Raw genomic sequence first — 57,435 nt, 5'->3', positions numbered from 1 at the left:
GGGCGCCGCGGCCAGAACGTGCGCCTCGCCTCCCAGCTGACCCGCTTCGACATCGACATCCAGACGGAGACCGAGGAGAGCGAGCGCCGGCAGGAGGAGTTCCGCAAGCGCACCAGCCTCTTCGTGGACGGCCTGGATGTGGACGACGTGATCGCCGGCCTGCTGGTCACCGAGGGCTTCACCACGATCGAGGAGGTCGTGGACGCCCCGGACGAGGAACTGGCCGAGATCGAGGGCTTCGACGAGACCGTGGCCCAGGAGCTGAAGCGCCGCGGTCATGCCTGGCTGGAGAGCCGCGACCAGGAGCTGGACGAGAAGCGCCGCGCGCTGGGCGTCGAGGACGTCGTGGCCGAGGTCGGCGGCTTCAGCCCGGCGACCCTGGTGACGCTCGGCGAGAAGGGCATCAAGACGCTCGACGACCTGGGCGACCTGGCCTCCGACGAGTTGGTCGAGATCCTGGGCGAGGACAGCATCGACGAGGAGACGGCGAACGCCATCATCATGGCGGCGCGCCAGCACTGGTTCGAGGGCGAGGAAGGGGCGGCCGAGGCCGCCGGCCACGCCGATACCGGAAATTCCGGTGAGGAGACAGACAACGCCACCCGTACCGAACCATGACGACACACGCGATGTCATAACGGGCCGGCCCGACGCCGAGGGTGCCATGCAGGCGCCCTCCGGCGATCCGTCTGGCTCGCCGGCGGAGATGGGGCAACCCGATCCCGAGGAGAAGGGCCCGCTGCGCCGCTGTGTCGTGACGCGCGAGAGCTTCCCGAAGGAAAGCATGATCCGGTTTGTCATCGGTCCAGGTCGGGAACTCGTTCCTGACCTGGCCGAACGGCTGCCTGGGCGGGGAATGTGGTTGAGCGCGCGGGCCGATGTGCTAGAAGCCGCGCTCAAGCGTGCAGCCTTTGCCAGGGCGGCCCGTGGGCCGGTCAACCCTCCCCCCGACCTGAATGCACGGATCGAGGCTGGCCTGAGGCAGCGCCTGCGGGACCTCCTGGGCTTCGCGCGGCGCGCAGGGCAGGCGGTAAGCGGCTTCCAGCAGGCGCGCGAATGGCTGCAGGCTGGGCGGGCCGGCCTGGTGGCACAGGCTTCCGATGGCAGCGCGGCGGAGCGCTCGCGGCTGGTCGGGGCCAGGGATATCCCGGTGGTCGCCGTCCTGACGGCGGCGGAGCTGGGGGGAATTTTCGGACGCGACCACGCGGTGCACGTGGCGGTCGCAAAGGGCCGGCTGGCCCAGGAGATCGCGCGAGAGGCGGCCCGTCTGGGCGGCTTCATCAGCGCCGTGGAGAGTGTGCGTGGCTGAAAAGAATACGACGGGTACAGATAGCGGGCCGATGAGCGACGGGAACGAACAGGATGCGGCCAAGGGTCGGCTGAGCCTGAGGCCCGGCGGTCGGATGGAGCTCGGCAAGACGGAGGCGGCGGGCAGCGTGCGCCAGTCCTTCAGCCATGGCCGCTCCAAGACCGTGCAGGTCGAGGTGGTGAAGAAGCGGACCCCGGCCCCCGCGCCGGTTGCCGCGACGGGCCCGGCCCGATCCGGCGCCGCGCCGGGCGGCCGCCCCGGTGGCGCCTCGCGCTCCGGTTCGGGTTCGCGCGGCGGCGGCGGTGCGCCGCAGGCCGGCCGGCCGCTGACCCAGGGCGAGCAGGCCAACCGCCTGCGCGTGCTGGAGGAGCAGCGCCGCCTGGAGGCCCAGCGGCAGCGCGAGGAGCGTGAGCGCCAGGCCCTGGCGATCCGCTCGGCCGCCGAGGAGGCGCAGCGCCGCGCCGCCGAGGAAGAGGCGCAGCGCCATGCCGCCGAGGAAGCGAAGCGCGCCGCCGAGGAAGCCTCCCGGCGTGCCGCCGAGGAGGAATCCCGCCGCCGTGCCGCGGCCGCCGCTGCGCCGGCCCCGACCGAGCAGCCGGCGCCCGCCGCGCCTGCCCCTGCGGCTCCGGCCCCTGCCCCGGTCCAGGCCCGCACGCCGGTCCGCGAGGAACGGCCGCGCGAAGACCGGCCCGTCCGCGACGAGCGTCCGGTGCGCGACGATCGTCCGGCGCGTGATTTCGGCCGCGACCGCGATGGCGGCGCCGGTGCCGGCTATGGTGCCCGCTCGGGCGGTCCTGGCGGTGGCTACGGCGCCCGTTCCGGTGGCCCCGGCGGCGCCAGCGGCGGCGGCTATGGTGCCCGTTCCGGTGGTCCCGGCGGCGCCGGTGGCGGCGGCTATGGCGCCCGTTCCGGTGGTCCTGGCGGTGCCAGCGGCGGCGGCTACGGCGCCCGTTCCGGTGGTCCCGGCGGTGCTGGTGGCGGCTATGGCGCCCGTTCCGGTGGTCCCGGCGGTGCTGGTGGCGGCGGCTATGGCGCCCGTTCCGGTGGTCCTGGCGGTGCCAGCGGCGGCGGCTACGGCGCCCGTTCCGGTGGTCCCGGCGGTGCTGGTGGCGGCGGCTATGGCGCCCGTTCCGGTGGTCCTGGCGGTGCCAGCGGCGGCGGCTACGGCGCCCGTTCCGGTGGTCCCGGCGGTGCCAGCGGCGGCGGCTATGGTGCCCGTTCCGGTGGTCCCGGCGGCGCCGGTGGCGGCTATGGCGCGCGTGGCCCTGGTGGCGGCGCGGGTGCCGGTGCGCCCCGCCTGCCGATCGCCAGTGGCGCCCCCGCCATCGAGGAAACCGATCGCCGCACCCCGTCGCGCCGTGCCGGGCCTTCCACCGCTCCGGCGGCCCGCCGCCCGGCGGCGCCCCCGGCGCGCAAGCCCCCCGTGGGCGCCGACCGGCGCCGCGAGGGCCGGATCGACGTCCAGGCCGCGATCGAGGGCGAGGACGACCGTTCCCGCTCGCTCGCCTCCGTCCGCCGCGCCCGTGAGCGCGAGCGGCGCCAGGCCGAGCTGGCGCGCCTGCGCTCGGATGGGGTGAAGGTCGTCCGCGACGTCACCATCCCCGACGTCATCACCGTGCAGGAGCTGGCGAACCGCATGGCCGCCCGTGGCGGCGAGGTGGTGAAGGCGCTGTTCCGCATGGGCGTGATGGCGACCCTGACGCAGTCCATCGACGCCGATACGGCGGAGCTGGTGGTGACCGAGTTCGGCCACCGTCCGCGCCGCGTCTCGGAAAGCGACGTGGAGCTGGGCCTGGGCGGCGCGGTGGACCAGGACGACGAGCTGCTGCCGCGTCCGCCGGTCGTGACCATCATGGGCCATGTCGACCACGGCAAGACCAGCCTGCTGGACGCGCTGCGCAAGACCGACGTGGCGGCGCGCGAGGCCGGCGGCATCACGCAGCATATCGGTGCCTACCAGATCACGGTGCCGGACGGCTCCAAGGTCACCTTCATCGACACGCCGGGCCACGAGGCCTTCACGGCCATGCGTGCCCGCGGTGCCTCGGTGACGGACATGGTGGTGCTGGTGGTGGCGGCCGACGATGGCGTCATGCCGCAGACGGTCGAGGCGATCCGCCATGCCCGCGCGGCCAACGTGCCGATGATCGTGGCGGTTAACAAGATCGACAAGCCGGGCGTGAACCCCGACCGCGTGCGCAACGAGCTGCTGCAGCACGAGGTCGTGGTGGAAAGCCTGGGTGGCGAGACGCAGGAGATCGAGGTCTCCGCGCTCAAGGGCACCAACCTCGACAAGCTGCTGGAGGCGATCTCCCTGCAGGCCGAGGTGCTGGACCTGCGCGCCAACCCGGATCGCGCCGGCGAGGGCACGGTGATCGAGTCCAAGCTGGACAAGGGCCGTGGCCCGGTGGCCACCGTGCTGGTCCAGAAGGGCACGCTGCGACAGGGCGACATCGTGGTGGCCGGCACCGAATGGGGCCGTGTCCGCGCGCTGATCGACGACAAGGCGCGCAACGTGAAGGAGGCCCTGCCCTCCGTGCCGGTGGAGATCCTGGGCCTGTCCGGCGTCCCCTCGGCCGGCGAGAACTTCGTCGCCGTCGAGGACGAGGGCCGGGCGAAGGAGATCTCCGAGTTCCGCCAGCGTCAGGCCCGCGAGAAGGTGGCCGCCGCGCTGAGCGCGAGCCGCGGCACGCTGAACGACATGCTGGCCCGCATCCAGGCGGGCGAGCAGAAGGAGGTGGCGGTCGTCGTCAAGGCGGACGTGCAGGGCTCGGCCGAGGCGCTCGGCGTGACGCTCGGCAAGCTCAGCCGCGACGAGGTGAAGGTGCGCGTGCTGCACAGCGGCGTGGGCCAGATCACCGAGAGCGACATCCAGCTCGCCAAGGCCTCCGATGCCGTGGTGGTGGCCTTCAACGTCCGCGCCACGACCCAGGCGCGGGAGCTGGCGCAGCGCGAGGGCGTGGAGATCCGCTACTACTCGATCATCTACGAGGTGGCCGACGACATCGAGAAGCTGGTCAAGGGCAAGCTCGCCCCGATCCAGCGCGAGAAGTTCCTGGGCTACGCGCAGATCCTGCAGGTCTTCGAGGTCAAGCGCCTCGGCAACATCGCAGGCTGCCGCGTGACCGAGGGCGTGGTGAAGCGCGGGGCGGGCGTCCGACTGCTGCGCGACGGCGTGGTGATCCACCAGGGCACCCTGTCCACGCTGCGCCGCTTCAAGGACGATGTCCGCGAGGTCGCCAACGGCTACGAGTGCGGCATGTCCTTCGCGAACTACAACGACATCCGCGTCGACGACCAGATCGAGTGCTACGAGACGGAGACCGTGGCGGCCGATTGAGCCGCCCCGGCCCCTTCCGGGGCCGTCCGGACGAGACGGGGCCTCCGCGGGACACCGCGGGGGCCTCAGTTTTTTTGAGAGTGCGAGAACGAGAGATGAGCAAGCGAGCCGAGAGAAAGGGGGCGGAGGCCGCCCCCTCCCAGCGCCAGCTCCGCGTGGCCGAGGAAATCCGCCATGCCCTGGCGGCCGTGCTGGCGCGCGGCGACGTGCGCGACCCGGAACTGGCCGCCGCACGGGTGACGGTGACGGAGGTCCGTGCCTCCCCCGACCTGAAGCACATGACGGTCTTCGTTTCCCGGCTCGGGCAGACGGCGGACAAGGAGCTGCTGGAGGCGCTGAAGCGTTCCCAGCCCTATCTGCGGACCCAGGTGGCCAAGGCGGTGCGGCTGCGCGTGGCGCCGGAATTGCATTTCCAGGCCGATACGGCGTTGGATCACGCCATGCGCATCGACGCCCTGATGCGCCGCCCGGAAGTGGCGCGCGACCTGCGGCCGGCCGACGGGGAGGAAGCGGGCGAGGAGAAGGAACAGCCGTGAAGACCCCTCTGCCGCCCGAGGCCGCCCCACTCATCCGGACCATCGCCATGCCGGGGGACACGAACCCGGCGGGCGACATCTTCGGCGGCTGGCTGATGGCGCAGATGGATCTCGCGGCCGGCAATGCCGCGGCCCGCCGCGCCCGCGGCCGTTGCGCCACCGTGGCGGTGGAGGCGATCAGCTTCCACTCACCCGTGAAGGTGGGAGACGAGGTCAGCCTTTATGCACAGATCCTCTCGGTGGGCCGCACCTCGCTCCGCATCCGGGTGGAGGCCTGGCGGCGGGAGCGGCACAGCGAGGACCGCAACCGGGTGACCGAGGCCGTCTTCACCTTCGTGGCGCTGGACGACGAAGGCCGCCCCCGCCCCGTCCCTGCCGAGGGCAGCGACGCCGGCTGATACGGGCGGCGGCTTTCCCCGGATGGGCTGCGCCTCAGCTGACTGGCCCCCGGGGGAGAGGCCCTGCCTCTCCCGCCGGCCCCCCTCTCCGCCAGGACACTGCGTGCCCTGGACCCACTTCGTTGGCTCGGTAGTAGCCGTTGTCCTGCGCCCCAATCCCCCGGGAGCAGGTGGCAAGGCGGGGCTCCCGAAAAAGGAAAGACACCGTGTCAGCGCTGGCGGCACCGGCAGTCCGCCCGAGAGCCGGGCTTTCCGGCGCGATCCGGCATCAGCAAGCGTCAACTCCCCGGGTCCAGGGCCCGCAGGGTCCTGGCGGATAGGGGTTTGGGGGGAAAGGCAGAGCCTTTCACCCGGGACAGCGCAAGGCCAGGGGCAGGTGCCATGTCCTCTTGCTGCGCGGCCGGGTTGCGGCTTCCGGGTCGCACTCGCTCCCGTGAAGCATCCGGCCGGCCAAAAATTCCTGGCCGGGCTTGCGCATCGGCGGGCACTCCGCGAAACGGAAAGACATGCCGATGCAACAAAACAGGGAAAGAAACCGGGCGCCCTGACGCCGCTTTCCTGTCCGTGATCCATCCTGGGTCCGGGCCGAGGCGGGACGCGACCCGGCACGCCATGGGCGGACCGGGGCATTCGAGGTCGATCTCCGGACACCGAAATGGTTCCAGTTTCCATGCCCGCCAAGCCTGTGCGCCGCACCATCTGGGTCGATGTCGAAGACCTCTTCCAGTATGCCCTCGCCAATCCGCGCCCCAGCGGCATCCAGCGCCTGGTCTTCGAGATCCTGCGCGTGCTGCCGGACCGGGCGGCGCGGCAGCCGGGCGCACCACGGATCGCCTTTGTCCGCCACGATGACGGGCCGGATCTACTGCGCGAGGTTCCCTTCACCGAGGTCGCCGTGCTGTTCGAGCGCCTGTCGGAAGGCCAGGGAGGGAAGCCGGAGGCGGCCATACCGCCGCCCCGCCCCCCTGCGCCCCGCGTCCGCCAGGGCAGGCCGTTGCTGCAACGCCTGCGCTTCGGCCTGATCTACCGCCTGCAGAAGCTGCCGCCGCGGACCTCGGAAACCCTGCTGCAAGCCGCCGTGCTGCAGATGAACGTGCTGCGGACCGGCCGCCGCGGCCTTGCCCTGTGGCGGGACCGGCGGCAGGCCGGCGCCCCCCCTTCCGCAGCCCCGACCGTTGCCTCGCCCATCTCCCCGCCCGTTCCAACATCCTCTGGGGCGCAGGCCGGGGCGGCCGCCATGCCCGCCACGGCGCCTTCCCTGCCGGCGCTTCCGGGCGATGTCTTCCTGGTCCTCGGCGCCCCCTGGGTGCATGCGGACTATGCCGGGTTGCTGCGGCAGCTGCGGCAGCACCACGGGATGCGGCCTGCTCTGCTGCTTTATGATCTGATCCCGCTGCGCCGCCCTGAATGGTGCGCTCGCGATCTGGTGCAGAGCTTCCGTCAGTGGGTGGAGACGGTGCTGCCGGAATGCCCCCGGCTGATGGCCATCAGCCACGCCACTGCCCGTGATGTGGAAGCCTATGCCGCCGAGGCTGGACTCGCGCTGGAGGCACCGGTACGGCCGATCCCCATCGGCACCGGCTTCGGCCTCGTGGGGCAAGCGGACCGGCTGGCCTCGTCGCGGCCGCGTGGCCTGCCCCGCCCGGGCAGCTATGTGCTCTTCGTCTCGACGCTGGAGGCGCGCAAGAACCACGCGCTGCTGTTCCGCGTCTGGCGGCGGCTGCTGGACGAGATGCCGCGCGAGCAGGTGCCCACCCTGGTCTTCGCCGGCCGCGTCGGCTGGCTGGTCGCCGACCTGATGCAGCAGCTGGAGAATGCCGAATGGCTGGGCGGCAAGATCCGCCTGGTTCGCGACCCTTCCGACGAGGAGCTCCTCGCCCTCTACCGCGGCTGCCGCTTCACGCTCTATCCCTCCCTCTATGAAGGCTGGGGGCTGCCGGTGAGCGAGAGCCTGGCGCTGGGGCGGCCCTGCATCGCCTCGAACCGGACTTCGCTGCCCGAGGCGGGCGGCGCGCTGGCACGCTACTTCGACCCGGACGACCTGGACGATGCCTGCGCCACGATCCGCGCGGTGATCGAGGACCCGGAGGGGCTGGAGGCCTGGCGCGAGCGTGTCGCCCGCGAGTTCCGCCACGTCCCCTGGTCCGACAGCGCCGGCATCATCCGCAGCGCCATGGACCGGCTGGACGCCGAGGAGGCAGGCCCTTGAGCGCCGCCACCCCGATGACCGCCTCGCCGTCCTCCGCCGCGTCCCGCCTCGCCCGGCTGAATCTCGCCCTGCCGGTGCTGGGCGCCCTGTTGCTCGCCGCCCTGTATCTCTGGCGCTATGCCGCCGACCCTGCCGTGCCGGGGGGCTCGGCGCAGTTCCCCGAGGGTTGGTGGGGCTGGTGGGACCAGGGCCACTACCTGCGCAGCGCCACCGCCCTCGCGCAGGGGAATTTCGACCCGGCGCAGCACTGGTATCCGTTGGGCTACGCCATGGTGGCGGCGCCCTTCGTGTGGCTGAGCCGGGACCACGCCTTCCTCGCCGTGGATCTGCTCTCGCTGCTCGGCTGCTACGCGGGCTTCCTGGCCTTCGCCCGGCGGCTGGGCATCCCCGCCGCCTGGGGCAGCCTGGTCTTCGTCGGCAGCGTGGCCAGCAGCCGGCTGGTCTTCGCCCAATGGGTGCTGCCCTGGAACACCAGCCCGGTGGCCGCGCTGCTCTGGCTCCTGCTGGCCACCATCGCCGCCCATTTCGGCTGCGGCGGCCCGGCACGGCGGCGCCCGCTCCTGATCGGCTTCCTGGCCGCCGCCATCCCCCTGTTCCGCCCGACCGAGGCGCTGCTTTCCGCTCTCTGCCTGCTGGCGGTGGTGCTGCACGACCTCCTTGCCGCCCCGCACCCCTGGATGGAGCGCGGACGCGACCTGCTGCGGCTGGTGCTGGGCGGACTGCTGGCGGTGGTGCCCTATGCGCTGCTGCATCTCCGCATCTACGGCCTCGCGCCCAGCGACTACATGCTGCACTCGCAGGGTCTGGGCTTCACCCTCCAGGGACTGGGCTGGAAGGCCTATACCCTGCTGGTCGATCCGCGCCCCTGGTTCGGCGAGGGCGAGGGGCTGATGCGACAGGCCCCCTACATGGCCCTGGCCCTGGGCGGCCTCGCCGTCGCCTGGGTGCATGGCGCCGTCGCCCGCCTGCTCGGCCTGTTGCTGGTGGCGCATTCGCTGCTCTATCTGTCCTATGTGGACCTGCTGCCCGTCGGGCTCTGGCGCTTCAACAACGTCCACTACTGGAAATGGGCCATGCCGGGCTTCGGCCTGATGGCCTTCCTGCTGTTGCGCGACCTGCTGCGCGGGCGGCGTGCCCCGGCCTTCCCGCTGGCGCCACTGGCCCTGCTGGCCTCGGTGCCGCTGCTCTGCCTGCAACTCGTGCCCGTCGAGACCGCCTCGGCCACGGCGCCCGCCCGGATGCTGTCCTACGAAGGCCCCGCCCCCGACTTCGACGAGAGCTTCTTCGGCCAGGCCACGATGCTGGACGATGACCGGATGCTGCGGAACGTGCGCGACATCCGTCTGATCCCCTATCCGGGCGGCTTCCGCGTCTTCTCGCTGCGGCAGCCCTTTGTCGGCACGCCGGCCTGGGAGGTGCCGCCCCCCGGCATCACGGCGGCGCCACCCCGCCGCTACGCCGCCGCTTGGCGCCTCGGCCAGCCCTGCTGGATGCCACGCGTCTTCTGCAGCCGCGAGAACAACCACCTGCTGCCGCCCGTACCCCGGCGCTGACGCCGGGCGTCGCTTCGTCCCGGGGGAAAGGCGCTGCCTTTCCCCCGGACCCCCTATCCGCCAGGACCCTGAGGGTCCTGGACCTCCCGTTCGCTGGCGCTCGCTGATACCGGATCGCGCCGGAGAGCCACGCTCTCCGGCAGGCTGCTGATGTCGCCAGCGCGGACACGGTGTTTTTCTTCTCTTCGGAAGCCCCGCGTTGCCACCTGCTCCCAGGGATCGGGCCGCAGGACAACGGCATCCACCAGAACCCACGGAAGCCCGGGGTCCGGGGACCGGCTTCGGTCCCCGGCGGAGAGGGGGTCCGGCGGGAGAGGCGGCGCCTCTCCCCCGGAGCGCAACGCCCAACGCGGCCGTCCGGACCTGCGCCGCAGGAGCCGTGTGGCGGGGGCCCGGCTTCCGGCACATGCCACCTTCCCGGTCACGGACCCTCTTCCCCGGGGCCCGAAGCGTGCTAGACGCCGCGCTTCGCCCGGCCGGACCCCATGGTTTCCGGCGGGCACCGGAACTCCACTCATCGCCGTGTGAGCCGCCGTGATTTCCGTTCCGCCGGAAACGGGAACCGCTGTAGCCATGCGTCGAGGCACCAAGAGGACAGCAGGGCATGGCAGGCGAGCATCAGGAGCCGCAACGCGAGACTCATGGCGAGCGGCCCCATGATCGCCACGCGGGGGATCGCCAGGCAGGGGATCGCCAGGCGGACCGCCGGGGGCAGAAGGGTGGCCGTCCCGGGGGGCGGCACGGCCACCGCAAGCCCAAGGGCCGGCCGCTGGATGGCTGGCTGATCATCGACAAGCCTTCGGGCATCGGCAGCACCGAGGTGGTGAACCGCGTCAAGCGTGCCTTCAACGCGCAGAAGGCCGGGCATGGCGGGACGCTGGACCCGCTGGCGACCGGGCTGCTGCCGGTGGCCTTCGGCTCGGCCACCAAGACCGTCCCCTATGTGATGGACGGCACCAAGGCCTATCACTTCACGCTGCGCTTCGGCGAGGCGCGCGACACGGACGATGCCGATGGTCAGGTGACCGCGACCAGCGACCTCCGTCCGACGGACGAGGAGATCCGGGCCGCCCTGCCGCAGTTCCGCGGCGAGATCATGCAGGTGCCGCCGGCCTATTCCGCCATCAAGGTGGACGGGCAGCGCGCCTATGACCTGGCGCGCGAGGGCGCGGCCCCGGTGCTGATGCCGCGCCCGGCCCGGGTGGACAAGTTCGAGCTGATCGACCGCCCCGATGCCGACACGGCGATCTTCGCGGTGGAAAGCGGCAAGGGCGTCTACATGCGCTCGCTCGCCCGCGACCTCGCCCGCGCGGTGGGCACGGTCGGGCATATCGCGACGCTGCGCCGCCTGCGCGTGGGTCCCTTCCGTGAGTCGCATGCGGTTTCGCTTGACAGCGTGACCGTTACGGGCGATGCCCCGCCCCCTTCCCCGGATCTTCTTCTTCCCGTCATGACCGCGCTGGCCGACATCCCGGCTCTGGCCGTGACCGAAGCGGAGGCCGCCCGCCTTTCCTTCGGCCAGGACATCTCCCTGGTCGAGTTCATGGGTCGGGTTCCCGACGGCGCCAACCTCGAAGGGGGTCTGGTGCGCGTGGTGACGGGGGGGCGCCTGGTGGGGCTGGCAATGCTCAAGGACGGTCTCGTCCGTCCCGAGCGCTGGCTGATCCGGAGCGAACCCGTCCACGACCAGACAGAAGGTTGAACCGATGTCGATCACTGCCGAGCGCCGCACCGCGCTGATTTCCGAATACGCCACGAAGCCCGGTGACACGGGTTCCCCCGAGGTCCAGGTCGCGATCCTGTCGGAGCGCATCTCCAACCTCACGGAGCACCTGAAGACCCACGCCAAGGACTTCCACAGCCGCCGTGGCCTGCTGGTCCTGGTTGGCCAGCGCCGTGGCCTGCTGGACTATGTGAAGCGCAAGGACCAGACTCGCTACGAGACCCTGATCGGCCGTCTCGGCCTGCGCCGCTGAGGAATTCCCGCGGAGGGCCGCTCCGGCGGCCTTCCGCGGGCCTCCTTTCTCCCTGGGCCCCTTCCGAAGCCCGGCCCCTGCTTCCCGCCCTCAGGCTTCCCGCACGGACAGCACGCGCTTCTCCGGCCTGGGTTCGAGCCCGGTGAACGGCGCCGGAACGCCCGGCAGCCAGACCCTGAAGCTGGCCCCCTCCCCCACCGCGCTCTCGATCGCCAGCCGCCCGCGATGGCGGTTGACCACGTGCTTGACGATGGCCAGCCCCAGCCCGGTGCCACCGACATGGCGCGAGCGGCCCTTGTCCACCCGGTAGAAACGCTCGGTCAGGCGCGGGATGTGCTCGCGCGCGATCCCCGGCCCGTCATCCGCCACCCGCAGGAACACGCCGCCCTCCGCCGCGCCGGTCGCGACGCGCACCTCGCCGCCCTCCCGGCCATAGCGCACGGCATTCTCGACGAGGTTGCGCAGCACCTGAGCCAGCTGGTCCTGGTCGGCGGGCCGGGCCAGGGCGGGCTCCAGATCCAGCCGCAGCCTCGTCCTGCGCTGCGCCAGGATCGGCGCCAGCGCCTCCGTCTCGGCCCGCGCCAGCACCACCAGATCCACCTGACCCGCCGGCGGCTGGTGCTCGGAGATCTCGATCCGCGTCAGGCCCAGCAGGTCGTCGATCAGGCGCCGCATGCGCTCCGCCTGTTCCGCCATGATGCCCAGGAAGTGGCGCCGCGCCTCGGCGTCGTCCTCGGCGGGGCCGCGCAGGGTCTCGATGAAGCCGATCAGGCTGGCCAGCGGCGTGCGCAGTTCGTGGCTGGCATTGGCGACGAAATCCGCCCGCATCCGCTCCACTGCCCGGTCCCGCGTCCGGTCGGAGAGCAGGATCAGCAGCCGCCCGCCATCGGAGAGCGGCGGGTCGAGCGGGATCACCTGTGCCACCAGATCCCGGAAGACCGGCGCCGGAAGGGTCAGGTCGCTGGCCTGCGGCGTCCCGTCCAGCAGGGCACGGTCCACCGCCCCGGCCAGCATCGGGTGGCGCAGCAGGGCCCACAGGTCGCCGGGCAGCTGGTCGCCCATGCTGCTGCCGAAGAGCCGGCGGGCGGCGGCATTGGCCCGCAGCGGCTGCCGGTCCGCGCCCAGGACCAGGAGCGGGTCCGGCAACGCCTCCACGATCACCGCATCCGCCGCGCGCAGCCGCCCCACCAGAGCGCCGCTCTCGGCCAGGTCGCGCGTCAGGCGGTCGAGCGCCTCGGCGACCTCCCGCAACAGGCGCATCGGCGGCAGGGAGAGGACCGTGCCGGAGGCGGCGGCGCGCAGCGCCTCGGCCAGCCGGTCGAGCATCCAGAGCGCGGCCCCGGCCAGGATGGCGGAAGCCCCGGCGGTGAGCAGCAGGGACCAGGTGACCGGCGTCCAGCCCGCCGCGCCGGACAGGCCCATCAGCAGCAGGCACAGCGCGGGCACGCCGCCGATCGCGCAAGCCAGGAGGAACTGCCTGATCATCGGTCCGGACCTGCTTTCGCCACTCGTGGCCTGAACGGGTTTCGCCGCGGCCGGGCGGAACGGCACGCGTCCGCTCCGGCCATCCCGCCAGATTGGGGCTTCCACCGCGCATGGCCCAGGTCCGATATTTGAACATCCGGCGAAATCTGTGGCCAGCCCGGCCAGAGCGATTGACCTGCCCGGAAAGGGAACGATGGGCCTCGCCTCCGGGCCCGACCGGCCGTCCCGCGCCGGCGCGATGCTATCCCTGTGCGCGCAGCAGCATGCCGAAGAGGTCGCGCGGCTCGTCCGGATCGGCCAGGAGGTCGAGCTCCTCGAAGAAGCCCGTGCCCGCGATGCGTTCGCGGACGTAGCGCAGGGCGGAGAAGTCCTCGATGGCGAAGCCGACGGAATCGAAGAGCGTGATCTGGTCGGCGCCGCGGCGGCCCTCGGCATGGCCGGCGATCACCCGCCAGAGCTCCGTCACCGGATGGTCGGGGGCGAGCTGCTGGATCTCGCCCTCGATGCGTGTCTGCGGCGAGTACTCCACGAAGATGTCCGAGCGCAGGAGGATGTCGGGATGCAGCTCGGTCTTGCCCGGGCAGTCGCCGCCGACGCCGTTGATATGGATGCCACGCCCGACGAGGTTGTCGGTCAGGATGGTGGCGTTCTGCTTGTCCGCCGTCACGGTGGTGACGATCTGCGCGCCCTGCACCGCCTCCGCCGCGCTGCCGCAGGCGGTGATGTCGAAGCCGAGGCCGGCGAGGTTGCGGATGCACTTCTCCGTGGCGGCGCGGTCGATGTCGTGGAGGCGGAGCCGGTCGATGCCCAGCATGGTCCGGAAGGCCATGGCCTGGAACTCCGCCTGGGCGCCGTTGCCGATCACCGCCATCACCCGTGCATCCTTCGGCGCCAGGTACTTCGCCGCGAGGGCCGAGGTGGCGGCGGTGCGCAGCGCCGTCAGGATGGTCATCTCCGTCAGCAGCATCGGATAGCCGTTGCCGACATCGGCCAGCACGCCGAAGGCGGTGACGGTCTGCCGCCCCTGCCGCGTGTTCCTGGGATGGCCGTTGACATACTTGAAGCCATAGGTGGTGCCGTCGCTGGTGGGCATCAGCTCGATCACCCCCTCGGCACTGTGCGAGGCGATGCGCGGCGTCTTGTCGAACAGCTCCCAGCGGCGGAAATCCTCCTCGATCGCCGCGGCCAGCCCGGTCAGGAAGCGCTCGATGCCGATAGCCAGCACCAGCTTCATCATGTTGTCCACGCTGACGAAGGGGACGATGTTGAGCCTGCCCTGCATGGTCAGAAGCTCCGCGTGGGGCGGTCGAAGATGCTGCGGCCCAGCAGGCTGGCGGCGAGGTCCACCATCAGCAGCGCGGTGCGGCCGCGTTCGTCGAGGAAGGGGTTCAGCTCCACGAGGTCGAGACTGCGGGCCAGCCCGCTGTCATGGACCATCTCCATGATCAGGTGCGCCTCGCGGAAGGTGGCGCCGCCGGGCACGGTGGTGCCCACGGCGGGCGCGATGGAGGGGTCGAGGAAATCGACATCCAGGCTGACATGCAGGATGCCGCCGGCGGCCTCGGCACGTTCCAGGAAGGCGCGCAGCGGTGCCGCCACGCCGGATTCGTCGAGCGCGCGCATGTCGTGCACGGTGACGCCCGCCTCGCGCAGCGCCGCGCGCTCCGCCGGATCGACGCTGCGCAGGCCGATCATGCAGACGTTGCGCGGATCGACCGGCGCCCGCAGTGGCGGCATGTGCGCCGCGAAGCCCGGGCGCCCCGTGGCATAGGCCATGCCGACGCCGTGCAGGTTGCCGCTGACCGTGCTGTCCAGCGTGTGGAAATCCGGATGCGCGTCGAGCCACAGGACGAAGAGCGGGCGCCCTTCCAGGGCGGCACGGCGGCTCATGCCGGCGATGGTGCCGGCGGACAGGCTGTGGTCCCCGCCCAGGAAGACCGCGAAGCCCTCGCCGCCCGCCGCGAAGGCCGCCTCGTCCAGCGCCGCCGTCCAGGCCGCGATCTCCGGCAGGTGGCGGATCGCCGGGTTGGGATGCGGCTCCACCGCGAAGGCGGGCGGCACGAGGTTGCCGTTGTCGCGCACGGCATAGCCCAGCTCCGCCAGGGCCGCGGCGATGCCGGCGACGCGGAAGGCACTGGGACCCATCTCGCAGCCCGGGCGGCTGGCGCCCTCATCGACCGCCGCGCCGGTCAGAACGCAAATCCTGCTCGAATCCGTCACGCCCGCCCCACTCATCTGGATCATGGTCTGTACCCACCCCTGCCTAGGCGATCGCGCCGGCGGACCGAACCCCGCAGCCTGTCGGAATGCGCGGATCGCCCGTGCGGAATCACAGGGCTCTCCGGGCAGATTGCCATCCGCGCCGCGCGATGGGATGGGCCTGCGGTGAAGAATCCGTGACAGGCGCCGGGCCAGCCGGGGGGTCTTCAGCCGAAGCTGGGGGCCGTTCGTGCAGGGCCTCGACAGCGGCGGGGCGGCCGTGCGCTACCCCGGCGGCGTGCGGCAGGACGCCCCGCCCGGCGACATGGCTGCCGAAGGGGCCGGACACAGGCGGCGCCATTCACATCAGGCGGGCTGAGGCAGCCTTTCGATCAGCTTGTCGAGGGTGATGGGATAGTCGCGCACGCGGATGCCGGTGGCGTTGTGAATGGCATTGGCCACCGCCGCGCCGACGCCGCAGAGGCCGAGCTCGCCCACGCCCTTGGCCTTCATGGGCGAGGACATCGGGTCGGCCTCGTCCAGGAAGACCACCTCCTGGTGCGGAATGTCGGCATGGACAGGCACCTCATAGGTGGCGAGGTCGTGGTTGACGAAGAAGCCGCGCCTCCTGTCCACCTCCAGCGCCTCCATCAGCGCCGCGCCCACACCCATGGTCATGGCGCCGATCACCTGGGAGCGGGCGGATTTCGGGTTGAGGATACGGCCCGCCGCGCAGACCGCGAGCATCCGGCGGATGCGCGTCTCGCCCGTCACGGCATCGACGCCGACCTCGACGAAATGCCCGGCGAAGGTCGATTGCTGGTAGCGCTTGCCGAGATCGCCGTACTCGATCGCATCTTCGGCCACCAGTTCGCCATCCCGCGCCGCGTCGGACAGCGGCACGCTGCGGTTGCCCGCGCGCACCGCGCCATCGGCGAAGACAGCCTCCGCGGTGTTGAAGCCCGCTTTGCGCGCCACTTCCTCCCGCAGCTTGACGCAGGCGGCGTAGACACCCGCCGTGGCGTTGTTGGCGCCCCACTGCCCGCCCGAGCCGGCCGAGACCGGAAAGCTGGAATCGCCCAGGCGGACCGTCACCTCGCCGACCGGAACCCCCATCATCTCGGCTGCGGTCTGCGCCATGATGGTGTAGCTGCCCGTGCCGATATCGGTCATGTCGCTCTCGACCGTCACCCGGCCCTGGCGGTCCAGCCGCACGCGGGCGCCGGACTTGGTCAGCAGGTTGTTGCGGAACCCGGCCGCCACGCCCATCCCGACCAGCCATCGTCCCTCACGCCGCTGCCCGGGCCGGGGGTCGCGCCGGTTCCAGCCGAAGCGTTCCGCCCCCAGCCGCAGGCATTCGACCAACTGCCGTTGCGAGAAGGGCCGGTGGGGATCGGCCGGATCGACCTGGGTATCGTTGCGGATCCGGAACTCGATGGGATCGAGGCCGAGCTTCTCCGCCATCTCGTCCATGGCGATCTCCAGCGCCATCAGCCCGGGCGCCTCCCCGGGCGCGCGCATGGCATTGCCTTCCGGCAGGTCGAGCCGCGCCAGCCGCAGCCCGGTCAGCCGGTTGGCGCCGGCATAGAGCAGTTCCGTCTGCTGGACCGCCTCCTCCGGCTTGCCGTCCGGCAGGTTGCCCGACCAGCTTTCATGGCCGATGGCGGTGATCTTCCCGTCTCGCGCCGCGCCAATGCGGATGCGCTGGATGGTCGCCGGCCGGTGGGTGGTGTTGTTGGCAACCAGCGGCCGTTGCAGCGCCACCTTCACCGGCCGCTTCGCCTCCCGCGCGCCCAGCACGGCCAGCAGCGTGTCGGCGCGCAGGAAGAGCTTGCCGCCAAAGCCACCGCCGATGAAGGGCGAGCGCAGCCGCACCTTCTCCTTCGGGATGCCGAGGGTCTTGGCCAGGTCGCCGGCGGTCCAGGCGATCATCTGGTTCGACAGCCAGACATCCACGTGGTCCCCATCCCAGGCGGCGATGGTGGCGTGCGGCTCCATCATCGCGTGCGACTGGTCCGGCGTGCTGTAGGTCTCGTCGAGCCGGACGGGCGCCTCGGCAAAGGCGCTTGCGAAATCCCCCACCGCCTTGTCGGGGGAATCCTCCGAGGGGCCGATCCCGGCCGCCTTGGCGGCGGCGAGGTCGAAATGCCCCTCCGACACCTCGTAGTCCACCCGCACCAGGGCCGCCGCGGCCCGTGCCTGCTCGAAGCTTTCCGCCACGACCAGGGCGATGGCCTGGTGGTAGTGCTCGACCTCCGGCCCGCCCAGCAGGCGGGCGGTGTTCATGGCGCCCTTGCCGAGCCGCCCCGCATTCCCATGCGTGACGATGGCCAGCACGCCCGGCGCGGCCCGCGCTGCCGACAGGTCCATGGCGCGTATGCGGCCGGCGGCGATGGCGCTGCCCACGACATAGCCATAGGCCGGGTCCGGCACCACGTCGTGGTGCTCATAGGCATAGGGCGCACGGCCGGTGGTCTTCAGCGGGCCGTCGATGCGGTCCAGCGGCTGGCCGACGACCTTGAGCTGGTCGATCGGGTTGGTGGTGGCCGGGGTGTCGAAGCGCATCGTTCAGGCCCTCGCTTCCGCCAGCACCGCGGCGAGCGTGCGCTCCGCCAGCGGCAGCTTGAAGGCATTGTCATGGGTGGTCCTGGCCCCGGCGAGCAGCGCCTCGGAGGCCCGCTTCGCGCCGTGCGGCAGTTCGGCCTCCGCCGCCTCGACGCGCCAGGGCCTGTGCGCCACGCCGCCGAGCGCGACGCGCCCGCTGCCGTCACGCTGCACGATGGCCGCCACCGAGACCAGCGCGAAGGCATAGGAGGCGCGGTCGCGCACCTTGCGATAGACCTGCACCCCGCCCGCCGGCGGCGGCAGGACCACGGCGGTGATCAGCTCGCCCGGCTCCAGCACCGTCTCGACCTGCGGCGTGTCGCCGGGCAGGCGGTGGAAACCGGCGATGGGGATCTGCCGGGCGGAGCCGTCGGGGCGCGCCGTCTCCACCACGGCATCGAGCACGCGCATGGCCACCGCCATGTCGCTCGGATGCGTGGCGATGCAGGCATCGCTGACGCCCAGCACGGCGTTGTGGCGGCTGAAGCCGCCGATGGCGGAGCAGCCGCTGCCGGGGTGGCGTTTGTTGCAGGGCTGGTCGGTGTCGTAGAAATAGGGGCAGCGCGTGCGCTGGAGCAGGTTGCCCGCCGTGGTGGCCTTGTTGCGCAACTGCCCCGAGGCCCCGGAGACCAGCGCCCGGGTCAGCACGGCATAGTCGCGCCGCACCCGCGCATCCGCCGCCAGGTCGGTGTTGCGCACGAGCGCCCCGATGCGCAGGCCCCCTTCCGGCGTCGGCTCGATCCGGTCCAGGCCGAGGCGGTTCACGTCGATCAGATGGGCTGGCGTCTCGATCTGCAGCTTCATCAGGTCGAGCAGGTTGGTGCCGCCGGCGATGAACTTCGCCCCGGGATGGCCGGCCGCCGCCGCGGCCGCGGCGGCGGGGGTCGCCGCCCGCTCATAGGTGAAAGGCTTCACGTGCGCTCTCCCGCCACCTCGGTGATGGCCTCGACGATGTTGGAATAGGCGCCGCAGCGGCAGATATTGCCGCTCATCCGCTCGCGGATCTCCTCGTCGCCCAGCTTCGGCGGCGCGCCGAGGTCGCCGGTCACATGGCTGGGGATGCCCGCCTTGATCTCCTCCAGCACCGCGACCGAGGAACAGATCTGCCCCGGGGTGCAGTAGCCGCACTGGTAGCCGTCATGCCTGACGAAGGCCGACTGCATCGGGTGCAGCCTTTCCGGCGATCCCAGCCCCTCGATCGTGGTGATGCTGTCGCCCTCATGCATCACGGCCAGCGTCAGGCAGGCATTGATCCGCCGCCCCTCCACCAGCACCGTGCAGGCGCCGCACTGGCCGTGGTCGCAGCCCTTCTTGCTGCCCGTCAGGTGCAGGTGCTCGCGCAACGCATCCAGCAGTGTCGTCCGCGTGTCGAGTTCGACCTGCCGGGCCTCGCCATTGACGGTGAAAGAGACGCTGGCCATGGCAGGGTTCTCCGGATGCCGGGGGAAGGCGGCGGATGGGACGGGCTGGGACGGCGCCGCATGCCCGGCCGCCATGCCTGCGGCCGAGACGGCGGCCGTGCCGATCAGCAGGCCGCGCCGCGGCAAACGCGGGTCATGAAGAGGTGGCATCGTCCTTACCTCCGTGCGGGAACGGGGCAGGTGACGCCGGATCGGCCGCCGGCAAGGTCATGGCCGGGCAAACATCCGTGACCAGGGCCACCGCATGGCAAGGCGTGCCGGCATGCCCCCGATGGCATGCCCCGCCTGGCCACACCGAGGCAGAACGCCGCCGGGCGTGCAAGGCTGCGGCCCGGATGCGATTTCGATGGAAAGGTCGCTATTCCCCGTCGGCGATCCGCAGCAGGTAGCGGCCGTAGGTGCTCTTCTCCAGCCGGTGCCCCAGGGCGCGGAGCTGCCCGGCATCGATCCAGCCGAGGTTGAAGGCGACCTCCTCCGGGCAGGCGATCTTGAAGCCCTGGCGCTTCTCCAGAGCGCGCATGAACTCCGCCGCCTCCAGCAGCGTGTCCGGCGTGCCCGTGTCCAGCCAGGCGAAGCCGCGCCCCATCAGCTCCACCTCCAGCCGCCCGCGTTCCAGATAGGCGCGGTTGACGTCGGTGATCTCCAGCTCCCCGCGCGGCGAGGGCTTCAGCCCGCGCGCGATCTCCACCACGTCGCCGTCATAGACATAGAGCCCGGTGACCGCCCAGTTGGAGCGGGGCTTCGCGGGCTTCTCCTCGATGGAAAGGGCGCGGTTGCGGGCGTCGAACTCCACCACGCCGTAGCGCTCCGGGTCGCTGACGCGATAGGCGAAGACATTGGCCCCGGCGAGGCGGGCGCTGGCCTGCTGCAGCATCGCGGGCAGCCCGTCGCCATAGAAGATGTTGTCGCCCAGGATCAGCATGGAGGGCCCGCCCGCCACGAAGTCCGCGCCGATGAGATAGGCCTGGGCCAGCCCGTCCGGCTTCGGCTGCTCGGCATAGGTGAGGCGGATGCCCCATTCCGAGCCGTCGCCCAGCAGCTCCCGGAAACGCGGCAGGTCGGCGGGGGTGGAGATCAGCAGGATGTCGCGCACCCCGGCCAGCATCAGCGTGGTCAGGGGGTAGTAGATCATCGGCTTGTCATAGACGGGCAGGAGCTGCTTCGACGTGACATGCGTCATCGGATGCAGCCGCGTGCCGCTGCCGCCCGCCAGGATGATGCCCTTCATGCCCGTGATCCCCGTTCCCGTTCTTTCGCGATCCTGCGGGCCATCCTGTGGCGGAATCACGGCCCGCCTTCAGCCCCGCGCCAGTCCCAGCCGCTCGCCGCGATAGGCGCCGGAGCGCACGGCCTCCCACCAGCCGCGGTTGTCGAGATACCAGCGCACCGTGCGGCGCAGCCCGCTCCCGAAGCTCTCCGCCGGCCGCCAGCCCAGTTCGCGCGCGATCTTCCCGGCATCGATGGCATAGCGCAGGTCATGGCCCGGCCGGTCGGCGACGAAGGTGATCAGGCTCTCGCGCGGCACATCGAGCTTCGGCGCCATCTCGTCCAGCAGGGCGCAGATGGCGCGCACCACGTCGATGTTCCGCCGCTCGTTGTGCCCGCCGATGTTGTAGCCCGCGCCCACCGCCGCCTGCTCCGCCACCAGGATCAGCGCCGCGGCATGGTCCTCGACATAGAGCCAGTCCCGCACGTTCTCGCCACGCCCATAGACCGGCAGGGGCCGGCCCTCCAGCGCGTTGACGATGGTGAGCGGGATCAGCTTCTCCGGGAAGTGGTAGGGGCCGTAGTTGTTGGAGCAGTTGGTCACCACCACCGGCAGGCCGTAGGTGTGGTGCCAGGCCCGCACGAAATGGTCCGAGGCCGCCTTGGAGGCCGAATAGGGCGAGCGCGGGTCATAGGGCGTGTCCTCGCGGAACAGCCCCTCCGCACCCAGCGAGCCGAAGACCTCGTCGGTCGAGACATGGTGGAAGCGGAAGCCGTCCCGCTCCGCGCCCCGCAGCCCACGCCAGTGCTCCAGCGCCGCCTGCAGCAGGGTGAAGGTGCCGACCACGTTGGTCTGCACGAACTCCCCCGGCCCGTCGATGGAACGGTCCACATGGCTCTCGGCGGCGAGGTGCATCACCACGTCGGGGCGGAATTCCGCCATGGCCGCGCGCATCGCCGCGGCATCGGCGATATCGGCGCGCAAAAAGCCGAAGCGTGGGTCGTCGGCCACCGGCGCCAGCGAGGCGAGGTTGCCCGCATAGGTCAGCTTGTCCACCACCAGAACGCGGTGCGGCGTCTCGCGAATCAGCCGCCGCGCCACCGCCGAGCCGATGAAGCCCGCACCGCCCGTGACAAGGAATTTCTTGGCCAAGGGGCCCCTGTCCTTCCACAACCCGTGCGGCGCCACGTCGCCCCGGCATGGCCAGAGAGGCGAGGCCCGTCCCACATGCCGAAACGCGTCTCAGGTCGCTAGCAGAACCGTCCTGCCGCGTCTATCGGGCGCCGCCTCACGGCCCGAAGGCGGATTCCCATAAGGTCGGGACCCCGAGATCCTTGCGTCAGCAGCCGCCTCGGCGGCCGGCGCATTATCCGCGGCCGCCGGCCAGCCGCGCCGCCAGCGGGCTGCGGCCCAGGCGAAGCATGGCGAGGCAGCCCAGCAGCGGCCCCACCGCCAGCAGGGCGAAGGCCCCGCCCCAGCCGCTCCAGGCGACGAGCGAGGGCATGAGGTGGATCGTCACCAGCGTCAGCGCGAAGCCCAGGCAGTTCTGCACCGTCAGCATGGTGCCGGTCAGCCCCGGCTCGGAAAGCTCCGCCACGCTGGCCGAGAACTGCGCGGAATCCGCCACAACCGCGACGCCCCAGACCAGGCAGAGGGCGATCGGCAACAACGGGTGCAGCCCGAAGGCGGGACCGGCCAGCAGGCAGCAGATGCCCGAGACCGCCATGGCCGTCACCGTGGTCCGCACCCGGCCCCAGCGGTCCGCCAGCAGCCCGGCACCGATGGAGCCGAGCGCCCCCACCGCGATCACCGCGAAGGTCGCCAACGAGGCCTCGCCCGCCTCCACCCGCGCAACGCCGCGCCAGGCGGCGAAGCTGGCGCTGAGATAGAGGCCGACCCAGGCCCACATGGCATAGAGCTCCCACATATGGCCGAGATAGCCGAGCGTCGCGAGCCGCGTGCCCCGGTTGCGCCAGAGCTGCAGCGCCGCGCCGGGACGGAAGGGCGGCGCGGGCGCGTGGCGCGGGCCGAGCCGGGTCCGCCCGATCAGCGCGGCGGCGAGCAGGGCGGCAAGCGAGGCCGCGCCCAGCGCCAGCCTCCAGTCCGGCGCGGCATCCGGCCCGCCCGCCGCGCCGGTCAGGGCGAGCGCCAGATGCGGCGAGGCCGAGCCCAGGGTCAGCCCGCCCACCAGGAGCCCGACCAGCAGCCCGGCATCGCCCTTGTCCGCCCAGCCGATGGCGAGCTTCATGCCCACCGGATAGACCCCGGCCAAAGCCAGGCCGGTGACGAAGCGCGCGGCGATGGCGGTCCACGCCTCCAGCGGCAGGAGCGCGATGGCGGCATTGGCCAGGGCGCCGAGCAGGGCGCAGGCGGCGAAGAGGCGACGCGGGTCGGTGCGGTCCGGCAGGGCCAGCGAGGCGCTGAGCAGCGTGCCCAGCACGAAGCCCGCCTGCACCGCGCCGGTCAGCCAGGCCTGGAAGCCCGGCCCCAGCCCGAGGCCCAGCGCCTGCGCCTCCCGCAGCATGCCCGGCCCGGCGGCGGTGCCGGAGAACCAGAGGCAGAGCGCCAGCACCTGCGCCAGGGTGATCAGGGCGATGTTCGCGGTCTTGCCGGTCACGCGGCATGCCTCCCAGGGTTCCGGCCCTTCCGCCTGCGGGCGCGGAGCCGGGCTTTTCACCACCGGTATCCGAGGATGCGGAGCCTGGCGAGGGGGCGGCGGGGCGACGGTCAGTCGATGGCGAATTCGGTGGTGTTCTTCACCTCCTCCATGACCGTGTAGGTGTGCGTCTGCCGGATGCCGGGCAGTCCCACCAGCACCGTGCCCAGGAAATGCCGGTAGGCGGCCATGTCGCGCACCCGCACCTTGATCAGGTAGTCGAAGCCGCCCGCCACCATGTGGCATTCCATGATTTCCGGCGTCCGCCGCACCGCGGCCCCGAAATCCTCGAAGACGCGGGCGCTGGTCCGGTCCAGCGTGACCTCGACGAAGATCAGCAGTGCGCGCTGCAGCTTCCCGGCATTCAGCCGCACCGAATAGCCCTCGATCACGCCGTCCTGCTGCAGGCGGCGGATGCGCTCATGCGTGGCAGGCGGGCTGAGATGCGCCTGCCGGGCCAGTTCCACATTGGTCATCCGCCCATCGCGCTGGAGCAGGCGCAGCAGGCGCTTGTCGATCTCGTCCATGGCTGACGATCCTTTCGCGGAACGCCTATAGCACCATCAATCCTCCGGACAGCGGCCGCTCCGGCCGAAGGATCGGGCCACACTTCCTGCCTTGCCCGAAATCCCTTCGCCCCAGGCGAGATCATGCGAGGGGTGTGCGGCGCCTGTGGCAACGCCGGGGGGAGCGGGCGGCACGAAGCCTGCATCGGCGCTTCCACGCCGCCGGGCGGTCCCACCCGCGGCGCAACTGCACTAGCCTCGCCACCCCGGCCATGGTGGCGCGGCGGAAGGCGCCCTGCCCGCGCCCCGAGATGGAGAACAGCATGACCAGCCTCTTCCTCGCCCATGCCCGGATCGTCGATGGCACCGCGCCGGAGCCCTCGGCCCCGCAAGGGGTGGTGATCGAGAACGGCCTGATCCGCGAGGTCTCGCCCAGCGCCCGCGCGCCGCAGGGCGCCAGCACCATCGACCTGTCGGGCAAGGTGCTGATGCCCGGGCTGATCGACTGCCACGTCCATATCAACGCCATCGATGCCAGCCTGGCCAAATGCGCCACCCTGCCGGATTCGCTGGTGATGGCGCGTTCCATCCGCCTGCTGCACCAGATGCTGATGCGCGGCTTCACCACCGTGCGCGATGTCGGCGGCGCCGATCACGGTCAGGTCGTGGCGGTGGAGGAAGGGCTCTTCCCCGCGCCGCGCCTCGTCATCTCCGGCAAGGCGCTGAGCCAGAGCGGGGGGCATTGCGACTTCCGCGGCCCCTTCGACAACACCCCGCCGCGCTTCAACACGCGGCTCGGCGCGCTGGGCCGGCTCTGCGACGGCGTGCCGGAGGTGCGGCGCGCGGCGCGGGAGGAGATCAAGTCCGGCGCCCGCTTCGTGAAGATCATGGCCAATGGCGGCGTCGCCTCGCCCACCGACCCGATCCATTTCCTGGGTTTCTCGCGCGAGGAGATCAGCGCCGCGGTCGAGGAGGCGCGCAATGCCGGCACCTATGTCTCGGCGCATCTCTACACGGACGAGGGCATCCGCCGCGCCGTGGAATGTGGCGTCCATTCGCTGGAACACTGCAACCTGATCACCGAGGCCACCGCGCGCTTCGCCGCGGAGCAGGGCGCCGTCGCCGTGCCGACCCTGGTCACCTATGACAAGCTCTCCTCCGAGGGCGAGGAGCTCGGCATCGGCGCCGAGGCCGTGGCGAAGGTGGACGATGTGCGCCTGGCCGGGATGGAATCCCTCGCCCGCATGCAGGCGGCGGGCCTGCCCATGGCCTATGGCAGCGACCTGCTCGGCGCCATGCACCGTCACCAGTCGGAGGAGTTCGTGATCCGCGGCAAGGTCCTGCCGCCGCAGATGGTGATCGCCGCCGCCACCCATATCGCCGCGAAGCTCTGCCGCATGGAAGGCCGGATCGGCACCGTCGCCGCCGGTGCCCATGCCGACCTGATCGTGGTGGACGGCAATCCGCTGGAAGACCTGTCGCTGCTGACCTTCCAGGGGCGGCACATGCCGATGATCCTGAAGGGCGGCGTCTTCATGAAGGGCGGTTGAGCGGGCCGTCGCGTCGCGCTCTTCATGGCGGGCCGCCGGGGGAGAGGCGCCGCCTCTCGCCCCGGACCCCCTCTCCGCCGGGGACCGGAGCCGGTCCCCGGACCCCGGGCTTTCGTTGGCTCTGTGTGGTTGTCGTCAGCCTGTCGCCTGATCCCTGGAAGCAGGTGGAGACGCGGGGCTCTTGGAAAGAAGAAAGGCACCCTGTCCGCGCTGGTGGCACCGGCAGTCCGCCGGAGAGCCAGGCTCTCCGGCGCGATCCGGCCGCAGCAAGGACCAACTCATCGGGTCCAGGGCGCGCAGCGTCCTGGCGGATAGGGGGTCCGGGGGAAAGGCAGCGCCTTTCACCCGGGACGGCGCAACGCCGAACATAAAGCGCAGGCCTCAGGCCAGTTCCCGCTTCACGAAGCGGCCCGCCTGCATGATCGCCGGGATGCGGTTGCCCTGACCTTCGAGCAGGCTCCAGTCCTCCAGCGGATTGCCTTCCACCACGAGGAGGTCGGCATCCGCCCCCGGCTCGATGATGCCGGCGCGGCCTTCCAGCCCGCAGACCTTCGCCGCGACGGTGGTGGCGGAACGCAGCACCTCGATGCCGGGCAGGACGCGGGAGCGGAGCTCGAACTCGCCGGACTGGTAGCCATGCATCTCGCCCAGCAGGTCGCTGCCATAGGCCATCTCCAGCCCGGCCTCGCGCATGATGGCGAGGGATTCGAGGCCGCCGCGCCGGACGGTCTCGATCTTCGCCACGCTGTCGGGGCCAAGGCCCCACTTCGCGCCCTCGGTGGCCAGGATCTCGTAGGTGATCAGCGTCGGCACGGCGTAGCAGCCGCGCTCCACCGCCAGCCGTGCCGTCTCGGGGCGGATCAGGTTGCAGTGTTCCAGCGAGCGCACGCCGCATTCCACGGCGCGGCGGATCGCCTCGTCCGTGTAGAGATGCGCCGAGACATAGGTGCCGGAGTTCTCCGCCTCCTCCACCGCCGCCTTCAGCTCGTCGCGCGAGAACTGCAGCATGTGGATCGGGTCGGTGGGCGAGGCGACGCCGCCATTGGCCATCACCTTGATGAAGTCGGCGCCCTCGCGCAGCTCCTCGCGCGCCGCGCGGCGCACCGCATCGACGCCGTCCACCAGCCGCCCCATCGTACCGACGCGGCGCTCCGGCGGCGCGCGGTTGTCGGAACGGGCGCGGCCATCGCTGTGGCCGCCGGTCTGCGACAGCGCCTTGCCGCAGACGATCAGGCGCGGGCCGTCGAAAAGCCCCATCGCTTGCGCATCGGCCAGGCCACGATCGGCGCCCGCGAGGTCGCGCACGGTGGTGAAGCCGCGCATCAGCATGCCCCGCATCACCGCCGCCGCGCGGAAGGCGGCGAGGGAGGAAGGCTGCAGCGCATTGGCGGCGAGGTTGGCCATGGCCGCCACCACATGCACATGCGCGTCGATCAGCCCGGGCATCAGCACACGGCCGCCGAGCGGGACGCGCGTCGCCGCCTCGCTCTGGATGGGCCGGTCGGATACCTCGCGGATCTCCTTGTCCTCGACCAGCACCTCGACGCCACCGCGCAGCCTTCCATCGCGTGGATCGAGGATCCAGCCGCCGGTGAACAGGAACAGGCTCATCGCGCGGTCTCCACGCCGAAGGGATCGTCCACCGAATGGCAGGGCCGGGTGAACCAGCGCGCCCCGCCTTCCGTCATGTAGGCGATGTCCTCCAGCCGGACGCCGAACTCGCCATAGAGGCACATCATCGGCTCGATGGAGAAGCACATGCCCACCTCCAGCGGCGTGCGGTTGCCGCGCACCATGAAGGAGGCCTCGTGCACGTCGAGCCCGATGCCGTGGCCCGTGCGGTGCGGCAGGCCGGGAGTCTTGTAGCCGGGGCCGAAGCCCGCAGCCTCGATCACGCCGCGCGCGCCGGCATCCACCGCCTCGCAGGGCGCGCCGAGCTTCGCCGCGGCGAAGCCGGCGAGCTGGGCGCGCTGCTCCAGCTCCCAGATCTCGCGCTGGCGCGGCGTGGGATCGCCGAAGACATAGGTGCGGGTGATGTCGGAGCGGTAGCCATGCAGGGTGCAGCCGGTATCGACCAGGACCATGTCGCCGTCCCGGAGCACCTGCTCGTAGGGCACGCCATGCGGATAGGCCGTGGCCTCGCCGAACTGCGCGGCGCCGCCCGCCGGCACGCCGCCCAGCCTGCGGTGCGCCGCGTCGAGGAAGGCCTTCACCTCCGCCGTGCCCACCCCCACGGAGAGCGCGCGCGCCGTGGCCTTGTGGACCTCCAGCGTGATGTCGTTGGCCGCCTGCATGATGGCGATCTCGGCCGGGGACTTCACCTGGCGGCAGGCCTCGGTGATCGTGGCCGCGCTGGTGAAGCCGAAGCTGTTTCCCGCGCGGCGCAGCCCGTCCACGGTGAAGAAGGGTGTCGCCGGATCGATGGCGATGGTGCCGCCCTCGTGCCCCATGCCGCGCACCGTCTCGATCACCAGCGCGGCCGGGTCCTCGTGCTCCTCCCAGACGCGCACATCGTCGCCGAAGCGCATGTATTCCCGCGTCTTCGGCTCCTCGAAGGCGGGGCTGAGATAGGCGATCCCGCCCTCGGCCGGGATGATGGCGCCGTGCAGCCGCTCAGTCAGCTTCAGGCCGATGCCGGTGAAGTAGGCGAGGTTCGTGGAGGTATCGAGGTAGAGCGCGCCGATCCCCTGTTCCCGCATCAGCGCCTGGGCCTTCGCCACCCGGGCCTTCAGCTCTTCGGTCGAGATCGGCGCGACCTGTTCCGCCATCGGCACCAGACGCGCCAGCTCCGCCTCGAAGCTCGATCCGCCCACACCCGCGACCATCCCGGACCCCTTTCCCAACCTTGCGCGCAGGACGCTAGGAGAAAGCATTCAGGGACGCCAGCGCCTCGCACGCGCCTGCGGAACGGGCCGGGCCCATGCTGCACCGCATGGCACAGTGATTGCTTTTGCCAGAGTTTCCACGAAGGCTTTGGCGTTGCTTCTTTCCGGCGGATGGGCTGCCATGCCGGAAGGCGCGACAGGGATACGGGTGCCACAAGCACAGGAATGAGGCGCGCGATGATGATCTTCTGCCTTGCACGGGTGCAGAGGCGAGACCCTTGAGCCAGACCGTTCCCGCATCGGACACAGGGCAGCTCCTGCAACGATGGCTGGTGGCCGCGCTGACGGCGGCCGGCCTCGCGCTGATCTTCGTGCCGCTCGTCCTCACCCTCTACCTGAGCGTCTTCGACGAGACTCTGATCACCTTCCCGCCGCGCGGCTACACGCTGCACTGGTACGCGCGGATCATCCCGGAGTTCGGCGGTCCGTTGCAGACCAGCCTGATGGTGGCGCTGGCCGCCGTGGCGATCAGCCTGCTGATCGGCGTGCCGGCGGGAATCGGCCTGTCGCGCTACAGCTTCCCCGGCCGCTCCCTGGTCTCCACCCTGCTGCTTGCGCCGCTCACCATGCCGGGCATCGCCATCGGCCTCGGCATCTATGTGCTGGCCATCCTGTTCGAGGAACGGACGCAGGTGGCGGTCAGCGGCTCGGTCTGGCTGATGGTCGCCGCCCATGTGCTGATCGCCCTGCCCTGGGTGGTGCGGCTCTGCCTGGCCTCGCTCGCCAACCACGACCGTTCGGCGGAGGAGGCGGCGGCCAGCCTGGGGGCGCGGCCCTTCCTGGTGGTCTGGCGCGTCACCCTGCCCGCCATGCGCAGCGGCATCGTCGCCGGCGCGCTCTTCGCCTTCATCGTGTCCTTCGAGAACCTGGAGATGACGCTGTTCCTGATCGCGCCCGGCATGACCACCCTGCCCATCTCCGTGCTGCAATACCTGCAATACCGGCTCGACCCGCTGGTGGCCGCCGTGGCGGTGGCGCAGGTGGTGCTGGTGGGCGTCGCGCTCGCCGTGCTCGACCGCCATGTGCGCCTGTCGCGGGTGGTCGCATGAGCCGGCTGACCCTCGACCGGCTGAGCAAGCACTACGGCCCCACCGTGGCGGTGGACGAGGTCAGCCTCGACATCCCGCAGGGGGAGATGGTGGTGCTGCTCGGCCCCTCCGGCTGCGGCAAGACCACGACGCTGCGCATGGTGGCGGGCTTCATCCAGGCCAGCGGCGGCGATGTGCGCGTGGACGGGCAGAGCATCCTGGCGCTGCCGCCGCACCGGCGGGAGATGGGCATCGTCTTCCAGAGCTACGCGCTCTTTCCGCACCTGACCGTGGCGCGCAACATCGCCTTCGGGCTGGAGATGCGCGGCGTGCCGGCGGCGGAGCGCAAGGCGCGGGTGGAGCGGATGCTCGGCCTCGCCCGGCTGGAGGAGCTGGCGGGCCGCCTGCCGCGCCAGCTTTCCGGCGGGCAGCAGCAGCGCGTGGCGCTGGCCCGGGCGCTGGCCATCCAGCCGCGCGTGCTGCTGCTGGACGAGCCGCTCTCCAACCTCGACGCCGCGCTGCGTGGCGATGTCGGGCGCGACATCCGCCTGCTGCAACGGGAGTCCAACCTCACCACCATCATGGTCACGCATGACCAGGACGAGGCCATGGCGATGGCCGACCGGCTGGTGGTGATGAAGGACGGCAAGGTGCAGCAGACGGGTACGCAGGAGGATCTCTACGAGCGTCCGGCCACTCCCTTCGTCGCCGGCTTCATCGGCCGCAGCAACATGCTGGAAGGCCGCCTCGGCGCCTCCGGCAGCGTGATGGAGGCGGAGGGCGCGGCGCTGCGCCTCGCCGGCCGCTATGCCGGTTCCGGCGCCTGCACCCTGGCCCTGCGGCCGGAGCGCCTGTCGATCCGCGAAGGCGGAGAGGGCGGCGCGGGCGAGGCGCGGGGCGTGGTGGAGCTGGCGAACTATCTCGGGCCGGTGCGGGAGCATCTGGTCCGCCTCGGCACCGGGGCGCGGGTCCTGGTGCGCGACCCCACCAGCCAGCCCGGGCGGCTCCATGCGGCGGGGACGGCCGTGACCCTGGGCTGGGACCATGCGGCCGAGCGCCTCTTCGATGCCAAGGGGGCGCCGCTGCCCTCGCAAATCCCAGAAACTGCCGAAACAAGGTGGAACGCGAATGCCTGACACGATCCTGACCCCCGGCCGCCGCCTCGTTCTGGCCGGTGCCGCCGGCGCGCTGAGCCTGCCCTTCATCCGCCCCGCCCGCGCGGCGGAGCAGATGGTGATCGGCACCTGGGGCGGAGACTACGCCAACCTGCTGCGCGCCAATGTGGAGGAACCCCTGCTGGTGCCCAAGGGCATCACCGTGGTGCAGGATCTCGGCGACGAGGACCCGCGCATCGCCAAGCTCTACGCGCAGCGGCGCCTGCCGCGCGGCGCGGTGGACGTGGCCTGCGCCCAGGCCAACCGCGGCTACGAGGTCTCGGCCGCCGGCCTTGCCGAGCCGATCGACGAGAAGAAGGTGCCGAACCTCGCGCATGTGCTGCCGCATCTGCGCAACGACGCCTATGCGCCGCACATCTACAGCCCGCAGGTGCTGATCTATAACCCCGAGAAGGTCAGCAGCCCGCCCACCAGCTTCAAGGACCTGCTGGACCCGAAGTACAAGGGCCGCGTCGGGCTGGGGAACGGCAACTACTTCTACGTGATGATGGCGGCGGCGCAGGCCGCCACGGGCGACCTGAACAAGGTCGATACCGATGCCGCCCGCGACATGATGGGCAAGCTGAACGCCAACGGGCTGCGCCTCTATCCCTCGACCGATTCCATCGGCGCCGGTATCAAGTCGGGCGAGATCGATGTCGGCATCATCTGGCTGGCGCGCGTGATCATGTGGCAGAATGCCGGCATCCCGGTGAAGGCCTCCTTCCCCAGGGAGGGCAATATCCTCTACGTCTCCGGCATGCTCATCCCGAGGAACGCGCCGAACAAGGAGACGGCCTACAAGTACCTGAACGCGATGCTGGAGCCCTCCGCCCAGGCGGAATTCGCGGCGAAGATGGGCTACCTGCCGACGGTGGACAACTGCCCGCTGACCGGCAAGGTGGGCGAGCAGCTCGCCCTGCCCGCCGACGTGAAGATGCTGCCACCCGACTACAGCGTGCTGGGCAAGCTGCAGAGCGCGACCTCGGAGTGGTGGAAGAAGAACATCGCCGGAGCCTGAAGCGGACATGTCCGACACCGCGACCGCCGCGGCCCTGGCGCGCCCCGCCGCGTACCGGGACAGGGGGCAAGCCGCGCCGGCCTCCCTCTTCCTGGCGCCGGCCACGCTGCTCGTGCTGGTGATGCTGCTGCTGCCGCTGCTCCTGCTGCTGCGCTTCAGCCTCAACCGCTACGACCCGACCGAGCTGATGATCGAGATGGTCACGGCGGAGAACTACATCCGCTTCGTCTCGGACCCCTTCTACCTCGGCGTGCTGCGCACCACCCTGCTGGTCGCCGTCGCCTCCACCCTGCTCTGCCTGGTCCTCGGCATGCCCATCGCCTACCGGCTGGCACGCTCGCAGAGCCGGTGGAAGGGGCTGTTCATGCTGGCGCTGGTGCTGCCGCTCTTTGTTGGCAGCACGGTGCGGATGGTGGGCTGGATGATCCTTTTCGCCCATGGCGGGATCATCGACAACGTCTGGCGCGCCCTGACGGGGGAAGGGCTGGAGCTGATGTACACCTCCACCGCCGTGGTGCTGGGCATCGTCTCGATCAACCTGCCCTTCGTAGTGCTGACGATCCAGAGCGCGGTGGAGACCATCGACCCCCGCATCGAGGAAGCGGCGCAGAGCCTGGGCGCGGCGCCCGACCGCCGCTTCTGGCGCGTGGTCTGGCCGCTGGCCCTGCCCGGCACGGCGACGGCCTGCATCCTCTGCTTCATCCTGGCGATGAACGCCTATGCCACGCCCTTCCTGCTGGGCGGGCCGCGCTTCCAGATGATGGCGCCGATCCTGTACTGGGAATTCAGCACCAACAACAACTGGCCCTTCGCCTCGGCGCTCGCGCTGGTCCTGATGGCCACGACGCTGCTGCTCACCACCTTCGGCAGCCTGCTGATCCCCCGCCGCTACCGGATCTGACCGGAAGGCGGGGGACGATCCCCGCCTCCCTCCCCTGACGGAAACACGGAAGACAGGAGGACACCACATGCGCGGCATGGTCGTGGCACCGCAGCCCGAGGCGGTGGAGGCGGGGGTGGAGATCCTGCGCCAGGGCGGCAACGCGGTGGATGCCGCCATCGCCTGCGCCTTCAGCCAGGGCGTGGTGGACCCGCAGATGTGCGGCATCGGCGGCTTCGGCGCCATGCAGGTCTGCATGCCGAAGCGTGGCGAGCACAGCGTGCTGGAATTCTTCGCCCGCGCGCCGCTCGCCGCCACGCCGGGCATGTGGGCGGACCGCTTCGTCGGCCAGTCGCGCGACGGCTTCGTCTTCCTGCTCTCCGACCGGAGCAACGACATCGGCCCCGGCGCCATCGGCGCGCCGGGCAACGTGGCCGGCTACACCACCGCCCTGGCGCGCTTCGGCACCATGCCGCTGAAGGCGGTGATGGCCCCCGCCATCGCCCAGGCCCGGCGCGGCGTGATGATCCGGCCCTATGTCCACCATTACTGGACCATCGACCATGGCAGCGACGGCCAGGTGAACATGGAGGACAAGCTCCGCTTCAGCGAAACCGGGCAGCGCGTCTATTTCCGCCCCGACGGGCGGCTGAAGCGGCCGGGCGAGATCCTCGACAACCCGGACATGGCGCGCAGCCTGGAACGGATCGCCGAGGGCGGCGCCGAGGTCTTCTACCGCGGCGACATGGCCCATGCGATGGCGGCCGACATGCAGGAGCGTGGCGGCCTGCTCGGCATGCAGGACTTCACGAGCTATCAGGTGCGGGAGAAGCAGGTGGTCTGGGGCGATTACCGTGGCCTGCGGGTCGCCGCCAATCCGCCGCCCTCCGGCGGCGCCTCGCTGATCGGGCTGCTGCAGATCCTGGGGCATTTCGATCTGGGCGCGCTGGAACACGGCAGCCCGGAGCACCTGCGCCTGCTGGCCGAGGCGATGAAGTGGATGACCATCGACAAGGACGCCCATATGGGCGACCCGGATTTCGTCGATGTGCCGCTGGGGATGCTGCTGTCCCGCGACCATGCGGCGATGCTGGCGGACCGTATCCGCTCCGGCGCCCGCGCGCACGTGCCGCGGGCCGAGAAGGCGGCCGACCCGCCCGATACCACCGTGGCCTGCGTCATCGACGGCGATGGCAACGCCGTCGCCCTGACGCATACGCTGGGCAATCCCTCCGGCGTCATCACCGAGGGGCTGGGCTTCATGTACAATGGCTGCATGAGCGGCTTCGACCCGCGCCCGGGCCGCGCCGCCTCCATCGCGCCGGGCAAGAGCCGGGCCAGCGCCATGGCGCCGACCATCCTGTTCCGCGACGGCCGGCCGGAGATGGTGATCGCCGCGCCCGGCGGCACCTTCATCGTGCCGGCCATCGCCCAGGCGATCATGAACGTGGTGGATTTCGGCATGGGCATGGCCGAGGCGGTGGCGGCGCCGCGCATCGTGGCGCTGAGCGATACGATCGACGTCTGCAACCGCATTCCCCACGCCACCCAGGCGGCGCTGGAGGCCCTGGGCTACCCGGTCGCCCGCTCCTACCAGAGCCATGCCTTCGGGGCGCCGCACGGGCTGCTGATCCGCGACGGCCGGTGCAGCGGCGGCGCCGACCCGCAGCGGGACGGCATGGCCATGTCCGCCTGACACGGCCGCTGCCCGGGCCTCACCTCCGGCGTCGCGACGCCCCGGGGGTTCAGGCCCGCAGGTTCGTCGGATCGTGCAGGGTCATGCGGCCGGGGGGCAGGCCGTGCAGGGCGCGGAGGAGCTGGCTGGCGAGGCAGGCATCCTCCAGCGCCCCGTGCCGGTCGCTTTCCCGCGCGAGGCCCAGGGCGGCCGAGGCGGCGTCCAGCCCGGCGCGCTGGCCGGGGCGGTAGAGACGCCAGGCACGCAGGGTGCAGTATTCCCCCCGCCAGGGCCGGGCGAGGCCCAGCCGGTCGAATTCCCCGCCCAGCATGCGGCGGTCGAAGGCGAGGTTGTGCGCGCAGGCCGCGGCGCCCTCGAAGAAGGCCGAGACCTCCCCGGCATGGGCCTCGAAGGCCGGCTGGCGGGCCAGGAAGCGGTCGGTCAGGCCATGCACCCGGACCGCGCCCGGGTGGCAGCGGCGGCCCGGCGCGAAGACGAGGTGCAGCGTGGCCACCACGTCCAGGGCGGGATCAAGCCGGACCGCGCCAAGGGAAACGACCCGGTCGCCGATGGTGCAGCCGGTGGTCTCGGTATCGAAGACGACCACATCGCTCTGCAGGGAAAGCACGGGGTGCGACGGGGCGGGTTTCGTGGCGAGGTCCATCATCCCCGCCATCCTAGGACAGCCCGGCGCGCTCCGGTAAGGCCGGGAGCCGCCCGATCCGGCCCAACCGGCGGGCGTCCCGCCTGTTTCACAGGAAGCAGCAGGAGAGGAAGCGCACGGGAATGCACCAGGATATCCCGGAGGACTGGCTCCACCCGCCGGATCTGGCCCGCGCACGGCAGGTGCAGCGGGAGATGGCGGCGCGGGTGGTGCGGGAGGATGCCTTCGGCCCCGTCCAGCGGCTGGGCGGGGCGGATACCAGCCTGGACCGCTTCGATCCGGCGCAGAGGATCTTCGCGGCGCTGGTCGCGCTCGATCCGGCCGGGGAAGGCACCGGGGTGGAAAGCCAGGCGGCGGTGCTGCGCGCGCCCATGCCCTATGTGCCGGGCTTCCTGGGCTTCCGCGAGGTGCCGGTGCTGGTGGAGGCCTGGCGGCGGCTGGAGCGGAAGCCCGATCTGGTGATGGTGGACGGGCACGGCGCCAGCCACCCCCGCGGGCTCGGCGTCGCCTGCCATCTCGGCGTGGCGCTGGACGTGCCCACGATCGGCGTGGCGAAGTCGCGCCTCTTCGGCCACCCGGACGGGGAGCTGGGGCCGGAGCCGGGCGACCGGGTCAACCTCGTCCATGAGGGGCAGGTGCTGGCCGTGGTGCTGCGGACGCGCCGACGCTCCAACCCCGTCTATGTCTCCGTGGGGCACCGGATCTCGCTCGGCAGCGCGGTGGAATGGGTGCAGCGCGGGTTGCGCGGCTACCGCCTGCCGGAAGCGACACGGCAGGCCCACCTGGCGGCGAACGCGGCACGCCTCGCCCTGGGGATGCATGCGGAAAAGCCCGGACCGGCAACGGAGGGACGCGCCACTTGACCTTCGCCGGTCCCGTGTCATCTCCCGGCCAGCCATGAGCGCTCCCTCCCACAGACCCCGCCTCGCCGTGGTGCTGTTCAACCTCGGCGGGCCAGATTCGCCCGGGGCCATCAAGCCCTTCCTCGTCAACCTCTTCACCGACCCTGCCATCCTGCGCGTGCCCGCCTTCCTGCGCGGCGCGCTGGGGCGCTTCATCGCCGGGCGGCGGCTGAAGCCGGCCACGGAGAACTATGCCCTGCTGGGCGGCCGCTCGCCGCTGCTGGAGCTGACCCGGCAGCAGGCCGATGCGCTGGAGGCGGCGCTGTCCGGGGAGTTCGAGGCCCGCTGCTTCGTCGCCATGCGCTACTGGCACCCCTTCTCGGCGGAGACAGTGGCCGAGGTCGCGGCCTGGGAGCCGGACGAGGCCGTGCTGCTGCCGCTCTACCCCCAGTACAGCACCACCACGACCGGCAGCAGCCTGGACGACTGGCAGGCCGCCTGCGCCGCCGCCGGGCTGCGGGTGCCGGCCACGGCGCTGTGCTGCTGGCATTCCGACCCGGGTTTCGCCGCCAGCACCGCCGCCATCCTGCGCCGGGCCTGGGAGGCGGCGCGGGAGGCCCTGGCGCCGGACGTGCCGCTGCGGATCCTCTTCTCGGCCCATGGCCTGCCGGAAAGCATCGTGAAGCGGGGCGATCCCTACCAGTGGCAGGTGGAGCGCAGCGTCGAGGCGGTGATGGCCCGGCTCGGCCTGCCGGGCGCGGAGCACCGGGTCTGCTACCAGTCCCGCGCCACGCCGCAGACATGGATCGGCCCTTCCACCGAGGAGGCGATCGGGCAGGCGGCCAGGGACCGCGTGGCGGTGCTGGTCTGCCCCATCGCCTTCGTCTCGGAACATTCCGAGACCCTGGTGGAGCTCGACATGGAATACCGCGACCTCGCGGACAAGGAGGGCGTGCCCGGCTACTTCCGGGTGCCGGCCCAGAACGCCGATCCGGACTTCATCGCCGCCCTGGCGGGGCTGGTGCGGCAGGCGCGGGATTCGGGGCGCCGGCTCTGCTCCTGGGCGGGCGGGCGGCAATGTCCCAAGGCCCAGTCCGACTGTCCGCATGCCCGGGCCGCCCAGGCTTCCCTCACGGGAAGCCCCGGCGGGCGGCGCGAGACCGTGCCGGCCCGGCGGGCGCGCGGGGCGGGCATCGACCGGCCGGCCCGTGTCCAGTAGGCATCGGGGAACGGCGGCAAGACGGAGCGAGGCATGAGGGGTTTCAAGGCGGTCCTGTTCGACTGCGACGGCGTCCTGGCCGACAGCGAGCACCTGGTGGACCGGGTGCTGGCGGAGGACCTGACGGCGCGTGGATGGGTGTTGACGCCGGAGGAATCGGGCGCCGTCTTCCTCGGCATGGCGCTGCCGGACATGGCGCCGGTGGTGAAGGCGAAGCTCGGCCATCTGCCGCCGGACTGGACGGAGCAGCTCAAGCGCAAGGTGACGGAAACCATGGCGCGGGAGGTGCCGCCCGTGCCGGGGGCCGAGGCCCTGCTGCAACGGCTGCGCCGCTCCCCCCTGCCCCTCGCCCTGGCCTCCAACTCCTCCCGGCTCGAACTCTCCGCCAAGCTCGGCCGGCTGGGCTTCGCGCCGTTTTTCGGCGACCGGATCTTCTCCTTCGAGGATGTGGCGCGTCCCAAGCCGCATCCGGACATCTACCTCGCCGCGGCGGCGGCCTGCGGCGCGGCGCCGGGGGACTGCGCGGTGGTCGAGGACAGCCCGACCGGTGCCCGTGCCGGGGTGGCGGCGGGCTGCCGGGTCCTGGGCTTCTGCCGCAGGACGGAGCCGGAGGCGCTGCGCGCCGTGGGCGTTTCCGCCCTGTTCGGGGATCTGTCGGAACTGCCCGGCCTGCTCGGGCTGGACGAGGAGGCGGCGTGATGGGGAGCTTCCTGGACCTGGGCCTGCTCTATCCCTGGACCAAGGCGCTGCACCTGATCTCGGTCTTCGCCTGGATGGCCGGCATGTTCTACCTGCCGCGCCTCTACGTGTATCACAGCGAGACCGCGCCGGGCTCGCCGATGAGCGAGACCTTCAAGGTGATGGAGCGTCGCCTGCTGCGCGGCATCATCAACCCGGCGATGATCGCCGCCTGGATCTTCGGCCTGACCCTGGTGATGACCCCGGGCGTCGTGGACTGGAGCGCGGGCTGGTGGCACGGGAAGATGTTCGGCTTCCTGGCCATGACCGTCCTGCACGGCTACCTCGCCACCCAGCGCAAGCACTTCCTGGCCGATGAGCGCCGCCATTCGGCGACCTTCTGGCGGGTGGTCAACGAGGTGCCGACGCTCCTGCTGGTGCTGATCGTGATCATGGTGATCGTGAAGCCCTTCTGACCCCCGGCGGCGGCCATGGCGGCCGGCTTTGCCTGGCCCGCATGAAGTCGCGGGAATGTGATAACGCGTTTTACCGCCGCCACGGCGCAAGGGGCGAAGGCGCGCAAGACCCCAGCCGCGTTCCTGTGGGAACAGGGGGCGCAACCGCGCGGTTTATATTGCGGAATGCCGCGCGTCCGAGCCTCGGTTGCCGTGCGCCGGGGCCGTGCGCGGCAAAAATGCCACAGTTGGCCATGACGGTTGTGGCCGATCTGCCGCAACTCCATGATACCCAGGCAGCCAGATCGCTGGCACGGATTCGCATCCGGCCTCGGCGATGAAGATGGAGACATGCCAATGGCCCAACGCCATGTGACGATCCTTGCTCTTGCGCTGGCAGCGGGGGTCGCTCCGATCGCCGTTCAGGCGCAGACCACCCTGACGCCGAGCGAGGCCACCCCCCGCGACAACAGCGGCGCCGGTTCCACGGCGCGCGAGCTGAAGCCGGAAGGGAACCTGCCGACCAGCCAGGCTACCTTCGGCGCGACCCCCCGCGACAACAGCCGCGTCGGTTCCGAACCGCGCGAGCTGCGCCCGCTGACGAGCCAGCCGAGCAGCCAGGCCACGCCGGGCTCGACCCCGCGCGACACGAGCAGCGTCGGCTCCGAGGCCCGCGGCGGCCCCGGCACCGGCCCGTTCCAGCGCCGCCAGCGCGGCGCCGCCCCCGCGGCCCCGTCCAAGGCCGCCCCGACGGCTCCCGCCGCCACGGGCTCGGGCACGGGCGTCGTGATCGGCGGCCCGGACGCGGCGAAGAGCACCAGCAACATCAACGGCGCCTTCCTGGGCGGCGGCGGCGCTTTCGAGCGGATGCCGGACGGAAGCCTGCGCCAGGTCCAGTGACCCGGCGCGTCTTCGCGTAACCAGCGGCCGGCGCCGTCATCCGGCCGGCTCCGAGGATCAGGCCAGGATCTTGGTCCTATCCAGACGGTATCGGGGGGAGGCATCGCCTCCCCCCTTTCCTTTATGGGCGCGCCCGATGCGAACGGCCCATGCCGCCGCCGGAAGCCTTGCGAAGCCGTCTCAGTCCTCGTCGAGCAGGTTGGCCAGCTTGAGGGCAACGCCCTTCGAGCCCTCGACCCTGAGCCGGCCGGTGGAAAAGGCGAGCATGGGGTTGAGGCGCCCGGCCATCAGCTTGCCCAGGTCCGCCGCACTGAGGCGCAGCACGGTGTCCGTCTCCTCCGTGGGAAGGGCTGGGCGGATATCGAGCTGCCCCCCGGTTGCATCCAGCAGCACGCTCTCATCCAAATCGGTGATATCGACGCGGACCTTGTAGCCAAGCCTGCGTAGCACCGGCGCGCGTGCAAGCATGGCGTTCATCAGCTCGTCCGTCGAAACCATGGGGACCTTCCGCGTTGCAGAATCGAATCCTGTTGACCTTAACGTCAACCATCTTCCTAATGCGTCACAAATCGGAGGGCCGGCAGTGAACGGCCCCCGGAGGGAGAGGAGACAGCCGATCATGGGTGGAACAGCCAGACGCTGTTGCCGGGGCCTCGCGGCGGGGATCGCCGCCGGAGCCGCTGCCCTGGGGTGGAGCGCAGCGCCGGCCCATGCCTCCGGCTATTTCCTGCGCGACCAGAGCGCCGTGGGACAGGGCAGCTCCTTCGCCGGCAGCACGGCGCGCGCCGACGATCCCTCCATGCAGTTCTTCAACCCCGCCTCGATGGTCCGGCTGCCGGGCTTCCAGACAAGCCTCGTCGGCACCTATGTCGGGCCGCGATCCGAGGTGGAGTCGAGCAGCGGCCGGCGCGCCGCCGCCCTGGGGGGAAGCGCGATCCTGGGCAGCACCGACGGCGACGTGGCCCAGGATGCCTTCGTGCCCGCCACCTATACCACGGCGCAGATCGCGCCAGACTGGTGGCTGGGACTGTCGGTCAATTCGCCCTGGGGGCTGATCACCAAGACCGGCGCCGGCGATGTCGCCCGCTACCACGCCATGACCAGCGTGCTGCGCACCTTCGAGATCGCGCCCTCCGTGGCCTGGAAGGCGACGCCGGAATTCTCGCTCGGCGCCGCGCTGATCGTGCAGCACATGAGCGCGCGGCTGTCGAACGCGGTGGATTTCGGCTCGATCGGCGCGGCGGCGGGGCTCGGCCGGCTGGGCCTGCGCCCGGGCAGCGCCGATGGCATCGGCTCGGTGAAGGGCGACGACTATTCCCTGGGCTGGCAGGTCGGCGCCTTGTGGGAGCCCCATCCCGGCACGCGGCTCGGCGCGAACTTCCGCTCCGCCATCTTCCAGAACCTGGACGGCTCCTGGCTGAGCTTCGAGAACGTGCCGGCGGCGCTGGCGAACAGCTTCCGCGCCACGCGGGCCAGCACCAAGGTGACCACGCCGGAAAGTGTCACGCTCGGCCTGTCGCAGGCGCTGGGCAACCGCTGGACGCTGCTGTCGGATGTGAGCTGGACCAACTGGTCCCGCTTCCAGGAACTCCGCATCAAGGCGGATGGCCGCGCCGACACGGTGACGGCGGAGAACTGGCGCGACACGATCTTCGCCTCGGTCGGCGCCGAGTACCAGGTCAACGACAAGCTGCGGCTGCGGACCGGCTTCGCCTATGACCAGACGCCGGTGAAGACCGCCTACCGCACGCCGCGCCTGCCCGATACCGACCGCTACTGGCTCTCGGTCGGCGCCTCCTACAAGGTCACGGAGCGGATGGAGATCTCGGCGGGCTATTCGCACATCTTCGCCCGCGACGGCATCGTCAGCCTGAGCTCGGGCAGCAACCCCGGCTCCTCCGACTTCCTGCGGGGCAATCTGGAACAGCGCTACAACAACGCGGTGGACGTCTTCGCGCTGCAGGCGCGGATCGCGCTCTAGCGGGAGGGCCAGGGATGTCGGGCGGCGGGACGATGGCAGGCGATGCGGAACGGGCCCGGCCGGTGCCGCCGCCCTCCCCCGGGCCCTCCGCTCCGCCGGCGGACGGGACGCGCCCCTCCGCCGGCGCAGGCGGGGCGCTGCGCCCCGATAGTGCCGCCCATCCCTGGCTCGCCAGCTATCCGCCGGGGGTGGACTGGGCCGCCCTGCCCGCCCCCGCCACCCTGCCGGGGATGCTGCGCCATGCGGTGGACCGCTTCGGGGAGCGGCCCTGCCTCGATTTCTTCGGCCGCGGCTGGACCTATGCCCAGCTCGGCGCACTGGTGGACCGCGCCGCCGAGGGCTTCCGCCGCCTGGGCGTGCGGAAGGGCACGCATGTCGGCCTCTGCCTGCCGAACTGTCCCTTCTACGTCATCAGCTACTTCGCCGTGCTGAAGGCCGGCGGCGTGGTGGTGAACTTCAACCCGCTGCACATGCCGACGGAGCTCTCGGCCCAGGCCCGGTTCTCGGGGGTGGGGATCATGGTGGTGCTCGACCTGGAGCCGATGCTGGACCGCGTGCTCGGCCTGCTCCGCCGCCCGGGGCGGGAGGACGGCCCGCTGCGCCATGTGGTGGCCTGCCGCTTCGCCGGGGCGCTGCCGGCGCTCAAGGGACTCGGCTTCCGCCTCGCGCGCCGCGCCAGCATCGGCACGGTGCCGCGCCACGATCCGCAGGTCACGCTCTTCGACATGCTGCTGGAGGCACCGCCCCTGCGCGACGGCCCCGCCATCGAACCTGGCGACGTGGCGGTGCTGCAATACACCGGCGGCACCACCGGCCGGCCGAAGGGCGCGGTGCTGACCCATGCCAACCTGACCGCCAACCTGGAACAGGTGCGGTGCTGGTTCCACGAATGCCGCGAGGGCGAGGAGCGCCTGCTCGCCGTGCTGCCCTTCTTCCATGTCTTCGCCATGACCGTGGCGCTGAATGCCGGCCTTGCCTGGGGGGCCGAGATCGTGCTGTTGCCGCGCTACGACCAGGCCAGCTTCCGCACCGTGCTGCGCCGCAAGCCGCCGACCCTGCTGCCCGGCGTGCCGACGCTGTTCAAGGCGGTCCTGGATGCCGGCACGCCGCGGGAGATGCTGGCTTCCGTCCGCTATTGCATCTCCGGCGGCGCGCCCCTGCCGCTGGAGGTGAAGCACGATTTCGAGGCCGCCAGCGGCTGCGTGCTGGTGGAGGGATACGGGCTGACCGAGGCTTCGCCGGTCTGCTTCTGCAACCCGCTGGTGGGCGAGAACCGCGCCGGCAGCATCGGCCTGCCCCTGCCGGGCGTGGAGGCGGAGATCCGCGCCCTGGACGATCCCGGCCGCGCCCTGCCGCCGGGCGAGCGCGGCGAGCTCTGCGTGCGCGGGCCCAACGTGATGCGGGGCTATTGGGAGGAGCCGGAGGAGACGGCGCGCGTGCTGCTCCCCGACGGTTTCCTGCGCACCGGCGATGTCGGCATCATGGCGCCGGACGGCTACGTGACGCTGGTGGACCGGATCAAGGACATCATCCTGTGCTCCGGCTTCAACGTCTATCCGCGCGCGATCGAGGAGGCGCTCTACACCCATCCCGACGTCGTGGCCGCGACGGTGCTGGGCATGCCCGACCCGTATCGCGGCGAAAGCCCCGCTGCCTTCGTGCAGCCGCGCCCCGGCGCCGCCCTCACGGCGGAGGAGCTGCACGCCTTCCTGGCGGAGCGCCTCTCGCCCATCGAGCGGCCAAGGCTGATCGAGCTGCGCGAGGAACTGCCGCGCACGGCGGTCGGCAAGCTCTCCAGGACCGAGCTGCGCCAGGAGCTGCGCGAGCGCCTTCCACGTGGAGAGGCGTGACAATGGCCCATCCAGCACGGCAGGCTGCGGCATCCATCCGCCACACCGCAGACAGGGGGCCCCAGGCTGCGCCAGCTCTACACGGTCAACCAGCTCGCCAAGGAGCTGGGCATCACGCCCCGGGCCATCCGCTTCTACGAGGCGAAGGGACTGCTCGCCCCGGAGCGTGCCGGCACCACGCGGGTCTTCGACCGGCGCGACCGGGCACGACTGATGCTGGTGCTGCGCGGCAAGCGCCTCGGCTTCTCGCTGAACGAGATCCGCGAGTACCTCGGCCTCTACGACGCGCAGCACGGCCAGGCGGAACAGATCCGCTGGCTGCTGGACAGCGTGCGCGACCGAATCGCCCGCCTGGAACAGCAGCGCGCCGACCTGGAACAGACCCTCGCCGAACTGCGCGACATCGAATCCCAGGCGGCGGACGCCCTTTCCGGCCAATCCTGACCCACGGGTCTGGGTGGTCTGGCCGGGGAGCCGGGAGGCGCCGCCTCCCGGACCCTTTTCTGAGAGAGGGGCCGCTCAGGGGGATGGTATGCCCCCGAGACCCCGCCATGAGCGCTCCGCGAGGAGGGGGCCGCGACCGCCGTCGCGCCTGTCGCGACCGGTCTCCCAATCCCTCTCCTCGCGGAGCGCTCACAGGGTCCCCGAGGACTAACGTCCCCGGGCGGGTGGGGTCCGGGGAGGGCGGAGCCCTTCCCGGAGCACCGCGCCCGAACCCCCAGAACCAGAGGAACGAGCCATGACGGATGTGGTGATCGCGGCCTATCGGCGTTCGCCGTTTCACTTCGCCGGCAAAGGGGAGCTGGCCAGGGTCCGGCCCGACGAGCTGGTGGCGCAGGTGATGCGGGCGCTGCTGGCGGAATCGAAGGCGGACCCGGCGGCGATCGAGGACGTGGTCATGGGCTGCGCCTTTCCGGAAGGCGAGCAGGGGCTGAACATCGCCCGGCTGGCGAGCTTCCTGGCCGGGCTGCCACAGGCGGCGGGCGGGGTGACGGTGAACCGCTTCTGCGGTTCCTCGATGCAGGCGGTGCACCAGGCGGCGGGGGCGATCCGCATGGGGGCGGGCGAGGCCTTCCTCTGCGCCGGGGTGGAAAGCATGTCGCGGGTGCCGATCATGGGCTTCAACCCGCTGCCGCATCCCGGCCTCGCGAAGGACTTCCCGCAGGCCTACATCTCCATGGGCGAGACGGCGGAGAACGTCGCACGGCGGCACCAGATCCCCCGGCGGGAGCAGGAGGAGTTCGCCGCCGAAAGCCAGCGCCGCGCGGCGAAGGCCCAGGCGGAGGGCTATTTCGCCTCCGAGATCGTGCCGATCCGCACCAGGGCCGGGACGGTGGAGCAGGATGGCTGCATCCGCCCCGACACGACGCCGGAAGGGCTGGCGGGGCTGAAGCCGGCCTTCAGCAAGGACGGCACGGTGACGGCCGGGACCTCCTCGCCGCTCACCGACGGCGCGGCGGCGCTGCTGGTCTGCTCCGGGGAGCACGCGCGGTCCCGGGGAATGGAGCCGCTGGCGCGCATCCGCGGCATCGCCGTGGCGGGCTGCGCGCCGGAGATCATGGGAATGGGACCGGTCGAGGCCTCGCGCAAGGCGCTGGCCCGGGCGGGGATCGGTGTGGGCGACCTCGACGTGGTGGAGCTGAACGAGGCCTTCGCCAGCCAGTCCATCGCCTGCATCCGCGAGCTGGGGCTCGATCCCGCCCTGGTGAACATCGATGGCGGCGCCATCGCGCTCGGCCATCCGCTGGGGGCGACGGGCGCGCGCATCGTGGGCAAGGCGGCCGCGCTGCTGCGGCGGCAGAACGGGCGCTATGCGCTGGCCACCCAGTGCATCGGCGGCGGCCAGGGCATCGCCACGGTGCTGGAGGCGGTGGAATGAGCACGATCCAGCGGGTCGGCGTCATCGGCGCCGGGGTGATGGGCGCCGGCATCGCGGCGCAGATGGCCAATGCGGGCCTGCCGGTGGTGCTGCTGGATGTCGTGCCGGGCGGTGCGGCGAAGGCGCTGGCGGCGATGCTCAAGGCCGATCCGGCTCCCTTCATGCATCGCGGCGCGGCGAAGCTGGTGCAGCCGGGCGAGCTGGAGAGCGACCTCCGCCTCCTCGCCGATTGCGACTGGGTGGTGGAGGCGATCACCGAGCGGCTGGAGGCCAAGCGCGAACTCTATGCGCGGCTCGACGGGGTGATGAAGCCGGGGGCGGTGCTGTCCTCCAACACCTCCACCATCCCGCTGCAGGCGCTGGCCGAGGGAATGCCGGCGGAACGCGCGCGGCATTTCCTGATCACGCATTTCTTCAACCCGCCGCGCTACATGCGGCTGCTGGAGGTGGTGGCCGGCCCGCGGACCGATACGGGCGTGCTCGCCACCATCCGCGAGACCGCCGACCGGCGCCTCGGCAAGACGGTGGTAGTGGCGAAGGACACGCCGGGCTTCATCGCCAACCGCATCGGCACGCTGTGGATGCAGTCGGCGGTGAACCACGCCACGGAGCTGCGCCTCTCGGTCGAGGAAGCCGATGCCGTGGCCGGGCGGCCCATGGGCGTGCCCAGGACGGGCGTCTTCGGCCTGCTGGATCTCGTCGGGCTGGACCTGATGCCGCATGTCTCCCGCAGCCTGCTCGCCAGCCTGCCGGAAGGCGATGCCTACCGCGCCCTGCACCGCGAGCATCCGGTGGTGGCGAAACTGATCGAGAGTGGCCGCACCGGGCGCAAGAGCAGCCAGGGCGGCTTCTACACCCGGGCGAAGGATGCCGGCGGGAAGAGCCTCAAGCGCGCCATCGACCTCTGGACCGGCGAGGACCGCGACAGCGGGAAGCCCATGCTCGAAAGCCTGGAGGCCGGGGCGAAGGACCTGCGCAAACTGGTCGCCCATCCCGACCGCGGCGGCCGCTTCGCCCGGGCGCTGCTGCTGGACACGCTCTCCTACGCCGCCGCGCTGGTGGGCGAGATCGCCGATGACGTGGATGCCGTCGATACGGCGATGCGGCTCGGCTACAACTGGAAATACGGGCCCTTCGAGCTGATCGACCGCCTCGGTCCCGGCTGGCTCGCCCAGGCGCTGCGCGAGGATGGCCGCCCGGTGCCGGTGCTGCTGGAACGGGCCGGGGAGCGGAGCTTCTATCGCACCGAAGAAGGCGTGCTGCAGTTCCTCGGCCTGGATGGCGAATATCATTCCGTGCCGCGGGCCGAGGGCGTGCTGCTGCTGTCCGACGTCAAGCGCCGCTCGAAGCCGCTGCTGCGCAACGGTTCCGCCAGCCTCTGGGACATCGGCGACGGCGCCGCCTGCCTGGAATTCCACACCAAGATGAACGCGCTGGACCCGGAGGTCATGGCGCTGATCGGCAAGGCCGTCGCGCTGTGGAGGAAAGGCGGCTTCCGCGCCCTGGTGATCCACAACGAGGGCACGCATTTCTCCGCCGGGGCCAATCTCGGTCTCGCCCTCTTCGCCGCGAACATCGCCGCCTGGGGCGAGATCGAATCCCTGGTGGAACAGGGGCAGAAGACCTATCGCGCGCTGCGCGACGCGCCCTTCCCGGTGGTCGGCGCGCCGTCCGGCATGGCGCTCGGCGGCGGCTGCGAGATCCTGCTGCATTGCGACGCGGTGCAGGCGCATGCGGAAAGCTATATCGGCCTGGTCGAGGCCGGCGTCGGGCTGATCCCCGGCTGGGGCGGCTGCGCCAACCTGCTGCGCCGCTGGCAGGAAGCGCCCGGTCTGCCGCATGGGCCGATGCCGCCGCTGGCCAAGGCCTTCGAGATGATCTCCACCGCGCAGGTGGCGAAATCCGCCTTCGAGGCGAAGGAGCTGCGCCTGCTGCGGCCGGAGGACGGCATCACCATGAACCGCGACCGCCTGCTGGCGGAGGCCAGGGAACGGGCGCTCGCCATGGTCGAGGGCTACCAGCCGCCGCGGCTCGCGCCGCTGCGCCTCGCCGGGCCGTCCGGCCGCGCCGCGCTGGATCTCGCCGTGCGCAGCGCCGCGCAGACCGGCAAGGCGACGCCGCATGATGAAGTGGTCTGCGCGCATCTCGCGGACACGCTCACCGGCGGCGAGGCGGCGGACTACACCGAGGAAGTCCCGGAGGAGCGCGTACTGGCCCTCGAACGGAAGCATTTCATGACGCTGCTGCGGCATCCCGCGAGCCTCGCCCGGGTCGAGCACATGCTCGAAACCGGGAAGCCGTTGCGGAACTGATGCCCGGGGTGGGTGTTCCCGCGTGGTGCCCGGGGCGGCCCCCTGGGGGCAAGGCGCTGCCTCGCCCCCAGGACCCCCACTCCGCCAGGACCCTGCGGGCCCTGGACCCGGTGGGTGGGCGCCTGTGAGCGGCGTCAGCCCAGGATCCGATCCCAGGGAACGCGTGGAAAGGCGGGGCTCTCCCAGAGGAATCGAAGACGATGTCGGCACGTGCGGCACCGGCCGTCGCCGGAGGGCTAGGCCCTCCGGCGCGATCCGCTGTCAGCATGAACCAACGAATGGGAGGTCCAGGACCCTCAGGGTCCTGGCGGATGGGGTCCGGGGGAAGGCGGCGCCTTCCCCGGTCCCTGGCCCGAACAGCAAGGAGGACAGGACATGCCGAGCTACAAGGCACCGCTGCGGGACATGCGCTTCCTGCTCAGCGAGATCGTGGCGATGGAGCGGCTGCGGGCGCTGCCGGGCTGCGAGGAGATGCAGCCGGACCTGATCGACCCGGTGATGGAGGAAGCGGCGAAGCTCTGCGAGGAGGTGCTGTTCCCGATCAACCGCCCGGGCGACGAGGAGGGCTGCCACTACGAGAACGGCGTGGTGCGCACGCCGAAAGGCTTCCGCGAGGCCTACGACGCCTTCCGCCAGGGCGGCTGGACGGCGATGGCCTGCGACCCGGATTACGGCGGCCAGGGCCTGCCGCGCACCGTGTCGCTGCTGTTCGAGGAGATGATCTGCTCCGCCAACCTCGCCTTCAGCCTCTATCCCGGCCTGTCGCACGGCGCCTACACGGCGCTGCACACGCATGGCACGGCGGCGATGAAGGACCTCTACCTGCCGAAGCTGGTGTCCGGCGAATGGAGCGGCACGATGTGCCTGACGGAGCCGCATTGCGGCACCGATCTCGGCCTGATCCGCACCAGGGCCGTGCCGGCGGAGGACGGGAGCTACCGCCTCAGCGGCACCAAGATCTTCATCTCCGCGGGCGAGCACGACCTGACGGAGAACATCGTGCATTTCGTGCTGGCCAAGCTGCCGGACGCGCCGCCGGGGGTGAAGGGCATCAGCATGTTCCTGGTGCCGAAGTTCCTGCCGGACGAGAACGGCAAGGTGGGGCCGCGCAACGGCGTCTCCTGCGCCTCCATCGAGCATAAGATGGGCATCAAGGCCTCCGCCACCTGCGTGATGAACTTCGACGGAGCGAAGGCCTGGCTGCTCGGCACGCCGCACAAGGGGCTGCGCACCATGTTCACCATGATGAACGAGGAGCGGCTTTCCGTCGGTATCCAGGGTCTGGGCATCGCCGAGGTCAGCTACCAGAACGCCGTCGCCTATGCGCGCGACCGGCTGCAGGGCCGGGCTCTGGGCGGCGCGAAATATCCCGACAGGCCGGCCGATCCCATCCTGGTGCATCCGGACGTGCGGCGCATGCTGCTGACCATGCGCGCCTATACCGAGGGATGCCGCGCGCTGGGTGTCGCCGTGGCGCTCCAGCACGACATCGCCACCCGCCACCCGGAGCCGGAGGAGCGCCTGGCCGCCGAGGACCATGTCGCGCTGATGACGCCGATCGTGAAGGCGCTCTTCACCGATCTCGGCACGCTCTGCGCCAACCACGGCATGCAGGTGCTGGGCGGGCACGGCTATATCCGCGAATGGGGCATGGAGCAGTATGCCCGCGACGCGCGCATCGCGCAGATCTACGAGGGCACCAACGGCATCCAGGCGCTGGACCTCGCCGGGCGCAAGATGCCGGCCCATGCGGGGCGCTACCTCCGCCGCTTCTTCCATCCCGTGCTGTCCTTCATCGAGGCGCACGAGGAAGACGAGCGGATGGGCGAGTTCATCCTGCCGCTCTCCAAGGCCTTCGGCCGGTTGCAGCAATGCACGGCGGAGCTGGCGCGGCGCGGCCTGTCCGATCCCACGGAGATCGGCGCCGGGGCGACGGACTACCTGCGCCTCTTCGGCCTCACCGCCCTGGCGCATCAATGGGCGCTGATGGCCGGGGCCGCGCTGCGGGGCGATGGTGGGGAGACACCGGAATTCTACGCCGCCAAGCTGGCCACGGCACGCTTCTTCATGCAGCGCCTGCTGCCGGAAACCGGCGCGCTGGCCTCGGCCATCCTGGCGGGCGGTGCGTCGATGATGGCGTTCGACGACGCGGCGTTCTGAAGGGGACGTGCCGGGCCCCGGACCCCGGAAGAGGCTCCCCTCTCCCGGACCCACTCCGCCGGGGATCGAAGCCGGTCCCCGGACCCCGGGCTTTCGTTGGCGCTGGTGGCTGCCGTTACCCTGCAACCCGATCCTTCGGGGCAACAGGCAGGCGCCAACGAACGGGAGGTCCAGGACCCTCAGGGTCCTGGCGGATAGGGGGCTTGGGGGAAAGGCAGCGCCTTGCCCCCAACCACGGCGCCACGTCCGGAGCAGCCCCTCGACAAGCCCCAGCCCTGCCCGGAGACTGCCCCGCGCAGATCACCGCAGAGGAGTCCCGGGGCATGGGGGATTATTGGCGCCTGACGGCCAGCGAGCTGGCGGCGAAGCTGCGGGGACGGGAGGTTTCGGCCGAGGAGGTGGCGCGGGACGCGCTGTCCCGGCTGGAAGCCGCGAACCCCGCCATCAACGCCGTGGTGGACCACCGGTCCGAGGAAGTCCTGGCCGAGGCGCGCGAGGTGGACCGCCGCCTGGGCGCGGGCGAGGATCCCGGGCCGCTGGCCGGCGTTCCGGTGACGATCAAGGTGAATGCCGACCAAGTGGGCCATGCCACCACCAATGGGCTTCGCACCCAGCGGGAACTGATCGCGAAGGAAGACAACCCCGTCGTCAGCAACTTCCGCCGCGCCGGGGCGGTGGTGCTGGGGCGGACCAACACGCCCGCCTTCTCGCTGCGCTGGTTCACCCGCAACGCCCTGCACGGCAACACCAGGAATCCCCGCGACCCGCGCCTGACCCCCGGCGGTTCCTCCGGCGGTGCCGCGGCCTCGCTGGCGGCGGGGATCGGGGCGCTGGCGCATGGCACGGATATCGGCGGCTCGGTGCGCTATCCGGCCTATGCCTGCGGCGTGCACGGGCTGCGGCCGACGCTGGGGCGGATCGCCGCCTTCAACGCCAGCAGCCCGGAACGCGCGATCGGCGCGCAGTTGATGGCGGTTTCCGGCCCGCTGGCCCGCTCCATCCCGGACCTGCGCGCGGCCCTGGCCGCCCTTGCCGCGCCCGACCCGCGCGACCCCTGGTGGGTGCCGGCGCCGCTCGAAGGGCCGCCGCTGCCGAAGCGTGCCGCCCTCTGCGTGCGCCCCGAGGGGCTGGCCACCCATCCCGCCGTGGAGAAGGCCCTGCGCGCCGCCGCCCTGGCCTTGCAGGAGGCGGGCTGGACCGTGGTCGAGACCCCCTGCCCGCCGCTGCGGGAGCCGGCGCATCTGCAGGCCCTGCTCTGGCTGGCGGAAAGCCGGCGCAGCGGCAACAAGGCCTATCAGGCCGAGAACGAGGCGGAATCCCTGGCCGTGCTGGCCATGATGGAGGCGCGTGCCCCAGAGGCCGGGGAGCATGGCGTCGCCGATGCCCTGACCCGGCGGGCCGGCTTCCTGCGGCAGTGGAACCTCTTCCTGGAGCGCTATCCGCTGGTCCTCCTGCCCGTCTCGGCGGAGCCGCCCTTCCCCGATGCACTCGACATCGAGAGCGAGGCCAGCTTCGAGCGGGTGATCGAGGCGCAGCTCGTGCAGATCGGGCTGCCGCTGATGGGCCTGCCCGCCCTGACGGTCGCCACCTCCGACGCGTCTTCGGCGCCGATGGGGGTGCAGCTGGTGGCCGGGCGCTATCGCGAGGACCTGCTGCTGGAGGCCGGGGCCGTCATCGCGCCGGAGCCCATCGCGCCGGTCGAGCCCGTTACAGAGTGATGCATTTCGCCCCAGGGTGAGGGCAAACCTGCCTCGATTCCGCCATGGGCCGGCACCATCTTGGCTATCGAGGAGCAATGCCCATGCGCCGCATCACCAAGATCACCCTGGCCGCGACGGCCGCCCTGTCCCTGGGCGCCGTCGTCGCAGCCCCGGCCGAGGCCCAGCCTTACTGGGGACCGGGTGGTGGCTATCATCGCCACCACGGCCCCGGCCCCGGCGGAGCACTCGCCCTGGGCCTGGGCGCCGGCGTCCTGGGCGGCCTCGCCCTTGGCCTGGCCACGCAGGCGGCCCCGCCCCCGCCGCCCCGGGTCTATTACGCGCCGCCCCCGCCGCCGGTCGTGTACGAGTATGCGCCGCCACCGGTGATCTATCAGCCGCCGCCCGTGGTGTACCGCCCGGCCCCGGTCTATGCGCCGCCGCCCGGCTACGTGGTCCGCGGTCCCGGCTACTGGTAACGGGCGGGCGCCTGACGGGGCGCCCCCATCCGGACAGCCAGAACCGCTTCCAGAAGAAAGGCCTTTCCCCCCGGGGGGAAAGGCCTTTTTCCTTGGTGCCGGATGGCGCCTGGTTCAGCGCGCGGCGGTCGCCTGTCCGCTGCGGAGTTCCCTCGCCCGGGCAAGGACCTTGTCCTCGAGTTCCGCGCTGGTGGCGCTGGACACGGGCGCATCCTGCCAAACGCCGTTGTGCAGTTCCTGACGGAAGACCGATACCCGGACGCCATCGGAACGGAGCTGCCGGCCCAGGATATAGGCCGTGGCCCGGAAGCGCTCCCCGTTGGCCGCGCTCGGCGTGTACCAGTCGGTGATGATCACCCCGCCGAAGGGATCGGCCGAGGAAAGCGGCATGAAGGACAGGGTGTCCAGCGCGGCACGCCACAGATAGGCGTTCACGCCGAGCCCGGTGCCGGACTGGTCGCCCCCGCCATCACGATTGGTGCGGTCGGTGCCGAACAGCAGGATGCCGTCGGAGCCGCTCAGACGTCCCTGGACACGGGCGCGCCGGCTGTCATCCGTATATTCGTCGTTGCCCACTTGGCGGGACTGGGAACAGGCCCCCACCAGGATGGGCAGCAGCAGAGCGAGGCGTGTCTTTGGCATGGCGGACGCACAGTAGAAGCCAACGCGGCACTTGCAAGAGGGGAAAAAGCGGGTGCGCCGCGAAGAAATCGTGGCGGCGGATACAAAAAGGGCGGCGGATCGATCCGCCGCCCCTTCTGCACCGGATAGAAACCGCGATCAGAAGGCGATGCGGGTACCCAGGATGAAGACCTTCGAGGTCACCTTGTTGTTGGCGGACCCCGCCGTGCCGGAGATGAAGTTGTAGCCGGCTTCCTTGCGGTAGATGTCCGAGTAGTCGGTCACGATGGTCAGGCCGGGAGCCACGACATAGGTCGCGCCGACCGACCAGACCAGCTCACGGCGGCCAGCCGCGATGCCCTGGGCACCGGCGGACTGCAGGTCGTAGTAGTTCGCGCCGACCGTGACCGGGCCCCAGGTATAGGACGCACCGGCGAAGACCTCGCCCATCCTGCGCGTATCGACGGCGCCACGGACCAGCGGAGCGAAGCTGTTGTTGGCCTGGCCCCAATAGTACTCGCCGCCCAGCGTGAAGCCGTAGGCGGTCGCCTGCAGGCCGCCATAGCCCATCCACATCGGCTTGGCCGAGGTGACCGAGGAGGCGACGCCCGAGTTGATGACCTGCTGGCCCTTCGTGGCATCGGCGGTCATGCCGCCGATCGCGGCCTGCAGGCCGACGCCGCCGAAGGAACCGCGCCAACGGGCGATGCCGAACACCTCGTTGCGGCGGCGGGCCGAGCCGCCGGAATAGGCGTTCGCGCGGTCGCAGTCGGAGGTCACGGTGGACAGGATGCAGCCCGTGTCCTCGCCCTCGCCGGTGTTGAAGGCGAAGGAGGCGCCGACGTCGAAGCCGTAGAACTGCGGCGACAGGTAGATGATCTTGGTGTTGTCGCCCGAGTCCGAGGTGAAGGTGGTCGCGGCGCGGTGCGTCGCGGTCACGCTGTCGAACCAGTCACCGTCGGCGCCGCCCGTACCGAAGTTGGCGACGTGACCGACGCTCATCAGGTTCCAGGCGTTGTCTTCGTCACCGAAGCGGACCTGGCCGAAGCCGCCGGCCACGTACATCCACATCTCGTCGGTGTCGAGGCCGGTCTTGGGCGAGCGCACGCGCGAGCCCGAGTACGGCGAATAGGTGCCGTCGTTGTAATCGACCTCGAGCTCGATCGCGACACCGTAGCGCAGGCCGTTGGTGGCCTTGCCGTTGGCAACGATGTGGATTTCGGCATCGGAGGCGAAGTCGGACTTGCCAAGGCGCGCCGAGGTGTTCGGGGTGGTGGCGACGCCGGCCACCGGCACGCCCACGCCGCTGTCCTTGTTGGCGCTGTTCTGGCCCTGCTCGGTGAAGTTGTAGTTGAAGCGGAAATAGCCGCCGACGCGCACTTCAAGGGCGCGGTGGGACACCATCGGCGGGCCGGGCGGCAGGAACGGGTCGGCACCCTGCGCCAGAGCGCCCTGCGGGGCGAACAGAGCAGCGGCGGCGACGGCCGTGCTCCCCAGAAGAAGCTTACGCATCAAATCCCTCCTCACGCGCATGGGCCGCACTGCCCAGCGATCCCTTCAGCCCGCCTGCCCCCCTGACAGGGAGCTCCTCGTCCAGCGCACCACAGCGATGCACCCGGCGTGGAGCCAGGCCCGGGCGGACTATGGTTCAGGCCATTCGGAAGGGGCAATGGCCCGGATCACGGGGGCGCGACTTCTGCGAAACACTGTGACTGGCGGGCAACAGCCCTTCCAGAGCCGCCATGCCACAGGCCCAGTTGGGCAGGCGCCGGGCGCTGCGGGCATCCATGCCACCCAGCGCAACGGCACTACTTGCGGCACGCCGCGCCAGCGCCGCCCAGCGCAACGGCCCCAGCGCCGGGGCGCCCGGATGGCTGGCCGTGGGAAAGGCGGGGGAGAGCAGCACCCCATCCGCCCCGAGTCGCCGGGCGCGGGCCAAGCCGGAGCGCCCATGCGCCGCCTGGCTCAGCCGCCACCGGCACGGGTCCCGCCGCCGCGCCAGGAGATAAGGCAGCACCCCCGTGGCGGGCCGGCGGTCCGGCAGGTGCAGCCCCGCCCCCAGCCGCAGCGCCGCGCGCCCGTCCCCCGCCAGCATCAGCACGAGGCCCCGCGCACGGCAGAGCCTCGCCAGCGCGGGCAGCAGCTCTGGCGCCACGTCGCGCGCCAGCACCGCCGCGCCGCGCGGCAGGCCGCCGGCGGCCTCGCGCGGGTCGGGCAGGCGGCGGGCGTCGGAAACCAGCCAGAGCCGGGGCAGGCCGTCCCGCCCCGGCGGCGGCCGGAAGCGCCGCGCCGCGATCACGGCCTCCTCCACGGCTATCTTCTTCGGGCGCGGGCGTTTATCCCTCCCCTCCATGAGCGACGCCTCCTCCCTCGCTGATGCCTCCATCCCGGCCGCCCTGGCCCGGGTGAGGGCCGAGATCGCCGAAGCCTGCGCCCGGGCCGGCCGCCCCCCCGACTCGGTGCAACTGGTCGCGGTCTCCAAGACACATCCGGCGGAAAGCGTGGTCCAGGCCCTGGCGGCCGGCCAGGCCGTCTTCGGCGAGAACCGCGTGCAGGAGGCCCAGGGCAAGTTCCCGGCCCTGCGCCCGGCCCATCCGGAACTCCGCCTGCACATCATCGGCGGGCTGCAGACCAACAAGGCCCGCGACGCGGTGCGGGTGGCCGACGTGATCGAGAGCCTGGACCGGCCCAAGCTCGCCGAAGCCCTGGCCGCCGCCATGGCGAAGGAAGGCCGGCGGCCGGAGCTGCTGGTGCAGGTGAACACCGGGGAGGAGCCGCAGAAATCCGGCATCGCCCGCGCCGAGGCCGGGAATTTCCTGCGCGTCTGCCAGGAGGAGTACGGCCTCTCCATCTCCGGCCTGATGTGCATCCCGCCCGCCGGCGAGGACCCGGTGCCGCATTTCGCCTTCCTGGCGGAACTGGCGGCCCGGCACGGGCTGAAGCGCCTGTCGATGGGCATGAGCGGCGATTTCCCGCTGGCCATCGCCCAGGGTGCCACCCATGTGCGGGTGGGGACCGCGATCTTCGGCCACCGGCCCTATCCCGCCGCCTGACCGCCGCAGCGCCACCTTTCCTGCCCCCGCCCAGGGGACATGCGGGGGGGGGGCACGCGAATGGCGAGGCCGTCGCGCCGCATTCGCCTTCCGATGGCGGGACGCCCATGCTACCCGCCGCCTCACATCACCCAGCCCATCGCAGGTTTGCCATGTCCGATCCGATCCAGCCCGTCCTTCCCGGCGACAGCAACGCGCCGCCGGCCCCCCTGGTCGTCAACCTGCAATACGTGAAGGACCTGTCCTTCGAGGTGCCGGGGGCGCCGGAGGTCTTCACCCAGCTGCGCGAGCAGCCGCGCATCGATATCGGCCTGGACGTGCAGGCCCGGCCGCTGCAGCAGGACGGCAACACCTTCGAGGTCTCGCTGCAGATCCGCTGCGATGCCAAGTCGGGCGAGACCACCGCCTTCATCGCCGAGCTGGTCTATTGCGGCATCTTCACCGTGAACGTGCCGCAGGAAAGCCTGGAGCCGGTGCTGCTGGTGGAATGCCCGCGCCTGCTCTTCCCCTTCGCCCGCAACGTCCTGGCCGATGCGACGCGCGAGGGCGGCTTCATGCCCGTGCTGCTGACGCCGATCGACTTCGTGGCGCTGTGGCAGTCCCGCCGCGCCCAGGCCGGCCAGCCGCCCGTCGGCAACGCCTGAACCCGAACAGGCCGGCGGGGAGGGTCCGCCCTCCCCGTCACGTCACCCGGTCGAGCTCCTCGTAGCTCATGCCGCCCGGCACGATGGTGACGGGGCAGCGGAGGCGGTGGGAATGGCGGCTGGTCATCGCCGTGATCAGCGGCCCGGGATTGCCGCCGGAGGCGGAGGCGGCCAGCACCAGGATCGAGATGCGCGGATCGCTCTCGATGAGGCCCAGCACCTCCTCGATCAGGTCGCCCTCCCGGATGATGATCAGCGGCAGCCCGTCGGTGATCTCCTGCACCTCGGCGGCCAGGGCGGACAGCATCTGCTCCGCCTCCTCCCGCCGCTCCTGCTGCAACAGCTGGCCGACGCCGGCCCATTCCTGCAGCCCCACCGGCTCCGTCACCCGCAGCAGGGCTACCCGCCCGCCGGATTTCTTCACCCGCAGGCAGGCATAGCGCATCGCCAGCACCCGTTCCGGGCTGTCATCCACGACGACGAGAAAGACGCGGTCGCTCGGCAAGCCAGTTCTCCCGGAATCCGCATCGCGGCGATCCGCGCGGCGGTGTGGTCAGTGTTTCCCGAACGGGGCGAGGCCGGGCTCCGACCCCTTGCAGCCTGCCATCGCGGCCCCACGAAAGGCCAGGATTATAGGGAAGGCCACGGCGCTTGCCACGCCCGGGGGCCAGTCCCCCTGGAAGCAGGCCGCCGCGCTCACTTGCCGATGCAGAAGCTGCCGAAGACGACATCCAGCACCTGCTCGACCCCGACCCGGCCCGTGAGGCGCCCCAGGGCCAGCGACGCGGCGCGCAGTCCCTCGGAGGCCAGTTCCGGCACGGGCGCGGTCTCCGCCCCGGCCAGGTGCCGCGCCACCTCCTCCAGCGCGGCGCGATGGCGCGGGCGGGTCAGCAGCGCGGCGCCGCCGGCCCGCCGCTCCGCCTCCTCCTCCAGCCGGGCTCGCAGCGCCGCCAGCCCCGTCCCGGTCCGGGCCGAGACCCGCAGCGGCACCACGCCGGCGTAATCCGCCGCCGGCTCCGCGAGGTCGCAGCGGTTGGCCACCACCACACAGTCCCGCCGCGCCAGCAGGGCCAGCGTCTCCGCATCCGGCGCCGTATCGGCCGCGAAGACCGCCAGCACGATATCGGCTTCCTCTCCCCGCCGGTGCGCGCGGCGGATGCCCTCGGCCTCGATCTCGTCGGCTCCTTCGCGCAGCCCGGCCGTGTCCGCCAGCGTCGCCGGCACCCCCGCCAGGTCGAAGCGCGCCTCCACCACGTCCCGCGTGGTGCCTGCCCGGGCCGAGACGATGGCCGCCTCCCGTCCCGTCAGCGCGTTCAGCAGCGAGGACTTGCCCACATTCGGCGCGCCCAGGATCGCCACGTCCAGCCCCTCGCGCAGCCGCTCCCCGCGCCCGCCATCCGCCAGCGCTGCGGCGATCTCCGCCCGCAGCGCCCCGGCCCCCGCCCGCACCACCTCGTCCAGGTCGGAGGGCAGCCCTTCCTCGGCGAATTCCAGCGCCGCCTCCTGCTGCGCCAGCAGCCGCGTCAGCTGCTCCGCCCAGCCCCGCGCCTCCCGCGCCAGCGCGCCCCCGGTCTGCCGCAGCGCCTGGCGCCGCTGCGCCTCGGTCTCGGCCTCGATCAGGTCGGCGATGCCCTCGGCCTCGGTCAGGTCCATCCTGCCGTGCAGGAAGGCCCGGCGCGTGAACTCCCCGGGCTCCGCCACCCGCGCCCCGGCCGCCACCAGCGCCTCCGACACCGCCGCCACCACGGCCCGCCCGCCATGCAGGTGCAGCTCCGCCGCATCCTCGCCCGTATAGGAACGCGGCCCCGGAAACCACAGCACCAGCGCCCGGTCCAGCGCCGCCCCCGCCGCATCCCGCAGCGTCCGCAGCGTGGCCATCCGCGCCGCCGGCCGCCGCCCGGCCAGCCGGTCCAGCACCGCCCCGCAGCCCGGCCCTGACAGCCGCAGCACCGCCACCGCCGAACGCCCGGCCCCCGTCGCCAGCGCAAAGATCGTGTCCGCCGTGCTCATGACTTCCCCAGGGGTTGCTCTTCGAGGATCTGGCCTGGGAACCGGGAGGCTCTGCCTCCCGGACCCTTTGCTGAAGGAGGGGCCGCTCAGGGGGATGGTATCCCCCCGAGACCCCGCCATGAGCGCTCCGCGAGGAGGGGGTTGTTCCGCCGGTATGCCATCCGGCGACCGGTGTCCTGTCCCCCCTCCTCGCGGAGCGCTCACAGGGTTCCAAGGGACTAACGTCCCTTGGCGGGGTGTCCAGAGGGGCGGAGCCCCTCTGGCCCCGGCCCGAAACCTCCGAGAGCCCCCCTGGTGGGAAGGATGGGGGCACCTTAGGTGCGCTGGCATGGGCCAGACCTATCCGAGCGAGAACCTGCTGAGCCATGAGGCCAGCCCCTATCTGCTCCAGCATGCGGG

At 71.5% G+C, this 57,435-nt stretch carries 49 protein-coding genes (1 of these 49 cut by a window edge); 30 read left to right on the top strand and 19 right to left on the bottom strand.

Annotated elements, in window-relative coordinates; genetic code table 11:
* From nusA to rpsO, 9 genes are all read left to right on the top strand, one after another.
* Positions 1–618, top strand: partial view of a transcription termination factor NusA gene (gene nusA, locus BT98_RS0111625; RefSeq protein ID WP_019459245.1) — the 3' end only. 978 nt of this gene lie to the left of the window's left edge; only the last 618 of its 1,596 coding nucleotides appear in the window; the start codon falls outside the window, past its left edge; its stop codon occupies positions 616–618.
* A gap of 46 nt (positions 619–664) precedes the next feature.
* The gene (locus tag BT98_RS0111620; RefSeq protein WP_026032886.1) at positions 665–1,309 is read left to right on the top strand and encodes an RNA-binding protein; all 645 of its coding nucleotides are present in this window, start codon (positions 665–667) and stop codon (positions 1,307–1,309) included.
* Between the two features lie 31 nt (positions 1,310–1,340).
* The gene (gene infB, locus BT98_RS28045) at positions 1,341–4,649 is read left to right on the top strand and encodes a translation initiation factor IF-2 (protein ID WP_027297220.1); all 3,309 of its coding nucleotides are present in this window, start codon (positions 1,341–1,343) and stop codon (positions 4,647–4,649) included.
* Positions 4,650–4,744: 95 nt separating this feature from the next.
* The gene (gene rbfA / locus BT98_RS0111610) at positions 4,745–5,185 is read left to right on the top strand and encodes a 30S ribosome-binding factor RbfA (RefSeq protein ID WP_019459248.1); all 441 of its coding nucleotides are present in this window, start codon (positions 4,745–4,747) and stop codon (positions 5,183–5,185) included.
* Positions 5,182–5,583, top strand: a complete 402-nt coding sequence (locus BT98_RS0111605; protein WP_019459249.1) for an acyl-CoA thioesterase — start codon at positions 5,182–5,184, stop codon at positions 5,581–5,583. Before rbfA ends, BT98_RS0111605 begins: the two co-directional genes overlap by 4 nt.
* Before the next feature lie 670 nt (positions 5,584–6,253).
* Entirely contained in the window at positions 6,254–7,792 is a 1,539-nt protein-coding gene (locus tag BT98_RS0111600) for a glycosyltransferase family 4 protein (RefSeq protein ID WP_037250536.1), read from the top strand.
* Complete coding sequence (locus tag BT98_RS0111595) at positions 7,789–9,345, top strand: hypothetical protein (RefSeq protein ID WP_037250533.1); 1,557 nt, start codon at positions 7,789–7,791, stop codon at positions 9,343–9,345. Before BT98_RS0111600 ends, BT98_RS0111595 begins: the two co-directional genes overlap by 4 nt.
* 604 nt (positions 9,346–9,949) lie before the next feature.
* Positions 9,950–11,047 carry a tRNA pseudouridine(55) synthase TruB gene (truB, locus tag BT98_RS24150; protein ID WP_019462475.1) on the top strand — a complete coding sequence of 366 codons (1,098 nt, stop codon included), beginning with the start codon at positions 9,950–9,952 and terminating at the stop codon, positions 11,045–11,047.
* 4 nt (positions 11,048–11,051) lie between these two features.
* A complete protein-coding gene (gene rpsO / locus BT98_RS0111585) occupies positions 11,052–11,321 on the top strand; it encodes a 30S ribosomal protein S15 (RefSeq protein WP_019462476.1) in 270 nt (89 codons plus the stop codon).
* A 90-nt stretch (positions 11,322–11,411) separates the two neighbouring features.
* On the opposite strand, the gene BT98_RS24145 is transcribed toward rpsO, so the two are convergent.
* The 10 genes from BT98_RS24145 to BT98_RS0111535 form a co-directional block, all read right to left on the bottom strand.
* Positions 11,412–12,806, bottom strand: a complete 1,395-nt coding sequence (locus BT98_RS24145; protein WP_019462477.1) for an ATP-binding protein — start codon at positions 12,804–12,806, stop codon at positions 11,412–11,414.
* Between the two features lie 241 nt (positions 12,807–13,047).
* The gene (locus tag BT98_RS0111575; RefSeq protein ID WP_019462478.1) at positions 13,048–14,088 is read right to left on the bottom strand and encodes an ornithine cyclodeaminase; all 1,041 of its coding nucleotides are present in this window, start codon (positions 14,086–14,088) and stop codon (positions 13,048–13,050) included.
* Positions 14,089–14,090: 2 nt separating this feature from the next.
* A complete protein-coding gene (gene rocF / locus BT98_RS0111570) occupies positions 14,091–15,050 on the bottom strand; it encodes an arginase (protein ID WP_019462479.1) in 960 nt (319 codons plus the stop codon).
* 321 nt (positions 15,051–15,371) lie between these two features.
* Positions 15,372–17,570, bottom strand: a complete 2,199-nt coding sequence (paoC, locus tag BT98_RS0111565) for an aldehyde oxidoreductase molybdenum-binding subunit PaoC (RefSeq protein ID WP_019462480.1) — start codon at positions 17,568–17,570, stop codon at positions 15,372–15,374.
* A 3-nt stretch (positions 17,571–17,573) separates the two neighbouring features.
* Complete coding sequence (locus BT98_RS0111560; RefSeq protein ID WP_019462481.1) at positions 17,574–18,524, bottom strand: FAD binding domain-containing protein; 951 nt, start codon at positions 18,522–18,524, stop codon at positions 17,574–17,576.
* Positions 18,521–19,180, bottom strand: a complete 660-nt coding sequence (paoA, locus tag BT98_RS0111555; RefSeq protein ID WP_027297218.1) for an aldehyde dehydrogenase iron-sulfur subunit PaoA — start codon at positions 19,178–19,180, stop codon at positions 18,521–18,523. The genes BT98_RS0111560 and paoA overlap by 4 nt, the downstream gene beginning before the upstream one ends.
* A gap of 208 nt (positions 19,181–19,388) precedes the next feature.
* Entirely contained in the window at positions 19,389–20,258 is an 870-nt protein-coding gene (rfbA, locus tag BT98_RS0111550; RefSeq protein ID WP_019462483.1) for a glucose-1-phosphate thymidylyltransferase RfbA, read from the bottom strand.
* A 69-nt stretch (positions 20,259–20,327) separates the two neighbouring features.
* Entirely contained in the window at positions 20,328–21,389 is a 1,062-nt protein-coding gene (gene rfbB, locus BT98_RS0111545) for a dTDP-glucose 4,6-dehydratase (protein WP_019462484.1), read from the bottom strand.
* 214 nt (positions 21,390–21,603) lie between these two features.
* The gene (locus tag BT98_RS0111540; RefSeq protein ID WP_019462485.1) at positions 21,604–22,854 is read right to left on the bottom strand and encodes an MFS transporter; all 1,251 of its coding nucleotides are present in this window, start codon (positions 22,852–22,854) and stop codon (positions 21,604–21,606) included.
* Between the two features lie 110 nt (positions 22,855–22,964).
* A complete protein-coding gene (locus BT98_RS0111535) occupies positions 22,965–23,420 on the bottom strand; it encodes an Lrp/AsnC ligand binding domain-containing protein (protein ID WP_019462486.1) in 456 nt (151 codons plus the stop codon).
* Between the two features lie 302 nt (positions 23,421–23,722).
* Between BT98_RS0111535 and BT98_RS0111530 the strand changes: the two genes are divergently transcribed.
* Positions 23,723–24,949, top strand: coding sequence for a metal-dependent hydrolase family protein (locus tag BT98_RS0111530; protein ID WP_026033442.1), 1,227 nt, complete (start codon positions 23,723–23,725; stop codon positions 24,947–24,949).
* A gap of 381 nt (positions 24,950–25,330) precedes the next feature.
* On the opposite strand, the gene BT98_RS0111525 is transcribed toward BT98_RS0111530, so the two are convergent.
* Both BT98_RS0111525 and BT98_RS0111520 read right to left on the bottom strand, forming a co-directional pair.
* The gene (locus BT98_RS0111525; protein WP_019462400.1) at positions 25,331–26,560 is read right to left on the bottom strand and encodes a metal-dependent hydrolase family protein; all 1,230 of its coding nucleotides are present in this window, start codon (positions 26,558–26,560) and stop codon (positions 25,331–25,333) included.
* Complete coding sequence (locus tag BT98_RS0111520; protein WP_027297217.1) at positions 26,557–27,774, bottom strand: M24 family metallopeptidase; 1,218 nt, start codon at positions 27,772–27,774, stop codon at positions 26,557–26,559. The genes BT98_RS0111525 and BT98_RS0111520 overlap by 4 nt, the downstream gene beginning before the upstream one ends.
* A gap of 278 nt (positions 27,775–28,052) precedes the next feature.
* Here BT98_RS0111520 and BT98_RS0111515 point away from each other — a divergent pair, with 278 nt between their 5' ends.
* From BT98_RS0111515 to ggt, 5 genes are all read left to right on the top strand, one after another.
* Entirely contained in the window at positions 28,053–28,883 is an 831-nt protein-coding gene (locus BT98_RS0111515) for an ABC transporter permease (protein ID WP_026033432.1), read from the top strand.
* Entirely contained in the window at positions 28,880–29,998 is a 1,119-nt protein-coding gene (locus tag BT98_RS0111510; protein WP_019462403.1) for an ABC transporter ATP-binding protein, read from the top strand. The genes BT98_RS0111515 and BT98_RS0111510 overlap by 4 nt, the downstream gene beginning before the upstream one ends.
* A complete protein-coding gene (locus BT98_RS0111505; protein WP_019462404.1) occupies positions 29,991–31,037 on the top strand; it encodes an ABC transporter substrate-binding protein in 1,047 nt (348 codons plus the stop codon). The genes BT98_RS0111510 and BT98_RS0111505 overlap by 8 nt, the downstream gene beginning before the upstream one ends.
* Positions 31,038–31,044: 7 nt before the next feature.
* Positions 31,045–31,938 carry an ABC transporter permease gene (locus BT98_RS0111500; protein WP_019462405.1) on the top strand — a complete coding sequence of 298 codons (894 nt, stop codon included), beginning with the start codon at positions 31,045–31,047 and terminating at the stop codon, positions 31,936–31,938.
* A gap of 67 nt (positions 31,939–32,005) precedes the next feature.
* Positions 32,006–33,613 carry a gamma-glutamyltransferase gene (gene ggt / locus BT98_RS0111495; protein ID WP_019462406.1) on the top strand — a complete coding sequence of 536 codons (1,608 nt, stop codon included), beginning with the start codon at positions 32,006–32,008 and terminating at the stop codon, positions 33,611–33,613.
* A gap of 49 nt (positions 33,614–33,662) precedes the next feature.
* On the opposite strand, the gene BT98_RS26125 is transcribed toward ggt, so the two are convergent.
* A complete protein-coding gene (locus BT98_RS26125) occupies positions 33,663–34,259 on the bottom strand; it encodes a 3'-5' exonuclease (protein ID WP_019462407.1) in 597 nt (198 codons plus the stop codon).
* 119 nt (positions 34,260–34,378) lie between these two features.
* Between BT98_RS26125 and nfi the strand changes: the two genes are divergently transcribed.
* The 5 genes from nfi (at position 34,379) to BT98_RS0111465 (ending at position 38,350) form a co-directional block, all read left to right on the top strand.
* Positions 34,379–35,119, top strand: coding sequence for a deoxyribonuclease V (gene nfi / locus BT98_RS0111485; protein ID WP_019462408.1), 741 nt, complete (start codon positions 34,379–34,381; stop codon positions 35,117–35,119).
* A gap of 34 nt (positions 35,120–35,153) precedes the next feature.
* Positions 35,154–36,317: a ferrochelatase gene (hemH, locus tag BT98_RS0111480; protein WP_037250528.1), complete on the top strand. Its 1,164-nt coding sequence runs from the start codon at positions 35,154–35,156 to the stop codon at positions 36,315–36,317.
* Between the two features lie 33 nt (positions 36,318–36,350).
* A complete protein-coding gene (locus BT98_RS0111475; protein WP_019462410.1) occupies positions 36,351–37,016 on the top strand; it encodes an HAD family hydrolase in 666 nt (221 codons plus the stop codon).
* A complete protein-coding gene (gene hemJ, locus BT98_RS0111470) occupies positions 37,016–37,471 on the top strand; it encodes a protoporphyrinogen oxidase HemJ (RefSeq protein WP_019462411.1) in 456 nt (151 codons plus the stop codon). The genes BT98_RS0111475 and hemJ overlap by 1 nt, the downstream gene beginning before the upstream one ends.
* A 336-nt stretch (positions 37,472–37,807) precedes the next feature.
* Positions 37,808–38,350, top strand: coding sequence for a hypothetical protein (locus BT98_RS0111465; RefSeq protein WP_019462412.1), 543 nt, complete (start codon positions 37,808–37,810; stop codon positions 38,348–38,350).
* A gap of 180 nt (positions 38,351–38,530) precedes the next feature.
* Here the strand turns inward: BT98_RS0111465 and BT98_RS0111460 are convergent, their stop codons facing one another.
* On the bottom strand, positions 38,531–38,848 hold the full coding sequence (locus BT98_RS0111460) for an SCP2 sterol-binding domain-containing protein (RefSeq protein ID WP_019462413.1): 318 nt from the start codon (positions 38,846–38,848) through the stop codon (positions 38,531–38,533).
* Between the two features lie 121 nt (positions 38,849–38,969).
* Between BT98_RS0111460 and BT98_RS0111455 the strand changes: the two genes are divergently transcribed.
* The 8 genes from BT98_RS0111455 to BT98_RS0111420 all read left to right on the top strand — a co-directional run bounded on the left by BT98_RS0111455 (position 38,970) and on the right by BT98_RS0111420 (position 50,708).
* Positions 38,970–40,331 (top strand): OmpP1/FadL family transporter, encoded by a 1,362-nt coding sequence (locus BT98_RS0111455; RefSeq protein ID WP_051004970.1) that lies wholly within the window; start codon positions 38,970–38,972, stop codon positions 40,329–40,331.
* Between the two features lie 14 nt (positions 40,332–40,345).
* A complete protein-coding gene (locus BT98_RS0111450; RefSeq protein ID WP_019462415.1) occupies positions 40,346–42,181 on the top strand; it encodes a long-chain-fatty-acid--CoA ligase in 1,836 nt (611 codons plus the stop codon).
* Positions 42,182–42,190: 9 nt separating this feature from the next.
* Positions 42,191–42,625: a MerR family transcriptional regulator gene (locus BT98_RS0111445; protein ID WP_314209539.1), complete on the top strand. Its 435-nt coding sequence runs from the start codon at positions 42,191–42,193 to the stop codon at positions 42,623–42,625.
* Positions 42,626–42,920: 295 nt separating this feature from the next.
* Positions 42,921–44,060, top strand: coding sequence for a thiolase family protein (locus tag BT98_RS0111440; protein ID WP_019462417.1), 1,140 nt, complete (start codon positions 42,921–42,923; stop codon positions 44,058–44,060).
* Positions 44,057–46,372 (top strand): 3-hydroxyacyl-CoA dehydrogenase/enoyl-CoA hydratase family protein, encoded by a 2,316-nt coding sequence (locus BT98_RS0111435; protein ID WP_027297216.1) that lies wholly within the window; start codon positions 44,057–44,059, stop codon positions 46,370–46,372. Before BT98_RS0111440 ends, BT98_RS0111435 begins: the two co-directional genes overlap by 4 nt.
* A 375-nt stretch (positions 46,373–46,747) precedes the next feature.
* Positions 46,748–48,532 carry an acyl-CoA dehydrogenase C-terminal domain-containing protein gene (locus tag BT98_RS0111430; protein WP_019462419.1) on the top strand — a complete coding sequence of 595 codons (1,785 nt, stop codon included), beginning with the start codon at positions 46,748–46,750 and terminating at the stop codon, positions 48,530–48,532.
* A 323-nt stretch (positions 48,533–48,855) separates the two neighbouring features.
* A complete protein-coding gene (locus tag BT98_RS0111425; protein ID WP_019462420.1) occupies positions 48,856–50,250 on the top strand; it encodes an amidase family protein in 1,395 nt (464 codons plus the stop codon).
* A gap of 83 nt (positions 50,251–50,333) precedes the next feature.
* Positions 50,334–50,708: a hypothetical protein gene (locus BT98_RS0111420; protein WP_019462421.1), complete on the top strand. Its 375-nt coding sequence runs from the start codon at positions 50,334–50,336 to the stop codon at positions 50,706–50,708.
* 114 nt (positions 50,709–50,822) lie between these two features.
* On the opposite strand, the gene BT98_RS0111415 is transcribed toward BT98_RS0111420, so the two are convergent.
* The 3 genes from BT98_RS0111415 to BT98_RS24130 all read right to left on the bottom strand — a co-directional run bounded on the left by BT98_RS0111415 (position 50,823) and on the right by BT98_RS24130 (position 53,640).
* Positions 50,823–51,350, bottom strand: a complete 528-nt coding sequence (locus tag BT98_RS0111415; RefSeq protein WP_019462422.1) for a DUF3576 domain-containing protein — start codon at positions 51,348–51,350, stop codon at positions 50,823–50,825.
* Positions 51,351–51,488: 138 nt separating this feature from the next.
* Entirely contained in the window at positions 51,489–52,841 is a 1,353-nt protein-coding gene (locus BT98_RS0111410; RefSeq protein ID WP_019462423.1) for a porin, read from the bottom strand.
* A 136-nt stretch (positions 52,842–52,977) separates the two neighbouring features.
* Positions 52,978–53,640 (bottom strand): thiamine phosphate synthase, encoded by a 663-nt coding sequence (locus BT98_RS24130; RefSeq protein WP_019462424.1) that lies wholly within the window; start codon positions 53,638–53,640, stop codon positions 52,978–52,980.
* A 40-nt stretch (positions 53,641–53,680) separates the two neighbouring features.
* On the opposite strand from BT98_RS24130, the gene BT98_RS0111400 reads away from it, so the two are divergent.
* Positions 53,681–54,382, top strand: coding sequence for a YggS family pyridoxal phosphate-dependent enzyme (locus tag BT98_RS0111400; RefSeq protein WP_019462425.1), 702 nt, complete (start codon positions 53,681–53,683; stop codon positions 54,380–54,382).
* Positions 54,383–54,534: 152 nt separating this feature from the next.
* A complete protein-coding gene (gene secB / locus BT98_RS0111395; RefSeq protein WP_019462426.1) occupies positions 54,535–55,026 on the top strand; it encodes a protein-export chaperone SecB in 492 nt (163 codons plus the stop codon).
* Positions 55,027–55,063: 37 nt separating this feature from the next.
* Here the strand turns inward: secB and BT98_RS0111390 are convergent, their stop codons facing one another.
* Together BT98_RS0111390 and mnmE are read right to left on the bottom strand one after the other, a co-directional pair.
* Positions 55,064–55,531 (bottom strand): universal stress protein, encoded by a 468-nt coding sequence (locus BT98_RS0111390; RefSeq protein WP_019462427.1) that lies wholly within the window; start codon positions 55,529–55,531, stop codon positions 55,064–55,066.
* A gap of 191 nt (positions 55,532–55,722) precedes the next feature.
* Complete coding sequence (gene mnmE, locus BT98_RS0111385) at positions 55,723–57,036, bottom strand: tRNA uridine-5-carboxymethylaminomethyl(34) synthesis GTPase MnmE (RefSeq protein WP_019462428.1); 1,314 nt, start codon at positions 57,034–57,036, stop codon at positions 55,723–55,725.
* Positions 57,037–57,435: the final 399 nt, after the last annotated feature.

Origin of the sequence: Roseomonas mucosa ATCC BAA-692 (assembly GCF_000622225.1) — a bacterium.
GTDB lineage: Bacteria > Pseudomonadota > Alphaproteobacteria > Acetobacterales > Acetobacteraceae > Roseomonas > Roseomonas mucosa.
The sequence above is the reverse complement of the archived record's forward strand: the minus strand, read 5'-3'. Positions and strand labels throughout refer to the sequence as shown.

Coding starts and splice junctions, on each gene's coding strand:
- BT98_RS0111450 (WP_019462415.1), top strand. CDS start 40,346: ATGTCGGGCGGCGGGACGATGGCAGGCGATGCGGAACGGGCCCGGCCG.
- BT98_RS0111520 (WP_027297217.1), bottom strand. CDS start 27,774: ATGGTCGCGGGTGTGGGCGGATCGAGCTTCGAGGCGGAGCTGGCGCGT.
- BT98_RS0111510 (WP_019462403.1), top strand. CDS start 28,880: ATGAGCCGGCTGACCCTCGACCGGCTGAGCAAGCACTACGGCCCCACC.
- BT98_RS0111415 (WP_019462422.1), bottom strand. CDS start 51,350: ATGCCAAAGACACGCCTCGCTCTGCTGCTGCCCATCCTGGTGGGGGCC.
- BT98_RS0111475 (WP_019462410.1), top strand. CDS start 36,351: ATGAGGGGTTTCAAGGCGGTCCTGTTCGACTGCGACGGCGTCCTGGCC.
- mnmE (WP_019462428.1), bottom strand. CDS start 57,036: ATGAGCACGGCGGACACGATCTTTGCGCTGGCGACGGGGGCCGGGCGT.
- hemJ (WP_019462411.1), top strand. CDS start 37,016: ATGGGGAGCTTCCTGGACCTGGGCCTGCTCTATCCCTGGACCAAGGCG.
- rocF (WP_019462479.1), bottom strand. CDS start 15,050: ATGATCCAGATGAGTGGGGCGGGCGTGACGGATTCGAGCAGGATTTGC.
- BT98_RS0111600 (WP_037250536.1), top strand. CDS start 6,254: ATGCCCGCCAAGCCTGTGCGCCGCACCATCTGGGTCGATGTCGAAGAC.
- infB (WP_027297220.1), top strand. CDS start 1,341: ATGAGCGACGGGAACGAACAGGATGCGGCCAAGGGTCGGCTGAGCCTG.
- BT98_RS24145 (WP_019462477.1), bottom strand. CDS start 12,806: ATGATCAGGCAGTTCCTCCTGGCTTGCGCGATCGGCGGCGTGCCCGCG.
- BT98_RS0111575 (WP_019462478.1), bottom strand. CDS start 14,088: ATGCAGGGCAGGCTCAACATCGTCCCCTTCGTCAGCGTGGACAACATG.
- secB (WP_019462426.1), top strand. CDS start 54,535: ATGTCCGATCCGATCCAGCCCGTCCTTCCCGGCGACAGCAACGCGCCG.
- hemH (WP_037250528.1), top strand. CDS start 35,154: ATGAGCGCTCCCTCCCACAGACCCCGCCTCGCCGTGGTGCTGTTCAAC.
- BT98_RS0111500 (WP_019462405.1), top strand. CDS start 31,045: ATGTCCGACACCGCGACCGCCGCGGCCCTGGCGCGCCCCGCCGCGTAC.
- paoC (WP_019462480.1), bottom strand. CDS start 17,570: ATGCGCTTCGACACCCCGGCCACCACCAACCCGATCGACCAGCTCAAG.
- nfi (WP_019462408.1), top strand. CDS start 34,379: ATGCACCAGGATATCCCGGAGGACTGGCTCCACCCGCCGGATCTGGCC.
- rpsO (WP_019462476.1), top strand. CDS start 11,052: ATGTCGATCACTGCCGAGCGCCGCACCGCGCTGATTTCCGAATACGCC.
- BT98_RS0111525 (WP_019462400.1), bottom strand. CDS start 26,560: ATGAGCCTGTTCCTGTTCACCGGCGGCTGGATCCTCGATCCACGCGAT.
- paoA (WP_027297218.1), bottom strand. CDS start 19,180: ATGCCACCTCTTCATGACCCGCGTTTGCCGCGGCGCGGCCTGCTGATC.
- BT98_RS0111430 (WP_019462419.1), top strand. CDS start 46,748: ATGCCGAGCTACAAGGCACCGCTGCGGGACATGCGCTTCCTGCTCAGC.
- BT98_RS0111425 (WP_019462420.1), top strand. CDS start 48,856: ATGGGGGATTATTGGCGCCTGACGGCCAGCGAGCTGGCGGCGAAGCTG.
- BT98_RS0111400 (WP_019462425.1), top strand. CDS start 53,681: ATGAGCGACGCCTCCTCCCTCGCTGATGCCTCCATCCCGGCCGCCCTG.
- rfbA (WP_019462483.1), bottom strand. CDS start 20,258: ATGAAGGGCATCATCCTGGCGGGCGGCAGCGGCACGCGGCTGCATCCG.
- BT98_RS0111460 (WP_019462413.1), bottom strand. CDS start 38,848: ATGGTTTCGACGGACGAGCTGATGAACGCCATGCTTGCACGCGCGCCG.
- BT98_RS0111465 (WP_019462412.1), top strand. CDS start 37,808: ATGGCCCAACGCCATGTGACGATCCTTGCTCTTGCGCTGGCAGCGGGG.
- ggt (WP_019462406.1), top strand. CDS start 32,006: ATGCGCGGCATGGTCGTGGCACCGCAGCCCGAGGCGGTGGAGGCGGGG.
- BT98_RS0111535 (WP_019462486.1), bottom strand. CDS start 23,420: ATGGACGAGATCGACAAGCGCCTGCTGCGCCTGCTCCAGCGCGATGGG.
- BT98_RS0111455 (WP_051004970.1), top strand. CDS start 38,970: ATGGGTGGAACAGCCAGACGCTGTTGCCGGGGCCTCGCGGCGGGGATC.
- BT98_RS0111420 (WP_019462421.1), top strand. CDS start 50,334: ATGCGCCGCATCACCAAGATCACCCTGGCCGCGACGGCCGCCCTGTCC.
- BT98_RS26125 (WP_019462407.1), bottom strand. CDS start 34,259: ATGATGGACCTCGCCACGAAACCCGCCCCGTCGCACCCCGTGCTTTCC.
- BT98_RS0111530 (WP_026033442.1), top strand. CDS start 23,723: ATGACCAGCCTCTTCCTCGCCCATGCCCGGATCGTCGATGGCACCGCG.
- BT98_RS0111620 (WP_026032886.1), top strand. CDS start 665: ATGCAGGCGCCCTCCGGCGATCCGTCTGGCTCGCCGGCGGAGATGGGG.
- BT98_RS0111435 (WP_027297216.1), top strand. CDS start 44,057: ATGAGCACGATCCAGCGGGTCGGCGTCATCGGCGCCGGGGTGATGGGC.
- truB (WP_019462475.1), top strand. CDS start 9,950: ATGGCAGGCGAGCATCAGGAGCCGCAACGCGAGACTCATGGCGAGCGG.
- BT98_RS0111505 (WP_019462404.1), top strand. CDS start 29,991: ATGCCTGACACGATCCTGACCCCCGGCCGCCGCCTCGTTCTGGCCGGT.
- rbfA (WP_019459248.1), top strand. CDS start 4,745: ATGAGCAAGCGAGCCGAGAGAAAGGGGGCGGAGGCCGCCCCCTCCCAG.
- BT98_RS0111440 (WP_019462417.1), top strand. CDS start 42,921: ATGACGGATGTGGTGATCGCGGCCTATCGGCGTTCGCCGTTTCACTTC.
- BT98_RS0111410 (WP_019462423.1), bottom strand. CDS start 52,841: ATGCGTAAGCTTCTTCTGGGGAGCACGGCCGTCGCCGCCGCTGCTCTG.